At 56.6% G+C, this 57,671-nt stretch carries 44 protein-coding genes (1 of these 44 running past the window's edge); 20 read left to right on the top strand and 24 right to left on the bottom strand.

All coding sequences use genetic code 11. From position 1 onward, the window contains the following. The 3 genes from ACOZ4H_RS09845 to ACOZ4H_RS09835 form a co-directional block, all read right to left on the bottom strand. Positions 1–606 carry the 5' portion of a DUF63 family protein gene (locus tag ACOZ4H_RS09845; protein WP_424329113.1) on the bottom strand. Its footprint begins 543 nt before the window's first position, so the window shows 606 of its 1,149 coding nt (coding positions 1–606); its start codon is at positions 604–606; the stop codon falls past the left edge of the window. Between the two features lie 103 nt (positions 607–709). Beyond that, a complete protein-coding gene (locus ACOZ4H_RS09840; protein WP_424329112.1) occupies positions 710–1,549 on the bottom strand; it encodes an inositol monophosphatase family protein in 840 nt (279 codons plus the stop codon). A gap of 72 nt (positions 1,550–1,621) precedes the next feature. Then, on the bottom strand, positions 1,622–1,825 hold the full coding sequence (locus ACOZ4H_RS09835; protein ID WP_424329110.1) for a hypothetical protein: 204 nt from the start codon (positions 1,823–1,825) through the stop codon (positions 1,622–1,624). 119 nt (positions 1,826–1,944) lie between these two features. Here ACOZ4H_RS09835 and ACOZ4H_RS09830 point away from each other — a divergent pair, with 119 nt between their 5' ends. Then, a complete protein-coding gene (locus ACOZ4H_RS09830) occupies positions 1,945–2,124 on the top strand; it encodes a hypothetical protein (RefSeq protein ID WP_424329109.1) in 180 nt (59 codons plus the stop codon). A gap of 601 nt (positions 2,125–2,725) precedes the next feature. Beyond that, complete coding sequence (locus ACOZ4H_RS09825; RefSeq protein WP_424329108.1) at positions 2,726–3,943, top strand: glycosyltransferase family 2 protein; 1,218 nt, start codon at positions 2,726–2,728, stop codon at positions 3,941–3,943. Between the two features lie 27 nt (positions 3,944–3,970). Here the strand turns inward: ACOZ4H_RS09825 and ACOZ4H_RS09820 are convergent, their stop codons facing one another. Beyond that, on the bottom strand, positions 3,971–4,894 hold the full coding sequence (locus tag ACOZ4H_RS09820) for a hypothetical protein (RefSeq protein WP_424329107.1): 924 nt from the start codon (positions 4,892–4,894) through the stop codon (positions 3,971–3,973). A 291-nt stretch (positions 4,895–5,185) separates the two neighbouring features. Between ACOZ4H_RS09820 and ACOZ4H_RS09815 the strand changes: the two genes are divergently transcribed. Genes ACOZ4H_RS09815 through ACOZ4H_RS09805 form a run of 3 tightly spaced genes read left to right on the top strand, consistent with a single transcriptional unit; the run spans position 5,186 to position 8,084 of the window. Continuing rightward, a complete protein-coding gene (locus ACOZ4H_RS09815; RefSeq protein ID WP_424329106.1) occupies positions 5,186–6,631 on the top strand; it encodes a DUF58 domain-containing protein in 1,446 nt (481 codons plus the stop codon). Continuing rightward, positions 6,628–7,131, top strand: a complete 504-nt coding sequence (locus ACOZ4H_RS09810; RefSeq protein WP_424329105.1) for a hypothetical protein — start codon at positions 6,628–6,630, stop codon at positions 7,129–7,131. Before ACOZ4H_RS09815 ends, ACOZ4H_RS09810 begins: the two co-directional genes overlap by 4 nt. Then, complete coding sequence (locus tag ACOZ4H_RS09805; RefSeq protein WP_424329104.1) at positions 7,128–8,084, top strand: hypothetical protein; 957 nt, start codon at positions 7,128–7,130, stop codon at positions 8,082–8,084. Before ACOZ4H_RS09810 ends, ACOZ4H_RS09805 begins: the two co-directional genes overlap by 4 nt. 14 nt (positions 8,085–8,098) lie before the next feature. Here ACOZ4H_RS09805 and ACOZ4H_RS09800 read toward each other — a convergent pair whose 3' ends face one another. The 4 genes from ACOZ4H_RS09800 to ACOZ4H_RS09785 all read right to left on the bottom strand — a co-directional run bounded on the left by ACOZ4H_RS09800 (position 8,099) and on the right by ACOZ4H_RS09785 (position 11,620). Next, entirely contained in the window at positions 8,099–9,109 is a 1,011-nt protein-coding gene (locus ACOZ4H_RS09800; RefSeq protein WP_424329103.1) for an AAA family ATPase, read from the bottom strand. Continuing rightward, positions 9,102–10,196, bottom strand: coding sequence for a DUF4350 domain-containing protein (locus tag ACOZ4H_RS09795; protein ID WP_424329102.1), 1,095 nt, complete (start codon positions 10,194–10,196; stop codon positions 9,102–9,104). The genes ACOZ4H_RS09800 and ACOZ4H_RS09795 overlap by 8 nt, the downstream gene beginning before the upstream one ends. After that, entirely contained in the window at positions 10,196–10,471 is a 276-nt protein-coding gene (locus ACOZ4H_RS09790; RefSeq protein WP_424329101.1) for a hypothetical protein, read from the bottom strand. The genes ACOZ4H_RS09795 and ACOZ4H_RS09790 overlap by 1 nt, the downstream gene beginning before the upstream one ends. Before the next feature lie 237 nt (positions 10,472–10,708). After that, on the bottom strand, positions 10,709–11,620 hold the full coding sequence (locus tag ACOZ4H_RS09785; protein ID WP_424329100.1) for a hypothetical protein: 912 nt from the start codon (positions 11,618–11,620) through the stop codon (positions 10,709–10,711). A 336-nt stretch (positions 11,621–11,956) separates the two neighbouring features. Here ACOZ4H_RS09785 and ACOZ4H_RS09780 point away from each other — a divergent pair, with 336 nt between their 5' ends. The 6 genes from ACOZ4H_RS09780 (at position 11,957) to ACOZ4H_RS09755 (ending at position 19,257) form a co-directional block, all read left to right on the top strand. Then, complete coding sequence (locus ACOZ4H_RS09780; RefSeq protein ID WP_424329099.1) at positions 11,957–12,427, top strand: dTDP-4-dehydrorhamnose 3,5-epimerase family protein; 471 nt, start codon at positions 11,957–11,959, stop codon at positions 12,425–12,427. 2 nt (positions 12,428–12,429) lie between these two features. Beyond that, positions 12,430–13,500: a glucose-1-phosphate thymidylyltransferase gene (locus ACOZ4H_RS09775; RefSeq protein ID WP_424329098.1), complete on the top strand. Its 1,071-nt coding sequence runs from the start codon at positions 12,430–12,432 to the stop codon at positions 13,498–13,500. Positions 13,501–13,700: 200 nt separating this feature from the next. Next, positions 13,701–14,630, top strand: coding sequence for an NAD-dependent epimerase/dehydratase family protein (locus tag ACOZ4H_RS09770; protein WP_424329097.1), 930 nt, complete (start codon positions 13,701–13,703; stop codon positions 14,628–14,630). A 352-nt stretch (positions 14,631–14,982) separates the two neighbouring features. Beyond that, positions 14,983–15,990 carry an NAD-dependent epimerase/dehydratase family protein gene (locus tag ACOZ4H_RS09765; RefSeq protein ID WP_424329096.1) on the top strand — a complete coding sequence of 336 codons (1,008 nt, stop codon included), beginning with the start codon at positions 14,983–14,985 and terminating at the stop codon, positions 15,988–15,990. A 119-nt stretch (positions 15,991–16,109) separates the two neighbouring features. Next, a complete protein-coding gene (locus tag ACOZ4H_RS09760; RefSeq protein ID WP_424329095.1) occupies positions 16,110–17,825 on the top strand; it encodes a carbamoyltransferase family protein in 1,716 nt (571 codons plus the stop codon). Between the two features lie 166 nt (positions 17,826–17,991). Continuing rightward, positions 17,992–19,257, top strand: coding sequence for a glycosyltransferase family 4 protein (locus tag ACOZ4H_RS09755; RefSeq protein ID WP_424329094.1), 1,266 nt, complete (start codon positions 17,992–17,994; stop codon positions 19,255–19,257). A gap of 77 nt (positions 19,258–19,334) precedes the next feature. Here the strand turns inward: ACOZ4H_RS09755 and ACOZ4H_RS09750 are convergent, their stop codons facing one another. Both ACOZ4H_RS09750 and ACOZ4H_RS09745 read right to left on the bottom strand, forming a co-directional pair. Continuing rightward, positions 19,335–20,495 (bottom strand): glycosyltransferase family 4 protein, encoded by a 1,161-nt coding sequence (locus tag ACOZ4H_RS09750; RefSeq protein ID WP_424329093.1) that lies wholly within the window; start codon positions 20,493–20,495, stop codon positions 19,335–19,337. A gap of 195 nt (positions 20,496–20,690) precedes the next feature. Further along, the gene (locus tag ACOZ4H_RS09745) at positions 20,691–22,103 is read right to left on the bottom strand and encodes a sulfatase (protein ID WP_424329092.1); all 1,413 of its coding nucleotides are present in this window, start codon (positions 22,101–22,103) and stop codon (positions 20,691–20,693) included. Between the two features lie 464 nt (positions 22,104–22,567). Here ACOZ4H_RS09745 and rfbD point away from each other — a divergent pair, with 464 nt between their 5' ends. From rfbD to ACOZ4H_RS09725, 4 genes are all read left to right on the top strand, one after another. Next, positions 22,568–23,437 (top strand): dTDP-4-dehydrorhamnose reductase, encoded by an 870-nt coding sequence (rfbD, locus tag ACOZ4H_RS09740; protein WP_424329091.1) that lies wholly within the window; start codon positions 22,568–22,570, stop codon positions 23,435–23,437. A gap of 188 nt (positions 23,438–23,625) precedes the next feature. After that, positions 23,626–24,510 (top strand): glycosyltransferase family 2 protein, encoded by an 885-nt coding sequence (locus ACOZ4H_RS09735; protein WP_424329090.1) that lies wholly within the window; start codon positions 23,626–23,628, stop codon positions 24,508–24,510. A 581-nt stretch (positions 24,511–25,091) separates the two neighbouring features. Continuing rightward, positions 25,092–27,242 carry a hypothetical protein gene (locus ACOZ4H_RS09730; protein WP_424329089.1) on the top strand — a complete coding sequence of 717 codons (2,151 nt, stop codon included), beginning with the start codon at positions 25,092–25,094 and terminating at the stop codon, positions 27,240–27,242. Positions 27,243–27,645: 403 nt separating this feature from the next. Continuing rightward, positions 27,646–29,166, top strand: coding sequence for an oligosaccharide flippase family protein (locus ACOZ4H_RS09725; RefSeq protein WP_424329088.1), 1,521 nt, complete (start codon positions 27,646–27,648; stop codon positions 29,164–29,166). A gap of 92 nt (positions 29,167–29,258) precedes the next feature. Here ACOZ4H_RS09725 and ACOZ4H_RS09720 read toward each other — a convergent pair whose 3' ends face one another. Continuing rightward, entirely contained in the window at positions 29,259–30,197 is a 939-nt protein-coding gene (locus ACOZ4H_RS09720; RefSeq protein WP_424329086.1) for a hypothetical protein, read from the bottom strand. A 504-nt stretch (positions 30,198–30,701) separates the two neighbouring features. On the opposite strand from ACOZ4H_RS09720, the gene ACOZ4H_RS09715 reads away from it, so the two are divergent. Continuing rightward, positions 30,702–31,544: a hypothetical protein gene (locus ACOZ4H_RS09715; RefSeq protein WP_424329085.1), complete on the top strand. Its 843-nt coding sequence runs from the start codon at positions 30,702–30,704 to the stop codon at positions 31,542–31,544. 68 nt (positions 31,545–31,612) lie between these two features. Here the strand turns inward: ACOZ4H_RS09715 and ACOZ4H_RS09710 are convergent, their stop codons facing one another. From ACOZ4H_RS09710 to ACOZ4H_RS09695, 4 genes are all read right to left on the bottom strand, one after another. Then, entirely contained in the window at positions 31,613–33,565 is a 1,953-nt protein-coding gene (locus tag ACOZ4H_RS09710) for a hypothetical protein (RefSeq protein WP_424329084.1), read from the bottom strand. Positions 33,566–33,930: 365 nt separating this feature from the next. After that, complete coding sequence (locus ACOZ4H_RS09705) at positions 33,931–35,586, bottom strand: GMC family oxidoreductase (protein WP_424329083.1); 1,656 nt, start codon at positions 35,584–35,586, stop codon at positions 33,931–33,933. Next, positions 35,573–36,115, bottom strand: coding sequence for a gluconate 2-dehydrogenase subunit 3 family protein (locus tag ACOZ4H_RS09700; RefSeq protein ID WP_424329082.1), 543 nt, complete (start codon positions 36,113–36,115; stop codon positions 35,573–35,575). Before ACOZ4H_RS09700 ends, ACOZ4H_RS09705 begins: the two co-directional genes overlap by 14 nt. Before the next feature lie 203 nt (positions 36,116–36,318). Further along, the gene (locus ACOZ4H_RS09695; protein WP_424329081.1) at positions 36,319–37,218 is read right to left on the bottom strand and encodes a glycosyltransferase family 2 protein; all 900 of its coding nucleotides are present in this window, start codon (positions 37,216–37,218) and stop codon (positions 36,319–36,321) included. Positions 37,219–37,623: 405 nt separating this feature from the next. On the opposite strand from ACOZ4H_RS09695, the gene ACOZ4H_RS09690 reads away from it, so the two are divergent. Both ACOZ4H_RS09690 and ACOZ4H_RS09685 read left to right on the top strand, forming a co-directional pair. Continuing rightward, positions 37,624–38,871: a protoporphyrinogen/coproporphyrinogen oxidase gene (locus ACOZ4H_RS09690; RefSeq protein WP_424329080.1), complete on the top strand. Its 1,248-nt coding sequence runs from the start codon at positions 37,624–37,626 to the stop codon at positions 38,869–38,871. A gap of 50 nt (positions 38,872–38,921) precedes the next feature. Then, positions 38,922–40,124, top strand: a complete 1,203-nt coding sequence (locus ACOZ4H_RS09685; RefSeq protein ID WP_424329079.1) for a glycosyltransferase family 4 protein — start codon at positions 38,922–38,924, stop codon at positions 40,122–40,124. An 8-nt stretch (positions 40,125–40,132) separates the two neighbouring features. On the opposite strand, the gene ACOZ4H_RS09680 is transcribed toward ACOZ4H_RS09685, so the two are convergent. The 8 genes from ACOZ4H_RS09680 to ACOZ4H_RS09645 all read right to left on the bottom strand — a co-directional run bounded on the left by ACOZ4H_RS09680 (position 40,133) and on the right by ACOZ4H_RS09645 (position 53,572). Then, complete coding sequence (locus ACOZ4H_RS09680) at positions 40,133–41,116, bottom strand: DUF1616 domain-containing protein (RefSeq protein ID WP_424329078.1); 984 nt, start codon at positions 41,114–41,116, stop codon at positions 40,133–40,135. Positions 41,117–41,233: 117 nt separating this feature from the next. Beyond that, positions 41,234–42,604: a hypothetical protein gene (locus tag ACOZ4H_RS09675; RefSeq protein ID WP_424329077.1), complete on the bottom strand. Its 1,371-nt coding sequence runs from the start codon at positions 42,602–42,604 to the stop codon at positions 41,234–41,236. Positions 42,605–42,752: 148 nt separating this feature from the next. Further along, positions 42,753–43,928 (bottom strand): sulfatase-like hydrolase/transferase, encoded by a 1,176-nt coding sequence (locus ACOZ4H_RS09670; RefSeq protein WP_424330358.1) that lies wholly within the window; start codon positions 43,926–43,928, stop codon positions 42,753–42,755. Between the two features lie 493 nt (positions 43,929–44,421). Further along, positions 44,422–47,466 carry an FtsX-like permease family protein gene (locus ACOZ4H_RS09665; protein ID WP_424329076.1) on the bottom strand — a complete coding sequence of 1,015 codons (3,045 nt, stop codon included), beginning with the start codon at positions 47,464–47,466 and terminating at the stop codon, positions 44,422–44,424. Between the two features lie 7 nt (positions 47,467–47,473). Next, a complete protein-coding gene (locus tag ACOZ4H_RS09660) occupies positions 47,474–48,175 on the bottom strand; it encodes an ABC transporter ATP-binding protein (protein ID WP_424329075.1) in 702 nt (233 codons plus the stop codon). A gap of 89 nt (positions 48,176–48,264) precedes the next feature. Beyond that, complete coding sequence (locus ACOZ4H_RS09655) at positions 48,265–49,953, bottom strand: sodium:phosphate symporter (RefSeq protein ID WP_424329074.1); 1,689 nt, start codon at positions 49,951–49,953, stop codon at positions 48,265–48,267. A 64-nt stretch (positions 49,954–50,017) separates the two neighbouring features. Then, positions 50,018–51,373: a hypothetical protein gene (locus tag ACOZ4H_RS09650; RefSeq protein ID WP_424329073.1), complete on the bottom strand. Its 1,356-nt coding sequence runs from the start codon at positions 51,371–51,373 to the stop codon at positions 50,018–50,020. A gap of 120 nt (positions 51,374–51,493) precedes the next feature. Beyond that, positions 51,494–53,572: a hypothetical protein gene (locus ACOZ4H_RS09645; protein ID WP_424330357.1), complete on the bottom strand. Its 2,079-nt coding sequence runs from the start codon at positions 53,570–53,572 to the stop codon at positions 51,494–51,496. Between the two features lie 209 nt (positions 53,573–53,781). Here ACOZ4H_RS09645 and ACOZ4H_RS09640 point away from each other — a divergent pair, with 209 nt between their 5' ends. Continuing rightward, the gene (locus tag ACOZ4H_RS09640; protein ID WP_424329072.1) at positions 53,782–54,795 is read left to right on the top strand and encodes a DUF1616 domain-containing protein; all 1,014 of its coding nucleotides are present in this window, start codon (positions 53,782–53,784) and stop codon (positions 54,793–54,795) included. Between the two features lie 117 nt (positions 54,796–54,912). After that, on the top strand, positions 54,913–55,446 hold the full coding sequence (locus ACOZ4H_RS09635; protein WP_424329070.1) for a metal-dependent hydrolase: 534 nt from the start codon (positions 54,913–54,915) through the stop codon (positions 55,444–55,446). Between the two features lie 466 nt (positions 55,447–55,912). Here the strand turns inward: ACOZ4H_RS09635 and ACOZ4H_RS09630 are convergent, their stop codons facing one another. Further along, positions 55,913–57,616 carry a PGF-CTERM sorting domain-containing protein gene (locus ACOZ4H_RS09630; protein WP_424329069.1) on the bottom strand — a complete coding sequence of 568 codons (1,704 nt, stop codon included), beginning with the start codon at positions 57,614–57,616 and terminating at the stop codon, positions 55,913–55,915. Between the last annotated feature and the right edge of the window lie 55 nt (positions 57,617–57,671).

The raw sequence follows: 57,671 nt of genomic DNA, 5'->3' as shown, positions 1-57,671 counted from the left end.
GGTCGTCCGGTAGTAGCTGTCGACGACGCCGCGCTGTTCGAGGTCCACGCAAACGACGAGGACGAGCAGCGTCAGCAAGAACACCGTGCCGTAAATGACGGGACTGATGATGAGTGAACTCAGCGGGTACTCGACGATGGGTGAGACACCGGCATCTACCGCGCGGTCGGTCGCATCCTCGACGGTCCGCAACGCGCCGCCGAGCAGCATGAACGGCACGAACGCGAAGTAGAGTTTCGGGTCTTCGGCGATGTCCAGTCGCTCGAGGAGGAAGTAGACACCGACGAGCATGTACACCAGAATCAGCATGTAGCCGATCTCGGAGACGAGAGTGTATCCTGGTTCAGCGATGAGCCGCCCCTCCTGGATGGCCGCCGCACAGCCATTGTATAGGGGTTGTGGCCCGGATGCAGTCATCTCGGCACAGCTGGCCGACTTGGCGTCCGCGTACACCGGCCCCCAGAAGTACTGCCAGAGGAACCGGTCCCAGACGGCCTGTGGAGCGGCCGTAACGGCACCGACCGCGACGAGAATGACAGCGACGAGAGAGCCCACCCAGAGCTGGCCGGGCCCGAAGTCATCGACGGCTCGCTCGAACGTTTCCATGGGCGAGTGACCGGTGGCAGGCGGTTTTAGCGTTCCGGTCGCGTGTGCGTAGGGTGGAATACCCGTGCCTCAGACGGCGGTGCCATGCGAGGCGAAAATGCGCTCAGTCTTGCGTGAGCGCTTCGTTTCCGGCCGCCACGAAGGTCTCGTGTGCCTCGCCGTTGGAGGCGACGACGGAATCGCTGTCGTGGGTCCAGGGCTCGCCATCGAGGTCAGTGACCGTGCCGCCAGCCTGTCGGACCATCTGGACACCAGCGAGCGTGTCCCAGGGAGCCATCGGGCGCGTGCAAACGAGTCCTTCGAGCGCCCCGTCGGCCACGTGTGCCAGCGTGGCCTGGAACGAACCCAGGCGCCGGATGTCGCCGAAGCGGTCGCCGACAGCGCTGCACAGTCGACCGAACTCAGCCCTGTCGTCGCGGTCCCACCAGCCCACCGGAGCCACGGCGAACGTCTCCGGGTCGGTCCGTCCGCTTACCGTGAGTTCGGTCCCGTCTCGGGTCACGCTTTCGGGGCCGGCGGCGTAGAGATCGCCATACGAGGGCAGGTAGGTCACCGATGCGACCGGTTCGCCGTCGACAACGGCGCTTACGCTCGTTGCCCACAGGCGCATCTCACGGACGTAGTTCGCGGTCCCGTCGATCGGGTCGATGACCCACGCCGTACCGCTGTCGGGGACCCTATCGACCGCTTCGACGTTTTGGTCGGCCTCCGGGCCAGCCAGCGTCGAGAGGTCTTCCTCACAGAGGAACCCGTCACCGGGGAACTCCGCTCGAATCGTGGCGACGACCTGCCGCTGAGCGTCGCGGTCCGTCGCCGTGACGAGGTCGTTCTTGTTTGCCTTCGACTCGACGCTGAGGTCGCCCCGGAACTGCTCGCGGGCCACGACACCGCCGGCGCGGGCCGCTCGCTCGGCAACCGCTGCCCGGTGGCTTGCATCTGTCATACCTGAGGCTGGACCGGCCTCGTTCAAACCATCTCGCCTTCCAGCAAAACAGGGCCGCCGTCCGGGGACGGTTCAATCGTCTTCTTCGACAGCCTCGTCGACAGCATCGAGAATAGCCTCGGCGATGTCACGCGCTTCTGTGGGCGTGTACAGGACCTGGTTTCCCAGCGACTGTTCTATACGGACGTAGCCGTCATCGTCCTCGATGGAGAAAAACGCCGTATTCTCCAGCGGTGGCACGCGCAGGCTGGCCCCCTCGGACTGGTCTGTAGCCATGTCATATTATAGCACACGAGCCGATTTAAATCTACGGCCCGGGATCACAGAACCCACCTAATTACAAATATTGATAATCAGACCCCAACGGCTTATACTCATCCCAGAAACATACACGTATGGCCTCGATACGTGGCGCGCTCCGGTTCAGTAAGGACATCGCAGTTATCATGCTTCTAGGAGTTGTCTACGTCCTTGGGCTGAGCGTCGCAACGCTGGTCAGTGCATCGGAGGACCGACTGCCGCGCCTACATGCTGTTGGTGGCGAAGTTCGGAACCGCCTTCGCCGACCGGTGTGAAGCAGTCAGTCTGAAGTCCCAAATCCGCAGATCAGGCACACAGAATCCAATAGCTGCAACCGGCGTGTCTTTTGACGCCAGTGGTCCGCGTGAACCGACCACAGACGATACCCGAAACGACTGTCCCGTGCGCTCTCGCAGTAGGTCATCGGCGTAGCGCGACTTTCCCAGACCAATCAGTTTAGTAGCAGTTGTCCTCGATTCTATTGTTTGAAACATCTCCAAGTGAAACCCACGGCAGACATAGTCTAATAGTCTGATAGATGTCCGCTTCACAACGTACATTAGTACGTGAATAATGTGCTTTATCGGCTGTCGTTCACTCCACACTATGCTTATGAACCGAAGAAATTGTGCACAATTAGGGGAGAATAGGGGTTGTCATGCCGATCATTGTTATTAATTATGAGTTATGCCACCCGACAGCTTTATTATACGCTGCTTTGACATGACACTCTGTGTGGGAGCCGTGCGGTACCTATCAAAAATCGACTATTGAAATCAGATAAATGGGGCCTACTAGCCGTATTAAGCAGGAGCCGATCAAGGGGAGTGGAGAGTGTATGCTACTAGACGCACCAGTTACAGCCGAGGTACGGGAATGACGATACAAGCAAATCAGGCAAACCAAGCGGGCCAACAGGGGATCGCGTCCAATACTGTAGACGAATTTCTTGTCACGCCGGAGAGCGAAGTCACACCGGTTTTGAGTGTCGTGATGCCAACCCTCAACGAAGAGAAAGGTATCGTTGAGTGTATTGATCGAATCAAGACAGCGATTACGGAGTTACGCGTACCGACTGAGATCATCGTAAGCGACAGCTCGACCGATGCGACACCGCAGCTAGCACGTGAGCGGGGTGCGACAGTCGTGACACCCGACGAACCTGGCTACGGGTACGCGTATCGCTACGCGTTCGACAAGGCGCGGGGAGAGTACATTGCGATGGGCGATGCGGACACGACGTACGATTTCGAGATGATTCCACAGCTCCTCGAACCTGTCCAGAACGGCGACGCGGACATCTGTATGGGAAGCCGACTTGAGGGAGAGATTCGGGACGGGTCGATGCCACCGCTCCACAAATACGTCGGAAATCCGCTATTGACGCGGTTCCTGAACACGTTCTATGGGGCCGGTGTGAGCGATGCACACAGTGGGTTCCGTGTGTTCACTAAAGACGCGCTCGAAACGCTAGAGCTAAAGACGACCGGGATGGAGTTCGCCAGCGAGATGATCATGGAAGCCGGTGCGAACGACCTCACCATCGAGGAAGTCCCGATTGTCTACCACGAGCGGGAGGGCGAGGAAACGCTCGACAGTTTCAGCGACGGCTGGCGACACGTCCGGTTCATGCTCGTGAACGCGCCGGACTACCTGTTCTCGTATCCGGCCCTGCTGCTAGTCTCAGTCGGGGCGGTGTTGATGTCGCTGTCAATCGCCCGACTGTCAATCGGCGGCGTCAACTTCGGGATCCAGACGATGGTCGGTGGGTCGTTGCTGACGATCGTCGGATATCAGGTCTGGACGCTGGCGCTGTTCAGTTCCATCGCCGCGAACCCGATCAACAAGCCCGAGGGCGTGCTTGTCGGCATGATACGGGAGCAGTTCCAGTTGGAGCACGGAGCGTCAATCGGCATCCTCGCGACTGCAGTCGGCGTCCTGTACCTCGGGAGCGTGTTCACCCAGTGGCTTCTCGCCGGCGAAGCGGCGTTACCGTCAGCCACGGCAACCCTGCTGGCCTCGACAGTCGTGGTGCTCGGAATACAAACCGTGTTCGGGTCGTTCTTCATGAGCATGCTCGCGGACAGCAGCTAAGCACGGGATTTCCCTTCAGCCGATTAGTCAAGCCTGCGTACACCTGCTAGAACACGTCCCGTTTGCAGCACACTGAATATCGGGCTGCGTTCGGTTCTCGGCAACGAACTGCCACTCGTTTCGGCCCACGCTGTCGGTTCCGTTCGAATACGTGAGCTGTCTGTACAGCCCATTGTAGTTCATCACGCTATCGTACTCCGTTCTGGAGTAGCGCTCCTCATCGATGCCGTCCTGGTGGGCGTCGAGCCCCATCGCGTGCCCGAACTCGTGCATGAACAGCGAAGCAGTGATTCTCGTCGAGTCGAATCGCTCCATCGCCGCGATTTCAGGTCGTCCTGCGCCGACGAAGTAGTCGTCCCCGTTGTAGGCGACGTCTTCCGTGAGCAAGACGTAGTAATAGCCGTCAGACCGGTGCTCCGAATGGTTGGCCCGGAAGTCGTAGATATCGTTTCCGAGACCAGCGCGGGGTTTCGAGTACACCGTCCCGTTGGCCGAGAGGTTGGTATCGTCTGTAACCAGATGCATATCGATACCGGTGGACCCGTCGGGGTTCGAAACAGGTGCATTGTCGAAGGTCTCGACGATAGACGCCTGGACCGAGTCGCTGAGCGTCGTTGACTGTGTGGAATCGACTTCGACGTAGATGTCCGTTCGGAGGGGGTCTGCGTCCGGAATAGCCTGCTCGCAGCGGACTTCCATACCGTCCGGATACCCGTCTCCATCCGTGTCAGGGTCGGTCGGATCAGTGCCGTAGACGGAGCGTTCTAGCGAATCAGACAGCCCATCCCCGTCTGTATCAGTGCCGTTCGCTTCGGCCTCTGCCTGCTGTGCGTTCGGAGTATCGGCCCCACCGCCGCTAGGGGCGTTCACCTGCGGCGACGTTCCGGCGGCCGGAAACATGACACTGACCAAAAGCACCGTGACGAGCACGACGGCACCGATGCGAAACATCGGCAGGCGGCGGAACCAGTTGTCTGTGAGACGGCGGTTGCCGACAGATCTGTCGGTGTGTTTAGATTTATTATTAGTACTGATATCTAGAATGGTATCTGGACAAGACTCCGATATCACGGATAAAATAGACTTCAGTCCCATCCTTACCGGAGAATTCTCGATTGCGAGTTAAGTAAGTAATTCTCTAGATATCAATATCGATTTCGATATTGGGAAGGGATGTACAGCAGACGAGCCTGGCTGTGGCTGTCGGTATCTTCAATGGCCTCGGTCCAGTAACGGGAGCTAATGCGTGGTACCCGGCGGTTCTGGCTCACACTCGCCGCAATCGGCTATCTCGTCGCAGGCGGCGGATTACTCGATGCACCCCTGTTACTCGTCGGTGCCGTCGGACTCGCAGGCTGGCTGCTCGCGATGCAGATTGCGTTCGTCCGTGCCGTTTCACGGCTCAGGAACGAACTCACTGTCAGCCAGTCGCTCGAACGGTCCCGAATACGGACCGATGTTGAAACGAGATATACGCTGCAGGCATCGGTTGACGCCGCCGACGGTCACCTACCGCTGTCCATCAAGGCAACGGTTCCGCTCGCAGCGCGGATGGAGGAGGGCCGCTCCCCGGCGATCACCCTCGATGCGTCGATGCAGTCATCGTCGGTGGCGGTTCCGCTCACCTGGGAGACGGTGGGCAACCACACCATCCCCGGAGCTACGGTGACGGTCAGTGACGGTACCGGGCTGTTTACCCAGTCGTTCACGACTGCCTCTGGCCCGGAAATAACGGTCGAATCCCCTTCGGTCGGTCCGATTCACGTCGGCCAGGGCGGGAAACGACTGCTACGTGGTGTCGGCGAGCACGACGCCCGCGGAAGGACTGGCGGCTTGTCGGCCGAGGAGATTCGGAAATACGTCCCGGGTGACGCACTGAAATACGTCGACTGGAAAGCGACCGCCAGGCTGGACGAGACCCACGTCCGCAACTACGAAGCCGAGAGTAGCCGTAGCGTAGTGCTCGTCCTCGATCATCGTCACACAATGGGAGACGGCCCACCCGGCGAAACGAAGCTAGATCATCTCAAAGCGGTCGCCGCGGCGTTCCAGCAGCGTGCCGAAACGATCCGTGACCCGCTGGGCTATCTCACTATCGACGACGCGGGCGTGACGGAGTCGAGAATCCCAGTGGCGAGAGCAGAGGCCTACAGGTCGTGTCAGCATCGGATCAGCGACCTCGATACCGAAACTGAGACGCCGGCAACAGCCACCGCGACAGCGGCTCACACTGGAACGATGACAGGAGTGGTGAATCCGAACACAGACACGCAATCACCGATGGAAACGACGCTGCTCGCGTATCGAGACGCCGCCGGGTCGAAGCGGCACCTTCCAAACCAACCGCTGTACAACGGATTCCAGGCGGCACCGAGTGAGATACGCGGCGCAGACCTGCTGGTCATTTGTACCGACGACAGCAACCCAAGCGAGCTGCGGAACACAGTGGGACTGGCGAGACGCAACGCGACGGAAGTCGTCGTGTTTATCACGCCGTCGGTGGTCTTCGACGCGGATCTCGTCGCTGATCTCGATACCGCATACGAACGGTATCGCGCCTTCGACCAGTTCCGGCGCGGACTGAACGAGATCGACTCGGTGACTGCCTACGAGGTCGGCTCTCCGGACCAGATCTCGGCTATCCTGTCCGGCGGCGCAGCGAACACGGAACAAGGGGAGTACGCATGAGTATAGCCAGGGAAACCAAAGAACGCTCGCTCCGCTCGATACCAACCGTACTCGGCCTACTAGGCATCGTCGCAGCGGCAGGCGGGCTTGTCTTGGGCGGGCCAGTGTGGCTCGGTCTCGCGGGTGTCGCACTCGGCGGGCTCTACCTGTTTGGAACCCCGGTTCTCGCGGTCGTGTTTGGCCAGATCGCGCTCATCGCAGTCGATGCACCGTCACTGCGTACCCTTGCCCTCGTCGAAGGCGGTCTGTTCATCGTGCTACTTTCGAGGGCTGTGGCGACGCACCATAGCCGGGCTGCCGGCGGCCTCGTCGCGCTCGTCGTTCCGCTGCTTGGCGGTCTCACCTGGCTGTCGCTTGAGCGCTGGAGCCTGGACCCGCTTCCGGTCGGGGCCGTCCTTCTCACCGGAGTCGCCGTCGTCGGCTATCTACTCCATCGCTATCTGCTGTTAGAACTCGACATCGTGACCGAAGACCCAGCTTCGGACAGTGATTTCCAATGAGCCAACCCGAACCTACGCAACCGGACGCATCGGTCGAGGAACGTGATCAACGAGCGGACGACGAACGCGACCGCCAGACCCTCGAGGCGGAACTGGAAGTGCTACGGGAAGAGAACCGGCGATTGCGCGACTCGTATGCCCGTGCAAAACGGGCGACGTTCAGACGCACGGCAATGGGCTTTTTTGTGGTTGGTGGGCTGTCCCTCATAGCAGCCCTCCTCTTTCCAGCCCTGCAGACCATCTTCGTCGCGTTCGGTGGAACCGGAGTGTTCGCCGGCATCGTCACGTTCTACCTCACGCCCGAGCGGTTCGTCTCGACATCGGTCAGCGACACAGTGTTCGAAACGCTGGCCGATGTCGAACAGCATCTCGTCAGAGAGCTGGAACTCCAGACCGAAACGGTGTACGTCCCGACGACGTCGCGTCCGGAAACGAACGCGCGCCTGTTCGTCCCACAGCACGTCGAATACGTGGTTCCTGACGTGGCGGAATTAGCGGAGTTGTTCGTCACGAGCAACGTCGAAGCGGCGCAGGGCGTCTCCCTTCCGCCGACCGGTGACCGTCTGTACACTGAGTTCGAGCGATCGGCGTCGGGCGACCTGGGTGACGATCCCGGAGCGATAGCGACGCAACTGACTGCAGCCCTATCCGAGCAGTTCGAACTTGTCGACGAGACAACAATCGAAATCGATGACGAGAACCGAAACGCGTCCATCGCCCTCGACAATCCAGCGTTCGGTGACATTCACCAACTGGATCACCCAGTGGTGTCCCTGCTCGCCGTGGGATTTGCTACAGGCCTCGACCGACCAGTCACCGTCGAAACACGTGAGGACGACCGATTCAGCGGTGTCGTGACAGTTTCGTGGGACGACATCGAGCAGCCATCGGTGCAGTCCGGTGACACGACGACCCGAACACAAGAGACAACAGCAACCCCAGAAAACGACTAACGGCGACTCGACCGCTACTCGAACTCACGTTTCGTCCCGCCGTCACCGACCGCCGGCTCAACCCCCGCACTGTGGTCGGTGTCGGACCCGGGCGGCGTGATCGACTGGAGGATTTCCTCGATAACCGCTTCGGAGCCGATCTGGCTCAGTTCGGCGTCGCTGTTCATGATCAGTCGATGTCGCAACACCGGGAGTGCCATCTCTTTGACGTCGTCGGGGATGACGTACTCCCGGCCGTTCAGACGGGCGACCGCTTTAGACGTGTTCTGGAGGGCAATCGTCGCCCGCGGTGAGGCTCCGTGAGTGACGTTTCGGTGGTCCCGCGTCGCGCCGACGATAGCGAGAATGTACTCCTTGACGCTGTCTTCGATGTGCGTCTCGGGGATCACGGTCCGGGCGTCTAGGAGTTCATCCCGGGAGATGACCTGTGAGATCGAGTCCGCATCGAGCGTTGGATTCGCGTCAAACCGGTCGAGAATCGCACGCTCATCCTCGGAGTCAGGAATCTCCGTAACGAGTTTCATCTGGAACCGGTCGCGCTGGGCCTCCGGGAGCTTGAACGTCCCCTCCATCTCCAGGGGGTTCATTGTCGCAACGACGGTAAACGGCGTCGGGAGTTCGAGCGTCGACCCTTCGATAGACACCTGCCCCTCCTGCATCGCTTCGAGCAGCGCGCTTTGGGTTTTCGGCGGGGCGCGGTTGATCTCGTCGGCGATGACCAGGTTCGTAAACACCGGGCCTTTCTGCAGTTCGAACTCGCCGTTTTGCTGATGGTACACCGTCGTTCCGGTGATATCTGCGGGGAGCAGATCAGGAGTCATCTGGATCCGGGAATGCTGGAGATCGGTAGCGTTCGCGACGAGCGTGGCAATCGTGGTTTTTGCGACACCGGGAACCCCTTCCAGAAGCACGTGACCGCGTGTCAGCATTGCGACAGTAATGTGCCGAAGGACCTCTTCGTTACCGATAAGAACTGTGTCCGCCTCGTCCCTGAGACGGTCGTACAGTACCGACGGATCAGTCATTGCGTTGACGTTCGGCCCGCTGTTTAATAACGGCTTCCGTTACCTGCTTGATCTGTGCGGCCTCCCAGTCCGGATGCCGGGCCCTGAGATACTGCTCGACGCCATCCCGGGACAAATGCGGATCCGTATTGTAGCCCCTAGATTCCCGGAGTCTCTCTGGGAGTCGCTCGTCGAGACGGCGGTCGTACGCGAGCAATGCCCCGACCAGAACGACGCCACAGAGCAGTAACAGCGCGTCTGACCGCTGCACGGCCAAGACAGCAGCGGCCAACGGCGGGACGCTACTGGCATGTGAGTAATCCAGCAATGCGGCGTCGTGGTCGGCGACGAGGTTCCGGACGAACCGTCGGTTGTCACCACGTTCGAGCATCGCGTTCACGAAGATACTCGGGTCACTGACGGCGATAACCCGACCGTCGCCGACCGATTCGCTCGTGACAACAGGCCGGGACGCCAACTGCTCCTCACCGTCGATCTCAGCGTTCCCGTTGCTGTCGAGGTAGGCGTATTCGGAGGTGTTGATCAGCGTCGTCGCGTTGCCGGCCCTGACGGTCGTGCCGTAGTTGAGGACGACGGTGTCAACGCCTGCCGTCTCCGGATAGTCGCCGGCAGGCGTCGCTTCCGGGAACGAGGAGTTCCGGTAGTAGTTACGGTTGTCGTACACGGGGCGGCCGTCAAAACGCGCGTCCGCACCGACCGCGGCGAGCAGGGCATTTCCGTGGGGCCGGTAATCCTCGGCGACCACGAGTGTGCCGCCGCTTCGAACGAACTCTGCGATTCGGGTCCGCTCGCTTGCCGAGTACGGCTCCGCTGGCGAGAGAACGACCGCAACGGTGCCATCAGCGTTGCTCGTCGGATACTGACTCACGTTCGTTCCGACAGTTACGTTGGTGCCGGCGTCAGCAGCGACGTTTTGGAGTTCGCCCGCGCCGTCCCACTGGGAGTTGTACGCACCGAACGCCGCCGATGACGTGCTCGCGGCGTAGACGAGCGCGATGAGCATGAGGGCGGTGTAAGCGGCCAGCAGTAGCTGTGGGAGACTGAGCGATGGCAGCCAGGAAGCGTCGGAAGTCGACGTCGACACCATCAGACCAGCCCCGGCGGTAGAATCTCAAGGATCCGTTTGATGACTACGTAGGCAAAGCCCACCAACCCGAGTCCGATGAGCCACCAGATCCGCCGTCGCCAGCGCGGCGATACGGCCTGTGGTGCGACCAGTTCGACCGTGACGAGAAACCCGATCAGCGAGACGACGAAGAACAACTCCAATGTCAGCGCGTCCAGCAGGGTTAACACGAGGATGGTGCCAAGCACCCACATGAGATGCCCGTAAATGAACTGCTGGCGCTGTCGGGTCGCCATAGTAGTTTTATTACCTGTAGTGGCAGTTAAACTTCCGGAATAGATGCAGTCTAATCAAACCATCCCAACCTTGGTAACTTAATCTCTTTATCATATACCTCAGCGAGAAGGGGTAAGAAATTCTCTTCTGGACTTGAGCGAATAATAGTCTTTCTAGCGCTAGATACTACGCCGTTGTGCGTTTCGTAATAGTGAGTTATTTTCAACACAAAATATAGTGTAATGGATCGGTTCTAATTATTCATAGTCCGCAGGTGTTGGAATATCGACTCTGAGTGTGTCTTCAGTCGAGTTAGAAAATTCGGTGTCGAACAGATCCTGATACTGGAACTCTCTCTTGCCCTTGAACGGCCCGGGCCGCTCGAAACTAGCGAGGTGTATCTTCTGAGAATCTGTATTTCCAGTAAATCCGATCTCGATCGTGCCCTCATCAAAGTCGATATCGAATTCTTCATCGGCCCCTATGTCCGGAAAGCCCCCTCCATCGCCAGTCGGATTCTCTGCTTTCGTAGGAGGCGTTGAATTACCTAGTGCAGCGCGCACTAGCTTCGCATCTGATTCACTGTAATTCGGTGGCTGAGGCACGTCTCCGATCCCAAGGTCGGCCTGCCAGAACACTTTCGAACAGAGGAGAACGTTGCTGATTGCCTGAACAGGCCCCTCACTGTCATATTCCCGAGCATCGAACGATCCCTCGTAGTTATCAACCGTCTTCCTGAAGACGCCAGCCCCGGTTTTGACCGAGATTGTGTGGACATCGTAGACATCGTCGACGGAGTCAAAATCGAAGGCGAGTACCTCTTCGTTCTCCTTCGTTTCAGTTACGGTAAGATCGAATGCGTCTCCAGCCTCCAGAAAGCCGCTGTCCTTTTCGAAGTTGAATGCGCCACCCTCTATCTCGTATTTGGCGAGTAGAACAGTTCCTTCGGGACAGGTGTTTTTAGCACCGGATGGAGGTCCACCACCGTCATTGTCGTCTTGTTTATCTTTTCGTCCGTGTCCATTGCCCCGCCCGTTCCCATTACCCCGTCCGTTCCCATTACCTCGCCCTGAGACAACTCCCGGTATCGAACCAGTCACTGCGATACCGCCTGCAATGCTAATTACAGAGCGCCTTGAAACTCGATTGTCTTGATTATCATCGGACATGCAATAATCTTTATGAGTGAGATAGTTTTTGTTAGTAGTACGTTTTATTTATACTCCCATCTTACTGACATGGAAAGAGAACCCTTACCATGTAAGGCAGTGTATTATTTTACAATGTCTCAGTGTAGAATATTATAGGACCTAATGAAACGGAATCCCCGACACATTCTGTCGAATAACTAACTCTATCAACTGTAGTAGAAATCACGTATATGGACTCATAGAAACTTTGCGAGATTGATTCGGTGGTCCATCAGGGAAGCTTGGAATCCCATATACTAATTGAACGGTGAAAAATTGTAAATAGAAGAAACATTATATTTAAATTGCATTATCATGATACACGATGTCGAAATTGAACATCTTCAGATGAATGTGGATGAACGGGGGCATCTAACGGAGATGTGGCGATCTGACTGGGAATTTTTTCAAGGCGACGACGAACCACAGATGTCCTATTTTTCGGAGACCTATCCGGGCATTGTACGTGCCTGGCATCGCCATAATCGGGGGCAAATCGACCATTTCGTCGTCCCTCGGGGGAAGGCAAAAGTGGGGATCTATGACGAACGGGAAGGGTCACCGACGCACGGGAATTTAGAGACGTACATTATCGGGGAAGGAAATATGAACGCGATTCGGGTTCCAGGGGACTGCTGGCATGGGTTCAAGGCAATCGGTGACGAGCGGGTTCTCCTCGTGAATTTCCCAACGATCCTGTACGACTACGACGATCCGGACGAGGAGCGGCTACCGTACGACACAGATCGAATCCCACTCGACTGGGAGGAACCTCCCCACGAATAATCATGAAAGGAGTACTACTCGCAGGCGGTACGGGGTCCCGTCTCTATCCAATCACTTACACCGGGCCAAAGCAGCTGGTGCCAATCGCGAATAAACCTGTTCTCGACTATGCCATCGAAGACCTCCGAGAGGCCGGTATTACCGAGATTGGCGTTGTCTTGGGTAACAAGGGACGAGACGCGATTCAAGATCACTTGGGAGACGGCTCTGCCTACGACGTTGAGATCACATATATCGTCCAAGGGAATCCGCTGGGACTCGCACATGCAGTCGGGTGTGCCCGGGATTTCGTCGGTGATGATTCCTTCGTCGTGTACCTCGGTGATGACCTCATGCGAGATGGAATTAAGGACATGGTTGCCAACTTCGACCCATCACAGTACAGCGCTGGTATCGGTCTACAGGAGGTGGACGAACCATCTCGATACGGGATTGTCGAGGTAAACGACAACGGTGATATCGTTTCGCTTGTCGAGAAGCCGGATAATCCACCGAGCAACCTCGCTTTGATCGGTATCTATGTCTTTACGCCTTCAATTTTCGAGCAGATCGAAACGCTGACCCCCTCGTGGCGGGGTGAACTGGAAATCACGGATGCTATTCAGGGGTTGCTTGAAAACGGAAGTCGGGTGCAGTCACACCTCGTGAACGGGTGGTGGAAAGACACCGGGAAACCTGAAGACGTACTACAAGCGAATCGGCTCGTTCTCGACGATATAGATGGACAAGTCGAAGGCGAAATCGAGGACGGAGCATCGGTCAGCGGGCGGGTCGAACTCCAGAAAGGGGCGGTTATCGAGAGTGGAGCTGTCGTTCGCGGTCCAGCCTCGATCGGAGCGGGGACCCGTGTCTGTTCTGATACCTACATTGGACCGTATACGAGTATTGGAGAGCAATCGGTCGTCGATAACGTGCATATAGAGGCCAGCGTCACAATGGGACACAACGAAATCAAGACCGATCGTAAAATCGTCGATTCGCTTGTCGGACGGGAGGCATGCATAAAGTCGAGTGATAGTAAACCCGAGGGTGAGCGGATGACTGTCGGCAGGAACTCGACATTAGAACTGTAACCATGCGCATTATCACACACACGTGTCCGGAATGTGGCACCATCACAGCAGGTAACGTGCTTGAACAGCGTCGTGAGCTGAAGTGCCCAGGTCTGAACTGTGACAATGTTCTCAAGTATTCCGACCTTTCGAGCGACGATAGGGCATATATTCTTAATAACCGAGACATCTATTCCACGGAGTAGTGTGAGCCAATACCGATGACAGTGCTAGTCACTGGTGGCCTGGGATACCTGGGTTCGAGTCTTATACGCGAACTCCCAAACCACCCAAAATTCTCCGGATCGGAGATCCGTATTTTGGACAACTTTCGGCAGCCGAGATTCCACTCGCTATGGGATCTCCCGGCGTACGCCGATTACGATTTCGTCGAAGGCGACATCAGAGACCCGTCAGTGAGGGAAGCAGCGCTTGAAGGCGTTGATACCGTGTTCCACCTCGCGGCGATTACCAACGCTCCTGAGACCTTCGACATCCCCGAAAAAACATGGGAAGTCAATCACGAAGCCGCTGTAGACCTGTTTCGTGACGCCCAGATGTCAGGCGTTGACGAGTTCGTGAACGCCGTTACCTGTTCTGTCTACGGACGAACCGATCAGAAGATCACCGAAGACTCCGAATGCAATCCTGAGTCCCCGTATGCAGAGGCGAAACTCCAGGCAGAATCGGACATGTTTGAAGAATATGACGGGGAGATGGGGCTTACCGGACTTCGACTGGGAACAGTTTATGGGTGGAGCCCGGGAATGCGTTTCGATACCGTGGTCGACAAGTTCGCCTTGCTCGCAGCGACCGGTCAACCCTTGACTGTATATGAAGGTGCTGAAAATCAGAAGCGACCGTATTTGCACGTCCGAGACTCTGTCCGATCGATGCTATTCGCTGCAGATGAACTCGGTGACGGAGAGGCATACAATGTCGTTGGGGAAAACGGCCGCCTTCAGGACGTAGTTGACGCGATTACGAAGCACTTTCCAGATGTCGAAATCGGCTACACCGAGGCTGAGCAATTAAATCAACTGTCCTACATCGTGAGCGATGAAAAGATCCGTTCACGCGGGTTCGAAACGGGTCATACATTAGATCAAGGGGTAGAAGAGCTCGCTCATAAGTTCCGTGCGTTCCTCTGAGAAGTTCGGATCTGGTTGCCACTGAGCGAGTACGTATTGGCCACAGGCTTTCTGACCGAACGAGGAGCCGCCAACGGTAGTGAGAGCTGTGGCCTCCAATTCACCATCTAAAGCCGTAGCCTGCTTTCGGACCGGTACCTGAGCGGTCGATTACATGGAGCCAGTGAAATAGAATGCCATACACTACATATGACTGGAAATGTCGATAAAATATACATTCTCAGAAAAACCAAATCACCAGATGCCCAGCGTATTACGATATACCTATTGACATTAATTTGGTTCAAATCGAATCGGAACCTTAGAAACCAGCGTATACTTAATCGATTACTAATCCTACACGACAGTACTAATGACGGAAACGGTGTTCATAACTGGAATCGCTGGTTTCCTTGGAAGCCATCTAGCTGACACGTTCATCGAAGAGGGGTATGAGGTCGCGGGAAACGATAATTTCGTTGGTGGATACGAAAACAACGTCCCTCAGGAAGCCGAGTTTTACGAGATCGATTGCAATGATGTGACAGAGATGAAGGCAGCGATGGCCGACGCTGATATCGTCTATCACACTGCCGCCCTGGCGTACGAAGGATTAAGCGTTTTTTCGCCTGCCCGCATTAACAAGAGTATTTATCAAGCAACGTCTGCGACATTGTCGGCTGCCGCTGACGTCGGTGTTGACCGATTCGTCTACTGCTCCAGTATGTCACGATACGGTGAGAACGAAACACCGTTTACCGAGGATATGGAGCCCCGTCCGCAGGACCCGTACGCAATCAGCAAGGTTGCAGCCGAGGATATGGTCGAGCTCATGGCTGATGTCCATGGTTTTGAGTACGTCATAGCCGTCCCGCACAACATTATCGGTCCGCGGCAAAAATTCGACGACCCCTTCCGCAACGTCGCAGCGATTTTTATCAATCGTATGCTTCAGGGCAAACAGCCGATAATTTACGGCGACGGGGAACAGAAACGGTGCTTTACGTTTATTCAGGACGATATTCGACCACTGCGGAAGGTCGCAACGAACGACAACGTCACTGGCGAAGTGATTAACATCGGCCCGGACGACGAGTTCATTACTATCAACACACTCGCGGAAACCATCGCAGATATTATCGACTTCGAATTAGATCCGATATACAAACCAGATCGCCCGCAGGAAGTCAAGCTTGCCAACTGTTCGGCAGACAAGGCCAGGGAGCTTCTAGACTACGAGGCACAGTATACCCTCCGCGATGGCTTGCAAGAGATGGTCGAGTGGATCAAGCACGAGGGTCCCAGAGATTTCTCGTATCATATTGACGTTGAGATTGTGAACGACCAGACGCCGGACACGTGGACTGACGAGCTAATCTGATATAGGCAAAGAGAGACTGAAGCCACGGTTACGTCTCTCCAAATGATTTCGTATTATACCACACTTACTTGATAGTACTCTAGATCTTATTATAACACTGGCCGAACAGGACATCTCACATGAGCGAATACGTCCTTTCAATAAATCCTTGTGTCGGGAATCTCGGTTCGCACGACCCAAGTGCGGTACTTTTCGAGAATGGACAATTAGCGTTCGGCGTTGAAGAAGAGCGGTTCACTAGAGAAAAACACGCGAAAAACACGTTTCCGACGAACGCTATCGAGGCTTGCCTCGAATACGCCGATATCAGTTTATCGAACCTGAAGAAGGTATTGATCCCATGGAAACCAAGTCTGTTTTACAGGATGCTTAGGTATGATATCAGCCAGACCGTCACAGAAACAGAGGGTGTTACTGAGGCGATTACGCAACTTGAAGCGACGGTAAAACGCGATGTTGGCCCGGTAGTATACTCTAAGCAGTCCGTTCGAAACCACCTATCTGAGTTCAGCGAGTACACCCCTCCTATCGAAACCGTAGAACATCACAAGTGTCACGCGGCGAGCGCGTTCCACCCGTCCGGCTTCAACGAGGCACTAATCGTCACCCTGGATGGAAGAGGCGAGTACGACTGCACAGTCGTCTGGAAGGGAAATTCCGAAGGGCTCGAACGGGTGCGAACGTATGAGTATCCCAATAGCCTGGGGTTCTTCTTCGGTGCAGTGACAAAATTCCTGGGTTACTATCCGAACAACGGCGAAGGAAAAATAATGGGGCTCGCCCCGTATGGAGACCGAAACGACGAGATCGAACAAGCCCTCAGAGAGGAGATCAGTATCGGGTTAGATTACGATGTCAGTGCGCTCTCGAAGGGGAATTTTGAATACGCAACTAGGAAGTTAGAGGAGATCTTTGATCGCCCCAGAAAACAGACCACGGACGAGTTTTCGCAGTGGGAGCGTGACCTTGCACACGTCACCCAAAAGTTGGTCGAGGAAACAGTCACCGAGATAGTCACCCACTACAGTGACCGTCTGGGTGTGGATAAAGTGGGGCTAGCAGGCGGTGTCGCACTCAATTGTAAAGTAAATAAAGAAGTTATGGAACTCCCTGGCATCGAGAGAACATTCGTCCAACCGGTTTCTAACGATGCCGGTACTGCAGTTGGAGCCGGATTCTTGGATGCAGGCATCACTGCCACCGAAGATATGTCGACCGTGTATTGGGGGCCCGAGTACACCACGGAATCGATCGAATCGACGCTAAAAACGAACAAGCTCAGCTATGCCAAGCCAGACGACTTGTGTCGAACAGTCGCAGAACATATCGCTGATGGCAAACTCGTCGGATGGTTTCAGGGACGGCTCGAAATGGGGCCTCGGGCACTGGGGAATCGCAGTATACTGGCTGATCCGCGATCGGAGGCCTCGCTCGACCGCGTAAACGAATTTGTGAAACATCGCGAGGGATGGCGACCGTTTGCCCCGTCGATGCTTGAACACGCCGGTGATGAGTATCTGGTTAATTTTGAAGAAGCCCCATTCATGATCAAGACGTTCGATGTTGTCGAGGAAAAGAAAGCAGAGATCCCCGCCGTCCTCCATCCGGCTGACGAGACCACACGGCCACAGACGGTTCGCGAGGATCAGAACCCGCGTTACTACGATTTGATTAGTGCGTTTGAAGATATTACCGGCGTCCCGGTAGTCCTCAATACGTCGTTCAACGATAACGGGGAGCCGATCGTAAATCAGCCAGTTGAGGCGATTAAAGACTTCTACGGGATGGGGTTAGATATCATCGTCGTAGAAGACGTACTGATCGAAAAGAGCTAAACGCTGCCTGTAATCGGGGCCGCCACAACAGAAGTGAAATGGGTTCAGTGACGAGAGTGCTGTGCGTAGCAACTACGATAGCTCCACCAGTGAATTTTATACTATGTCTGCTCGAATGTATCTCTAGTGACAGTACTGGCAAATACAGAGGACGACAGTGGTGACGATGAAGAGTAACGACGATGGCATTTCCACCGATATTGCTATCGTCGTTCAAGGGAATTACCCGTTGGACAGAGACGTTCGCACGCGGAAGATAGCGAAATCATTGGACGAATCCGGATCGAACGTCGCCATATTGGGTCGGAATTCACTAGAGGATCCGGACCTTGGACAGGTCAAAAGTTCGTATCCACCCCGTAAGGAAGATATCGACTACGCCCACGTCAGGCGGTTCTCGTGGCTGCTTTCAACACCGCTATTCGGGCTCGTTACGGCAAAAGTACCGGTAAATCCGTTCTGGATCCTCTGGCTGGTGATTCAGTTCCGGGATACTGAACCAGAAATCGTGATTCCGTGTGATATCCGTGCGGGTCTTCCTGCAATCGTCGCTGCAAAACTATCTGGAATCCCGACAGTGTTAGATCTGCGAGAGAATTTCGCGGAACTAGCCCGCGTAAAACCAATCGAACACGTCATGGACTATGTGGTACTCAACAGGACATTAGTTGGGGCCATCGAACACCTCACCGTGCAGTTGGCTGACCTGGTCTGGGTTGTCGCTGAAGAACGGAAAGAAAATCTGGTAGCTGCCGGGAAAGCCGAGTCAGCGGTTCACGTCGTCGGAAACGTCCCACTTCTGCGAGAAATATCTGCATTTACCCGAAAAGGAGGCGAGTACGACAACGCGGAGTGGCCCGGCTTCACACTCGTCTACGTAGGTTCGATTAACAAGTTTCGCGGCTTGGACTTGCTCATTGATGGGATCTGGCATGCGAACAGGAACCCGGACCCAAAGCCGGTTCATTTGGCCATTGCCGGGGATGGGCCGGACAAGGAACGACTCGAACAACGCGTCGAAACGCTGGGAATTACCGAGCATGTGGACTTTCTGGGGTGGATCCCGCCGGATACGGTTACCTCGTTTCTCCAGTCGGGTGATGTCGGTATCATCCCTCACGAGGTTAGCTCGTACACGAACCAGACTATTCCGAACAAACTCTTCGATTACATGAGTGTGCAACTCCCAGTTTTGACAACACCGACTCGTCCGACAGCCCGGATTGTCAACGAAATAAACTGTGGGAAAGTCCTCCCCTACCATGCTACAGGGAGTGTGACTGGAACAGTTATCAGGGAAATGCAGCAGTCCACTGAATATTCGACCTGGGCAGAAAACGGTCGGTCGGCTATCGAGAGCCAATATAACTGGGAGCATGAAATGGAGAAGGCACGCAGCGTCCTCACGGGCCGGTTCAACGTGTCAATCTAGCTCGGGAAAGCAGCCTAACTGTTGTAAGCCTACGTAAGCGACTTGCGAAATCACTGTCTACAACGGAGCTACAGCCGTCATCCGTCGAGATGTAACCGATAGAACTCGTATAGGTCATCGCCGACGGTCTCTGGGGTGTAATTATTACGGACGTAGTCGTATGCATTGTCGCCCAGTTTCTGCGTTAACTGCTCGTCCTCATACAGGCGAGTTAGGGCACTGGCGAGGGCCTGTGAGGACCGGGGCTCGACAACGAGACTCGTCTCACCGTCTTCGACGACGAACGGGGGACCGCCGACATCTGTGACGACTGTCGGGAGCCCACACGCCATTGCCTCGACGAGGACCCGACCAAACTGTTCGGTCCACCGTTCTGCCGCAACGCTCGGGAGAACGAAAACGTCGCCCAGATTATACGCAGCTTGGATTTCTTCGATATATTCGAGATGGTAGACCGCTGGGTTGTCACGGACGTGGTCGTTATAATATGATCTTTCGAACGAATTCTCTCCGAGAAGTATCAGAGAGATATCATCACAATCTTCCTGCATTGTTTCAAATGCCTCTAGCAGAAACGGAATGCCCTTGCGTTCGTTTAGCCCGTGGACGAACAAGATATTGAACGTCGATTCTATTTCGGCAGGAAGGGACGCTGCATCCGCGTCTTTCGGACCTGGCTGAAAGCGGTCGAGGTTGACCACGTTTGGGAGGATCTCTACCGAGTCCGGATCGACACCTTCGTGTATTAATGCTCGTTTAGACGCCAGCGTCGGAGATGTAAACGCATCAGCGTGGCGGTTCACGGTTTTTTTGACAATCCACGTCAGGGGGTTTGCAGGCCTGTGTGGAATGTTTTCGTGAGCATCGACGAAGAGAGTCGTATCCGTTCGAGCACACAGCAATGCAACGCAATACGAATAGATCCGGTAATTTTCTGTGACATGGACTGCATCATGTTCGTCTACGACCTGTCGTAAGCCCGTCAGTGCGATACTGGGAAGTTTGTACTTTTCCAGAGCGTGATATACGAGATTTTCCTGACCTAACGCATCGAGTTTTCCGTCCCACCAGTGGAGTGATTCGATTGGGAGATTGAGGTCAGATGTATCGAACCATGTCGGGTCACTCTCGAAGCCGGTGATTTCTATGTCCGAGTACGCGTTATGGACGTACTCCCAAAGAAGCGTGCTATTTGGTCGGAAATACGGACCCCGAATAATAGCAACGTCTGTTGGCATTCTATACCCGTCTCCGCAGCGGGCTATTCGCTCTTTCAGCCGCCATCGTTTCAAGATATCCTGCCGTCGGATCACTCCCGACTAGCTGTTTGGTAACGGTGCCCGCCGGAGACATACTGCTGGCAATCGTACCGTGGTGCAGGCAGGAGATGGCTGTCATAGTGAGTGCGTGTCGAGCAGCCATAATAAGTACAATTAGTCTACCAGGTACCCCAGATCCGTCAACTGCTGTTTCATATCGGCACTGAAATTGGCCTCGCGTGCAGTCCCGATCGGTTGCCCGAATGTTTCCTGCCACTGTTCTAGTTCGTCCCGCAACTGTGTGGTGATCTCAGGTCGCGCCTCTGAGATATCGGTGTTCTCATCTGGGAGTTTGTAGAGTTCGGTTCCCGTGTCGCTGTGAATTAGTTTGAACTCACGAGTTCGAAACGCCCGCATGTTGTCTCCATGTACGCTCGACGGATCGAAATCCGGGTTGATGTCGGTCAAATCATCGAAATCCAGCGGTTGACACCGCTCCGAGACGACCCAGTCTCGCTCATCGGATAACAAGTCAACCCCTTGTAATTGTTGGACCCCCCCAGAGATTTCTTTGACGAGAGTTTTTACGAGGTCAATGTGTTGAACAAGGGCGTCCGACTGCAGGCGCTCTGTTCCGGGGCCATGGATCACTAGCGGCACATTGAGGAGCGAATCATCGAGGTGAAATTCGTGGCCGATAACGTTACGCTCGCCGAGAAGTTCCCCGTGGTCAGCTGTAATGATAAAGAGAGTCTCGTTGGGTGAGTCTTGTGCGGTGACAAAGTCGAACAGTTCCCCGACACAAGCGTCTGTATAAGCGACCTCGGCGTCGTACATAGCTGTCAGAATATCTGATTCCTCTTCGGTTAATTCCAGTTTCTCAGTATTGTACTCCCAGTTATGTTCCTTTACCTGATTGACGACCTGAAGCGCTTTCTTCCTATCAACGCCAATATCGGCTAAGTACCGTTCCTGATACGGAATGGGAGGGAGATACGGATCATGCGGGCCAAGATAATGAAGGAACATAAAATACGGATTCGAATCACGACTCATTCGTTGAATGTTTCGCTTGGCCAGTTCATTGACAATGTAGGCAATCGAGTGGTCGACGAGGTCCGTTGAGAAGCCAACAGAATGGTTTCTAATCCCGAGAAGGTATTTGAAGAGAATATCGATATCGACCGTCTCCAGCAGTGAACTGACGCTGCCGAACCAGTCGAACTGGTCGAACCCGCGATGGAGGCCTGTCGCTCGGCTAACATGTGAATTTCGTGAGATTGCGACAGACTGGTACCCCGCTTCGCTCAGGAGTTCAGGAACCGTTTGCAACTCATCCGGAATCGCGTTTTCGATCATATTCACACCATGGGCGGATGGGTAGACGCCTGTCAGCATTGATGAGACGGAGGGTCTTGTCGCGATGGCGTGAGAAAAACAGTTTGAGACGGAGATTCCCTGAGTCTCGCCAGCAATCGCCTGGATGTTCGGTGTTGTGTTTCGTTCGTATCCACCCATCGGGGTGTGGTCTGCCCGAAGTGCATCGATAACTATCCATATGATATTCGGACGATGACCCGCTTCCATAGCCACTAACAGGTCACACAGATACATGGTTATTGGTAAGGTACCTTCAAAGACCGCCCAGTCAGCACCATTTTAACAGCGTCCTATTCCAGACGCACATTGGCAGTCATAGCTGACACGTCGTAACTCCGAGGCCGAATTATCGGAGAATCTGAGAGTAATCGGAGCCGATGGAAGTTTCGAAATTTATCGATGGAAAGTAGATAGTTTAGACCCTGCTCTCCCTTGACAGACCTGGGAATTTAATATCTGGGTATGGGTATATCGATAAAATGAATCGGGCCAACGCTAGGAGCCATTATCGATTGCCACAGCAGGCAGACGGTAGTAATCGCCCGTGTGATTTAAAAAGCAGATGTTCAGAGGCGAATAGGCGATCTGCTCGTCACAGTCCTGTTGGAGGGGCTGCTTGCCGGCAGCATGACAAGCGATCAGATGTGCTCAATTAAATTAACCTCGTTCTCATGAATATCATCGTTATCGGCGGAAGTGGACTCGTTGGACAGAACCTCTTGCAGTGCTGTAAAGAGCGTGGCTTTTCCGCGACTGGAACGTATAGAACATCGGCTGGTGCGGGAGCTAACCGGGAGCTAGATAAGACAGACCCTGCAGCGGTACGAAAGCTTTTCCGCGAAATCGAACCGGACGTAGTCATAGATACGGCTGCGTTTCACGCCGTTGATGACTGTGAATCCGAGCGGGAACGCGCGTGGACGGTCAACGCGCAGGGGACAAAACACGTGGCTGTTGCCGCTGACACTGTCGGCGCACAGCTGATATATCTCTCAACGGATTACGTGTATTCTGGAGCCCCAAGCGATGCACCGTTTAGTGAGACAGATTCCGTATCACCCATCAACTACTACGCACGGACGAAGTATGCTGGTGAACAGGCAGCAGAAATCGCTGCGGAAGCAACGGTACTGCGGCCAAGCGTAATATATGGCCTTGCCAGCAGTAACTTCGTCACTTGGGCTATCAGCGAACTCCGAGCGGGCAATGAGATATCGGTCGTTGACGATCAGGTCTCTTCCCCTACGTACGCACGCGACTTGGCACAAGCTACGTTGGCGGTTGCTGATCAAAACCTCACAGGCGTGTACAACGCGGCCGGACCGGAGCGAGTATCGCGATATCGATTCACGTGTGATTTAGCCGCATCATTTGGGTTTGATCAGGACCTGATTTCACCCATCTCTACCGAGGAGTTCGGCCAAGAAGCGCCCCGCCCGACAGACAGTAGCTTGGATTCGTCGAGAATATCAAATAGGACAGGTGTATCGTTTCAACCCCATTCGGCTGTCTTCGAAGAACTGGCAGAGAGGTCACAGTAATTTCTCGGGGGAAACGTGCTACCACAATTGTGTCAGCGCATATTGAGTAGCTGAACTCTGTTGATCCTAATAAGCTCTATTTTCGCGGGCCAGTAGCCACTATCTATCTATATAAGAGAAAATTCTATGTCTCACAGAAATGGATACAGATAGCTTTGCCGTTGAAACAGTACGGGGCTTGTGCCATCATGAAGCCGAGAGTTAGCATCATAATTTTAACAAAGAATCCGGGAAGCCAGTTCGGGGAGATACTGTCTGCAATTGAGAGGCAGTCGTACTCCGGACCCGTAGAAACGGTTGTCGTCGATTCTGGATCGACGGATGGAACACTTTCGCGAGCGGAGGCCCACGGCTGTGCCATTTATACTATTGACCCGGAAGATTTCCATCACAGTAAAACACGCAATTTCGGGGCAGAGAACGCCTCCGGTGATATACTCGTGTATCTTACTCACGATGCGACACCTAAAACGGAAGATTGGCTGGAAAACCTCGTCAATCCGATTATCACCGACCAAGCGGGGGTTGTGTATGGCCGGCAGGTCGCGTACCCGGACGCAAAGCCGATGAACGAATTCTTTTATTCGCACTTCTACCCGGACCAGCGCAACACGTTGACTGCAGACGATGCTACAGACACTCGACAGTTCTTCCTCGACAACGTGTACGTTTCAGACGTATCAGCGGCGATTGAGCGAGATATCTGGGAGCGGTATCGTTTTCAAGAGGCCATCAACATGTCCGAAGACAAGGACTTCGCTCTCCGGGTTCTCGATGAAGGTGTGAACATTGTCTACGAACCCGAGGCTGTAGTGTATCATTCGCATGATTACGATCTTAGAGAGAATCTGAAGCGGCGATTCGAGGACGGGCGAGCGTATGCAACCATCGCCGCAAATGGCGAAGACAATTTTGTCTCAAATGGGGTGCAATACGTTATTAAAGAAATGAGGTATCTGGTCAAGAATGGATATATACACTGGCTACCCTATGTAGTGCTTTACGATTTCACACACTTTTTCGGGTTCCAGTGTGGGAAATTATTAGGTCAGATTGAAGACCTCGAGCGATAACTGATATCGATAAATACGCGCTACTCAAGAACGATGAGGCAGCTATGTGGAGAACTAGCCTTTTTTATATAGATATATTTGGCCTCACCTTCGTTGTTCCTTTTTACTGAGACAACAGAATTCACGGGGTTTGGTTGCGAATGGTTGTCCGAATGTTACAATTATTGAGATCCATAATCGCGCGCATCAGTTGAGCGCACCAAACTGATTTAACCGGTTGAGACGGTTGAAATCCGGCATTTCTCACTTCAGCTAGTAACTGTATCTACTGCTTCCGATAGTATTGTTATCAGTATTTCATTTGCATTACGGTATCTGGTAAGTATCCTACAAGTGAGTGGATCTAGTTAGCTAAATAGCGATAGTAAATGTAGCTTACTAGTCGGAACGGTATTTCAGGAACTCCCTAATCTCCCACACGAGATGTTCAGAGCAGATTCAACCCCACCCCATTTGAAAACTGAGGTTACCGGTCATCGATATCGGCACAGTTCGTCCAGAGAACAGCAAGAAAGAATCAATCACAACTGTACCGGTTCAGAAACCCGCGCTCGCAGTTCACAACCCAACATACAATAATTATGTCCAACTCATACGACTACAATACCCCTGCAGAAGGCACCCTTGACTGGCATGTCCCACTGAATGAGAATTTCAGTGCTATTGAGAGCGACGTCCAGGAACTCGCAAACGAGCTCAACGTCTCGGGTGTGGGCGGATACAACACCCCAGCGGAGGGGTCGCTTGACTGGGATAATCCGTTGAATGAAAACTTCAGTGCTATCGAGAGCGACGTACAGGCACTTGCAAACGAACTCGGTATCTCTGGCGTCGGCGGATACAACACTCCCGCAGAGGGGACGCTTGACTGGCACATCCCGCTCAACGATAACTTCGAGTCGATAAAGAACGATCTCAACACTGTCTCCGATAATATCGGTGGAAGCCAGCTGTCGAAAATGAGCACGCTCTCAGTTGCGGACATTTATCTGTCGTTAATCAACGATATTGATGACCGCTCGCAGACGGTGTATGACGCGACTTCCTTTGAGGGCGCCTCGCTTGCTCACCAGGTCGAGAATGCAATGTCGGCAATGGAGTCAGAAATCGATGGCCGGGCTGTCCTAGAGGTTCCGGCCGGCTCCTATTCCTGGGACAAGACGGTCGAAATCGATACCGGCTCGGTTCTAGGTCCGATGCTCTGCTTCGCGAACGAGGCAGCGATAAACGTAACCGCTGATTGGGCGTTCAACGTCCGCCGTTCAGGAGACGGATCGAATTACTACGGGTTGACGAATGACCCGCGAAATCAGATCCAGGTGTACGGTGGCAAGTGGACACTCCAGGGAACAGGATGGATGTCCGCGGTCGATATCTATCGAGGTTTGATTGCTCCAGTCGTCATCAAAGGCGGTACGCACGGCCTGTTGGTTCGGGATGGCCAGGACTTCAGTGAGGGCTGGTCCATCCGCGATGCGACGTTTGAGGGGGTCTCAGAACCGATCCGGTTCAATTGTCAGAGTGCCGATCAGCAGTTGCTCGCAAACCTAACCTTCAGAGACTTCCAGACTGGGGTATTCCTCGATCAGGCGTCTGGTCAGAATCTGACTGCATCGAACTTGCTGTTCGAAAACCCCCGGAGTGACGCTGTCGGCCTCCACTTCAATAAATACACCACGGGGACAGTTTATGGCGCAGTGTGGACTGGCTCCACAGGAGCACTGCTCTGGAACGACGGTAATTACACACGTCCGTCTGTCGTTGACGCCGATATTGCAGACGGCGGTTCACTCTGGAAGGGACTGGAACCAGACACCTCTTCGAATGTGTCGTGGCAGCAGTGTCAAAACTCTCCGGTCTTAGTGGAGGGCGGTCCGCAGATTACCACGCCAGTGGTTCGAACAGATTCCTACAGTGGCTCGTTGGCGGATCAGATTGAAGCGGCTGCGAGCGACTTGTCCGACGGCGGGACGATTCTGATTGCGGGACAGGATTCGTATGACGTTGGACGGACGATCTCACTGTCGCTCGGGGGCCGTGATATCTCGGTCGTGTCTGCGTGGAACGTTCGATTCAACGTGACAACCTCCGGGTGGACCTTCGACGTGACTGGTGACGGTCAGTTCGGCATTTACGGCGGCTTCTGGCATGGGCAAGACGACGGATCGAAGCCGGGCTGGTTGACCACTGATGTCCCGAATCTCGACGTGGCTGTCAACGCTGTGTGGTTCTTCCCCGGTGGAAGCGGGATCGATGCAAAGCCCCGTACGAAAGGGACCTACCGGATCTTCGATACGCGATTCCACAAAATCTGTGAAACAAACGGGGTCGACCTCGCGAGTAATGCGTGTGTTCAGATCGGTGGCGCTGGGTGCTCAGAGTTACACCTGTCACATATAGAAACCTCTCAGACGAAACGATGTTACCGGTTCGATGCCCCGGTTGACGACTTCCACGGCATCCGGCTCTCCGCACACCCATGGTCTGAAAACGATGGTGCGAAATTCGCGGAGACAAACGCATCGCTGAATGGAACATGGTTCAACGTGAAATGGGAAGCGCCACGTAACAGCAACAGCATTGTATTCGACAACAGCGACACGTCGTCTCCTGCTGACGCGGTTGAACCGTGGTCATGGGCAGACGGGGAACCGGTTGAGTTGTGGCGCGGCACAAAGCCACGGTTCTTCCCGGGGATCGATACCCGAGTCGACACGGCTCACATTCCGTAGATCGAGTGTCTCTTTCTCTCCCTGAACTATCTCTTTTTATAAGTTCTTCTACCGGAAGGACCATCGATTCCTCGCGGTAGAATCCCTCAGACCGTCAGTCCTGCTAGCTACTCGAGTGTGTCACCACAAGCAGATTGACACATCATAATCCGCGACTAACTATTTATTTAGTATGGGTTGACCAATGTAGACGTGAAACCAAACATTCTGCAGCCCCATGGAAGGCCCTCCGATCATTCTCAAATTCACATCAGTTCAAACATCTCCGCCGATATCAGAATGAACGATCCCTGTTCGACACCTGTCCGGGCCGAGCAACCAACACCATCCCCGTTTCAGATCAGTCGATCTATTCGAATTCCTGACACCACTATTACAGTATAACAATTGACGCCTGATAGCGATGAGCGATCAGACGAAATCAGCCATGACTGGCACCGACGAAGACGGATCGATACACAAACTGTACGAACAGATTATCAAAGGGAGCGGTATTGCATTCGGTGCGAACCTGTTCGACAAGGCCTTGGGATTCCTGTTTAATATTGTCGTCGCGCGGTTCCTCGGAGCGAGCGGATACGGATTGTTCGTTCTCGGGTGGACGGTCGTCCAGTTCGCTCAACCGATTTCGCTACTGGGGTTACCTGATGGAGTCGTGCGTTATGTCTCGAAATACCGGAGTGAAGATTCCGCTTCACAGGTTCGAGGGACCGTCTTCGCTTCGGTAGCTATTGCGGGGCTACTCGGAATTCTTTTCGGCGCATTCATGATTCTTTTTTCGCGCCCGCTGGCAGTGCGAGTATTCGAGGAGCCGGCGTTAGTTCCATTGCTTCCAATCCTGGCTGTCGCTCTACCGTTCCGCGTATTGCTGACTGCTTCAACGTCTGTCGCAGTTGGATTCAAGCGTGTCGGCATCCAGCAAAGTGTACTGAACGTCGCCTTTCCGATTCTAAAACTCGGATTAGTTGCCGGTGCGCTTCTCTTGGGGTATGAAATCGAAGGGATGGTGACGGGATTTGCCCTCGCCGTCACCATTTCAGCGCTACTGGGACTCGGTTTGATACCGAGCCTATTCGAAGATATCGGGTTCCGCGGCCCGATTAAAACCGATATTAAAGAACTGCTGAGATACTCGTTTCCGGTGTTTCTCTCGGGATTCAGTTATCTCGCGCTCAATCAGATGGACCGGTTGCTCCTCGGTGCGTTTCGCTCGTCTGCAACTGTTGGGATATACAACGCCTCTTCCGTGCTCTCACAACAGGGGGTTATTTTCTTTTCAGCGTTGGTCACGATATTCAACCCAATCGCCTCGGATCTGTATAGCAGTAATAACATCACCAGACTCGAAACCGTGTATCAGACGGTGTCCCGCTGGGTGCTGATCTTCACGTTTCCGATCGTCGTCATCGGATCGTTGTTCGCAGCCGAACTCCTGCAGTTATTCAATAAGCAGTTCGTCGAAGGAGTTCCAGTGTTGATCATATTGTTTGCCGCGCAGTTATTGCTAGTCGCGGTCGGGCCGGCCGGAGAACTCTTGCAGATGTCCGGGTTTCAAGATATCGTCCTGTTCGATACGGTAACGATGCTGGTCGCTAATGTCATTCTCAATCTGTTCTTGATACCACGATACGGTGGTGTTGGGGCAGCGGTCGCGACCGCGGTCTCGATATCGGGAGTTCAGCTAGCCGAACTCTATCAGACGAAACAATACGTCGGTATCCAACCGGTCGGGATAGAGTATGTCATCACACTCGCGATAGGGGGCGTGTTCGCGTTCACCGCGTACCTGATAAATCTTCTCTCTCTCCCGCTCCTCCCGCGAATCGGAACGGCACTCGGAATTGCAGTGATCTATGCGCTAGTCATCTGGACGTTTGCAGTCGTTGAAGACGATAAAGATATTTTCCGAGAGTTCGTTGGCTGAGGCTGCTTTTCATTTTGCAAAGCAGAGAATCGAAAGGGATCGCGAATCCAGTCCCAGTTTCTCAACGGTGTGAATTGTTACTGGAAAGGTCCTCACTCGGTTGCTTCGCTGTCACGCCCCCACGTTGACGCCGCAGTCATGTGGTTCCACCACGCTGAATTCATCGGTTGATGGTGATGGTCCGGGATAACGCGAGTGTTGGTCTCCTCGGTGGTTTCATTATACGATGGCAATACCTCACCCAATGCCCAGTGCTCCTTTAGTCCAGCAAACTCGAGATTTACAGCCCCAGTCCGTGTTGATGGATGGGCCCCAGATAGTATCGAGACAGCGTCTCCCTCCCACTTCTGTCCATCAGCTAACGGGTTTTTCCCAGTCCCATCGTACTCCTTGCTCAACATGTACTCCCGGAGTGGTTTTTCGGGAAGCGCATTTCGCACCCGTGATTTCTTAATCAGCGGTCCACCCGAGGCGGGACAGAACACCGTCTGGAACTTCCGAGTCACAATCGTCAAACTCCAGCCGCTGAGGAACTCGTTCCACCCATCGATAGCGGGTCTGATTCGACAGAAAACGACTACCTTATCGACAATCGAAGGGTCAGTGAGATACGCATCAGCGACGGAACAGAGCGGTCCGCCTGCCGCGATCACGAGAGGGTTTTCCCGCGAAGCAGCGTTGGCTGCAGCAACTATTCGATCCGTGGCAGCCGAGCCGATCGGAGCCGTCTCGTCTATCGCCTCCGATTGCGGTTTCGTGTGGCGGCTGCTCACGCCTGTTTCAGCGGGAGGGAGGTCTGTGAAGCCACTTTCCGCTGCCTTCTCGCGGATAATCCTGTGATGGTTGGCATAGCGGTTTTCAGCCTTCGTTTGCTTCTCTTTGCTATCCCACCAGGGAACGTTAGGGAACTCATGAAGGTATCCTTCGAGCTGTACTCCGTCTGAATCACTTGCCATTCCCAGTGCCAGTTCGCCGTTAAAATTGTCCGTCGGGATATCGTTCAGATACACGAACGGATTGGTGTTATCCACCGCCAATGGTGATGGTAACCGCTGGATAGGCGTCGACGTAGGCCTTGGGTCTGTTTGCGAGGGGGTCTCCCCCGGTGGCGGAGCGGCGGTATTCTGTCGAGCAGGTGTGTCGGTTGCGGGAGTTCGAATGGACCCGGTGGAGGTATTTGACTCCGATTGCTGAAACCCAGGACAACCGGAGATCAGCGGGACCCCTCCTGCTGTGAGGGCTAAGTACGTTCGACGGTTCATTCGTTTTTCATATCGATCCGTATAATAACAGTTCTTTGGGATAATGTGGGTCACTGCCGAGTACAGCGTCACTCTCTTGCTGCCCTGATAACCAGAGTAGTGTCGTGTGACGTGTTAGTGTTGGTGAATCGGCCATACTTCGTCTGGGAAACCAGTTTCTAACCCGCATACCCAAGACCAGACAGCACGAAGCAGTTGTTTCAACCAAGGAATAACAATACCATCAGCTAAAGTATGAAACGAGAGAACGCTAAGTAGACAAGTCAGTTCATCATGAATACGGCCACATTCAGATCCTTGCTAGTCCCCGCAGGGCTTCCCGCGGTGTTGCTCGCGGGGGTAGAGCTCCTTACTGTATCACCGCTGGTGGTCACGGGCCCATTCGTTTTCGTCTTTCCGGAGCTGACAATCGCAGCGGTTTCCGGGATGTTGCTGGGGCCGATCGCGCTGATCGGAATCGGGCTTGGTGTTCTCCTCGATATATTCCTGACCGGAGTTAGCCCGCTTACAGATCTATTACTGCTGACAATCGGTGGCTGGTGTGCGCTCTTTACTACAGAGCGGAAGTACAGGCGGGAGGATGTGGAAGAAAACCAGCTTATCATGTTTCTTCAGGATTACGGGCTGATCGGAACCGGTGCTGTGCTGTTTTCGGCAGCCGTATTCTCGTGGGCGTACGTGATCACTGATACTGGGCGATTCTATCCACGAGCGCTCGTATTGCTGGTGAATCTCTTGCTCTCCGTGGTGTTTCTCGGCGGGATCGCTATCGTCCTCTGTTATCCGTTCTTTCGAACCCCTCGCTTGCGAAAGGAGTTGTCTGCCATTCATACCGTCTCCAAGAAGGAGCGATTCCCCACACCTCCAAGCCGATCTGTCCTCCTGTTTAGTATCACCTGGTTGCTCGTCGGTTCTGCCATCAGCGTTTTCTTCGACGTGCTTGACCTCGTCCCGCGGTTCGTGTTTCGTCGACGGGACATCGAATCTGTGCTCTTCGTCAAACAAATCAGTGCAGCGACGGACGGTGGGCAAACGATTCAGATTCTGTACGGTGGTGTCATGCTCGGCTTATTGATCGTGTTGCTGTGGAACGTATCGGCCGCCGACCGTGAGTAGTAGGATTCTGAGTTCAGGCTTTAGGAGTCTCGAACCGCTTATCGAATAGCATCATCGGACAGCACTGTTCACGACGACCCGAGGACAACCCCATCACGTTTCCAGAGAATCCCAAGCCGTCCTGAATCGTACACTTGATTCTTACTCGTCGACTCCGTACGGAGCCACTCTTCAGACATCAGTACCTTCCCGCTCTCGAAATCGAATACGACTGGATGGTCAGCCCAGGTGTCCCTGTAGAGGAAATACCCATCTTCAGCCCTCAGTGTCCCATTGTCGACGGTAGCGCGTCCCACCGACGTGCCGCCATAGCGCTCAATCGCGAGCGTATCGATCCAGGCAGTTTGAATGGGAGTACCATACGACCGCTTGAACTGATTGAGTTCCTGGAACGATTCCATCTCCGCCTCGGAAAACGCGACCTGTCCTTGCGGCGGCCCGTTCGGTGGATCGTGGATCCGATACAAATCGTCACCAGCCCAGACGAACAGCGGAGTTGTGGCTGCTAACAACACAAATACGATGACTGGGACGACCCGGAGCGCAGGGCGAGACGCGGTGCTGCGGACCAGTCGGTATAGACCAAGCCCGAAGACCAGGGGAAAGAAGAACGCAAACGGCATTCGTGACCGAGACAGTCCGGGGAACACGAACGGTGTCTTGAATACGATCGGCGCTGCGAGGACTGCAAGCACTACAACGCTCAGCGAATGTCTGTACTTCGGGTACCGCTGTAGTAAAAAGGCGAGTCCAACGGCATAGACCGCCGTCATCGAGAGGAGGTACAGGCTGTTGACCGAGAGGAGATTCAGTACCGCAATCTCGATTGTCTGTTCCGGAACGGTGGTTCCGAACGCGATGAATCCCGCTGCCTCTGACGACGAACCCGCGATTAGGAACCCCTCGAGAATCGAACGGATCGCCAGTGAGAAGTTTACAATAAATGAATCTGCAGCCACAGTCCAGTAGGTTACTGCGGCGATCCACCCGGCAACGAGCGGGAATATCTGCGGATGAAACAGACTGTGACGACTGAACTGACCGTCTCGGAACACACTAACGGCAATCGGCAGTGACGCCAGGATGACGATGATCGGCGTCAGAAGGATAAACGACAGATGGTGGGTGAAAATGGCGCTCCCCATCACTAACAGCCCCGTAGCTGTCCAGTTGAGCGGTCGGCCGTTTTGTGAAGCCGTCGCCCTGAACCCGATGTAGATGACGAATATCAATAGCGGGACGGCAAGCGCTTGTGGGAAAAAGTACGTCGAAAAGTACGACAAGGGGTACAGAAGCGTCGCACTGAGCGCCACATACAGCGCCACTCGGGACCACTGGAGTGCCGCCCGTGCGAAGACGTACATCAACGGAATAACCAGCAAGCCATAAACGAGCATCCCTCCAGTCAGAAGGGCACCATATGCGTCGAGACCTGTAATCGAACTGAGGCCGCCGATAAACAGGTGTAGGCCGGGAAAATAGCTGTACAAGCCATGTCCGATGTATTCCCCCCTGATCGCCATTACGCTCCCTTCGGTTAGCAGGCGCTCGATATGATGGACATGAAAGAGCGTGTCTCCGCCAGAGAAGTAGAATCCGAGTGTGAGATATTTCGTAACTGGCGAGATCAAAAACAGACTGATCGCCTGCGGGAGTACAACACGCGTTGTGGCCCCCGCGATGAGTTGGTACACCACCAGCAGATATCCGATTGGTAGCGCCGCTACCAGAACGAGGAGGCGATGGTCCGTCTGATGCGCTACGACAACAGCGGCCAGCGTGATCAGGTATACGCTTTTATTCGCCCACCGAAGTGCTGGTCCATTCACACCCGCCGGCTCCGTAAACTGGTAGCCATAATAAATGACGCACCCGATGCAGAGTCCGATGAGCGCGTAGAGGCCACGGATACCAACGACAGCGCTTAAATTGTAACTGACAAAGAGAACGGTCGCTGTTCCCGCAACCAGTGCCGTTGGAAAGAACGCTCGGTGCAACAGCGCCCGAATATTCGGTCTCATGATTGACCATCACGCACTCCGAAATGCGAAGTGATACCAGCGAAACGCAGTTCACCCTGTTTCTGGTGGAGGTTTAGTTTGGAAGCCGTATTCCGAAGAGGGGATGATGAAACTCCGGACACGTGTGTACTCCTCTGAGTCAGTGTTGCGGCGATACCCTTCTCACAGGATAACCGGTCCAGTAGTGACGGTTTCACGGAACGGCGACCGAACAAATCATCGCGACAGTTCAGCCGGTTGGATCTATTGCCCTCCACCGAACCCCCTAGATCGTCCCCGCGGTGTTCACCCTCCTGCAACGGATTGCACTGCAAATACCACCGACAATAGACCCTGTTTCGCGGGGAGCAGCGCATGGTAATCACCTACAGTGCATTGTCTATATGCTCTCCAGCTTTTAGTGCTAATGCCGCGATAGTAAGAGTGGGATTCATTGCGCCGCCCGTCACGAACACGCTGCTCGATGCGATATAGAGGTTTTCGAGGTCGTGTGTCCTGAGTCGTGGCGTAACGACGCTTTCCTCCGGGTCCGTTCCCATCCGCGTCGTTCCCATTTTATGCGATGCAGGGGGTGGGTCAGCGAGATCGGTTTCAGAAACGACTGTCGCCCCCAGCTCGTCGAAGATATCGTACTGAATCTCTCGGATGAATTCCATCGTTTCGCGCGCATGCGAGCCGATATTCCACGAGACATCCGGAACGGGATTCCCGAAATCGTCAGTCTTCGATTCGTCCAGCGTCACTCTGTTTTCCCGACGGGGAAGCAGCTCCGGGTTCGCGAGCAGGCGGACGCTATTGTTGGGATAGTTGGATTCGATTTTCTCGAGGACTTCGTCCCCCCAACTGTCGCCCATAGCGAAGTCGAACACGTTTTCACGCGGCATCAGATCACCGCCGCTGAGCATGGGCCTGACTACGGACTCGGGGTTTACGTTCTCGAACACCAGCTTAATGCTGCCCGGTTGCGGGTCATCGTGGTCGTAGAACTGGTGTGATTCTCTCGTGTGGTAGCCGATGGGTTCCTGATTCGCCGGCTGCTCCAGTTCCCCAGTCACGGAAACAATCGGTTGGTCCATGAAATACCGGCCGACGGCTCCGCTACTGTTGGCTAACCCGTCGGGATACTGTGGGGACTCGGAGAGCAGTAACAGACGCGGCGTTTCCACGGCCCCACAGGCGAGAACGAACGCGTCCGCATCTTGACGATAGGTATCTCCGCTCGGCGTCGCGTACACGGCCGCATCGACTGACTCCCCACTACTGTCGTGTTCGATCCGTTGCACTGGAGCCCGGTCTATGACCCGTGCTCCTTCGGCCTCGGCCTTGCGGACGTGGACATCCGCACTGTATTTTGCCCCGGAAGGACAGACCGGGATACACGTACTGAATCCGACGCACTGGCTCCGGCCGTCGTACGCCTCCGAATTCCGTGCCTGTGGGGTTGAGTGCATCGTGATCCCGAGTTCATCACAGGCGTCTGCGAACAGTGTGTCCGAGTAACTCGCCGGAAAGGCCTCCATCGGATAGTCAGTCTCTCGGGGCGGTGCGAACGGGTTATCCTGCGCGCCGGCGACTCCCATCTCCTGCTCGGCCGCTGCGTAGTACGGACTGAGATCTTCATAGTCGATGGGCCAATCCGTCGCAAGACCGTACCTGGTGTTCATTTCGAAGTCTTTCTGATGCAGTCGCGGGGTAATACCCAACCAGTGCAAGGTCGTTCCGCCGACAGCTTTGACGCGCGTCTGATTCAACGGATAGTACGCCCCACCGGACGTGACATACTGGTCGCGGGGGCCGCCCATGTTCCAGATATCTAGGAGAGAGCCGTGCGGGCGGAGACTCTGTTCCATCTGTTCGAGACGGTTCCCCGGGTCGAACCGCTGCCCGGCTTCAAGTATCACGACATCGTGTCCCCGTCTCGATAGCGTGTAAGCGACCAGGGCACCGGCCACTCCTGAACCGACCACACAGACGTCAGCGTCGCTCGATGGCTGTCGGTCGGCTGTACTATTCTGTGGCATCTGGTTCGGTTTGATACGACTGATAGCCGCCCGGGTAGCCGACCGGGTTTTCGATACCAACGAGTTCGCTCCCTTTCGGGACGGTAAACAGTCCGTACAAAAGCTGATTGATCAGATGATATCGAACACGTTCTGGGAGCGTTCCGGTCGGATCCGGGCTCATTCGGTCGACACCCAGTTCCTGAAGCGCGACGTTCCGGTTTGGAATCGACAGTTCCCAGAACGGCCGATCGTGAACATCTCTGATATGACTACTGAAGGCGTCGATGACAGGAAGCAGGTCTGCCTGCTTTTCCGAACGGAGACCCGTCACATATTGCTCAACGAATTCGGGGATTCCGGTTACCTCGGTCGGATACACGACTTCGGCGATCGCCACAACCGTCTGGAGTTGGTCAGTTGAAAACCCGGTTTCTTTCTCAGCACTTGCATTATCCGTTGCCCCTCGGTCGGCGTACGCGGCCGCGCCCACCCCGATTCCGCCCCCCATGACGAGAGCATGTAGCGCATCGCGTCTCGTCAGCCTCATTATTATTTAGTTCGTTCAACCAAACATCAATCTTCCGCAAATTTGACAGCACCAGTCCGAGCCCTCACTATCCACATACTAACGAAACAAACTGAACAACGTGTAGCATGATACCGATACTGTTCGATTTTCCGATCAGTGACCGCAAGCGGGTGAGTTATCTCACGTGAACGAGTCCGTTTCAATCGAATTGCTATCGGCGTTCAGGGATATCGTCCTTTTCCGCTCTCCCCGGTGAGACCATCAAAGAGCCCTTCGACTAATCCTCTGACACCTGCGAGTTCCCCGTAGTATACCCGGATCCCCACCTGCTCGACGATCCAACCGAACAGATACAGCAGAAAGAGGTCACTGATCCGTTCCCGAAACTTCTCCCTGAAGAGCACCATGTTCCGAGACCGGTAGTAGGAGTACATCGGTCCGAGTTCCCCCTTCGAACTCTTGCTTTCCTTGTGGTAAATTCTGGACGTAGTATCCGTCGCCAATTCGTACCCTGCGTCCTGTATCCGGACCGCGTGTTCGACATCATCGTAGTAGAGAAAATAGTCTTCGGGGAGCAGTCCAACCTCATCTAACACGCTTGCCGGGAAGAGCAAGCTGCAGTTCGGGATGTAATCGTTGTAAACGAGCCCGTCCGAACCGCTAGATTCCGCGTCAGCGTGGTCAGTGTTCCCCGTCTTCCAATCGATCGTACCTTTCTGGAACCAGATAGTTTCGGTATCGGGATACTCCGTGACTAGCGGTGTGAGCATCCCGATGTCCGGGTTCGCTTTCATTGTCTCGACAAGGTCAGACAGGAGCGATTCGTCCGGGATGACAACGTCGTTGTTCAGTTGCCAGACATACTCAGCACCAAGTTCGAGGGCTTTGCGGGTGCCGACGTTCATTCCGCCCGCATAGCCGAGGTTCTCACCGGTTCGGATCATCTCAACCGACTCGTACTCGGTTTCTAGTCGGTTTGCCGAGCCATCTGTGGACCCGTTGTCGACGAGCACAATGTCGTGGTTCGGATAGTCCAAAGTGAGCAATGAATCGAGACAGGCGCGTGTGTCATCGTAATTGTTCCAGGTAACGACAGAAGTGACGACGTACGGGACGCCCATTGTATCCAATTTAACGACACTTGGTAATGTAAATTTATTGTATTTTAGTCCTTACAACAGTCCCGGACTTGCGTTTCTAAACAAGAGTGGACTACCCTGCTGGGCAAACAGTGATCGTATTGGTCGGGTAGGAGAGGTCACGGTGATGCGACGTTATTCCAGCCACGAAGTCAAACTTATCACTACCGTCGCAGTGGGCTGGATTCGCGACCGGTTATAGCTAAGCGCACGATCCTACAACGGGGGTCAACGACGCTTGATCAAGTCGGGTGCGAAGTCCCCATCGCGCCAAGGAGTGTTCAATAAGGCGCAGTATAGCAGTTTGAGCAGCGAGTAAATATGACAAACTCGTCCTGTCCCGTAAATTGATGTATCTCGGACGAATATGTCATCTCACCGAATACTATGGTGACTGTAACAGTGATTGGTGCGGGCGTGGCCGGGTGTACAACTGGGTACCTTCTCAGCGAACGCGGGTACGACGTAACAATCCTCGAAAAGGGAGAAATCGGGGGACTTCTCCGAGAGATCGAGTTTGACTCGGGATATCACTGTGACTCTGCACCACATCTCCTCTTTTACGATCCCGAGGAAGAGGCAGTTGTGGGTGACCTGTTTAGGCGATTTACCGACTTGGACGATCATACATTCTATGCGAAAACGTATCCAAAAGGGACGCTAGACGAACCACACAATTACCCCGTTACGCGGTCGAATATATCGCTCTGGGACGACGCCGACGAAATCGAAAAAGAGTTAGCGACTGCGGAGGGGAAAACCGACGCCGATTACTTCGAGCCCTATATGCGTCGGCAGGTCGGAGAGCGGTTATACAACCGATATTACAAGAACTACACGAACAAGCACTGGGGAATCGATCCCACCCGGATTACTGGCGACTGGTTCGATTTCAAAATCAGTTTCCCCGACACTGAGGATTCGTTTTTCGATGGAGCCGCGAAGTATCCGCAAAAGAAGTATTCGACAGTCCTTACCGAGATGGTTGAGGATTGCAACGTCGTTTACGACGGTGCAACCGGATTCGAAACGGCGGGATCTGAAATTGAAGCTGTCACGACCGAAAGCGGGGAGGTGATCTCCAGTGACATATTCGTCAGTACGATCGATCCAAGCTTGTTGGTGGATACTGACAACTCGTTGCAGTATCGGAGTATGGCAATACTGGGAGCCCACATTGAAGCCTCCGAGAGGCTGTTCCCCGAACACGTGAGTTGGGGGTATTTCCCGAACGATTACGAGTTCACCCGCATTACTGACTACGATTTCACGCCCCAGGACATCCCGAACGAAGAGTACATTTTGACTGTCGAATTCCCCTGTTTTATCGAGGATGACATCTGGGCTCGCTCCACAGAGTGGTTCGAAAAGTACCTCCTTTCGTTCCTGGAGGAACAGGGCGTCGAGGCGACGGTGAAAGACGCAAAAGTGCGGCGTGCGCCGCGGGCGTATCCGCTCCCTGTCGAATCGGAGATCGAAACGTTCAACGAAATGAACAATCGACTGAACGCGTACGAAAACATGTTCAATCTCGGCCGGGTGAGTACCTATGAGTATATCTGGATCAAAGATATCGTACAGCAGGCACATGACACCGTGGATGAGCTGACCGCCGCGACACCGCTGCAATCGTAGTGAAGGCCCAACAGTCATCGTCAGAGTACGCTCGTACGTCCACTCCAGTCGTGAACGTCTTCCAGATCACACCGACAAACGTCTATCCACCGTCTGATGGCGGGCAGCACAGGAGCCATGGGCTCGTCACGTCGTTTCCCACCCACGGGGACGTGGTGTATCGATACTGTCAGGGCGGACATCTCGAAAACTACTTTCGCGGCGACCTGCAGCAGACGATCCAGATCGAGGATGGGTACCGAGAGTTGCAGCATTTGCATCCGCTGTTCGATCTCACCCGACTTCCCGAACTGTTCGGATTGCCGAACGTCTTTCTGGGCGCGTCGCTCCGCTTGCTGAAACCCGCGGTTTTTCAGCGACGAATCGACTGGGCCGACGTGATACTCGTCGAACTCCCCTGGCAGGTGCCAGCTGTCACATCACTGTCAGACAGTACCCCGGTCGTGTATTCGAGTCACAACGTCGAACAGGAGCGGTTCGAGTCAACCAGCAATGGCTTCATCGGAGACCGGTTTACCAGTCGGGTCTCAACAATCGAACGAACGGCACTCGAACAGGCCGCGGCGGTTGTCTGCACGTCCGAGCGCGATATTAGCGAATACCGCCGCCGTTACGACGTGCAGACAAACTATATTGTCTCCCCGAACGGCGTCGGCAGAGAAACGGTATGGAGCGAGGAGCCCCGAGAGTCCGCGTCGAGAACAGTTCGCAGGGAACACGACATCAGTACAGACATGATCGGGCTGTTTGTTGGAACGGATTACGGCCCGAACCGCGAGGCAGCGCACGAATTAGTTCGGATCGCCACGGAGGCGGCCGAGCGGGGGCTCGATATGCACTTTTTGATCGTTGGCAGTGTTGGCGAGTCGATAACTACCCAGCGAGACAACGTCACTTGCACCGGATTCGTGTCCGACCTAGACCCGTATTTTGCGGCGGCAGATATCGGGTTGAATCCAATCGACTCCGGAAGTGGCACGAACATCAAACTCCTCGAATATCTCGCAAAGCGTCTCCCCGTGGTGACCACTGACTTCGGGCGGCGTGGATTCCAGATCACCCATGAGCAGGAAGCCCTCGTTGTTCCGGTCACCGCGTTCACTGACTCGATTGCGCGTCTGGTCTCGGAAAGGACCCTTCGCGAGCGATTAGCCGCTAACGGTCACGAGTACGTCCGGGAGACGCATCTATGGGAGCGGATATCCACGGACTTGCGCGTCCAGCTCAGCAATGTTATCGCCGAGTACTCGTAGCGGACCGGTCACTCAGCGGCGGTTACGTTAATCCAGAGATGGGTCTCGCGGTACGCGTTCTCAGTCGTCGGCTCGGCTGGCGGTTCACCGCGGTAGAGCAGATATGCCAATCTGAGTCGCGGGCCGGACAGTTCTGGCTCAACGCTATGAGGAATCGTGTCACTTTGGTTGTGTGCGAGCGTAATCGTAAACCGATCCAGTTCGTTCTCGCGTACGACCGTCGTCTCATCGTCTGCTACTTCTTGGAGTTTAATTACGGTAGTGTAACTGGTCGTCTCGTGCTCATGGTTGTCCAGCCCGATAACAACCTGTTTCTGTTGGCCGCTTGTGAATTCGGTGGGATAGTCCCTCGCGACGAGGTCACCGGTGGCTGTTTCGGTCAGCAGATACATCTCTGTGAACGACCCTTCATCAGTGGGCTCGCCAACGCCAAACCCGACGGTCACAACTGTGAGCACGACTCCAACGACCAGTAGTATATTCAGTCCGAAATCGACCCGTGTCGGCGGGTTACCGAGCCGGTGACGGACAGTTCGGTACCAGTGGCCGATGGGTACGGTGTAGCGGTTCTCGGCCGAAAGTTCCCGGCGTCGTTTTATCGCAACCACAGTGGCGACGAGTACGAATCCGGCGACACTGACGAACAGCGTGACGGTTCCAAACTCCCAGGGAGAGATCTCCAGAAACAGCCCACAGAAGATAATAAGGGCGATACTCGTCGCGAACGAAAGAGTGAGCCGCTCAATCCCGTCGATCCGGTCACTGATGATTCCCGTCGCCTCGTCAGCGTCAACGCCAGTGGTCGGGTGGTTCTGCGGCGGTGCCTCGGGAAATAAGACGGCAATAAGCGCGTATCCCGGAATGAACAAGACGAATGGGACTCCGAGGATGACCCGCAGCGGGGACGAACGGAGAACAGGTGTGAACACCGTGATACCGGTCGCAGCCACGGAGAGGAGAACGATCATCAGATCGGCGGGGACTGCTTGCACAAATCCTGGGAGTAACCGAACAAGAACTGATCTGTTCGACATCTAGTGTGTTTGATTCATCGGTCCATAATATTAATATCACCGGGTAACTGGTAATTCCACTCCGGATAGACGGCGCTACAGCCTCGATAGTTTGTACCCGACCACTGGATCACCGACTGCCGTATCCTTCTCCACGATATCGATCTTGTACTCACCGTCGGTGCTGTCCCACCGAACGGACGAATCGACACTGACACAGCAGTCGTTTGCGCCGTCGCCTGTCGGGTCCAGATGGACACTCAAGTGAGTGCCTGGTTCGGAAATTCCGGTAGAGATAGTCGTCTCTCCCTCTGTAAGCGTCACCGATCCGGTGGTGGATTCACGCGATTTCGAACCGATATCTAACTGCTGTTCCGTCCCGTCGTCTCTGATCGCTTTGAGTTCTCCGCTACTCGCATCTGTGAACAGTTTTACGCCTGTGTCCGGCGGGGTAGGGGATGACTGTGGGATGAACGTGATATCCGTCGTTTCACCGCGAGCCTTCGGGAGCCACGAATTCCCTTTTACCGACATCGAAAAATAAAACAAATTCGTCAGGTGTACCTTGGTTTCGTTTTCGGGTTCTGCAAACGTCCACCGCATCGCAGTGATAGGGGGGGTCGCGTCAGTCAGGTCCAGGATAACGACTGCATCTGAGTTGTTTTCCTTCGTAGCGACCTGTTCCCAGGCCCCATCAGATGACCGTAACTCGATGGAGATGAACTGTGGCTTGGCTTGATCCCGGAACATCACCATCGCCCGTCCAGGTCCCCAGTCTTCCTCAAGGTCCTCGATAGTGATCTGAGCCGGGAAATCTTCTGGTTGGTTCCAGCCGGCCCAGAGCTTCGGCCCAGGCTTGAATATCGTGTGCAGTCCCGCACCGGCACTCAGCGGAGTGTGGCTGACGTCGGCCCACGCATCGGCAAATCCGAGCACATTATCCTGTGCACCGACCGCATCAGTTGCGTGTGGATGCATCCCGGGCAATATCATGTCGTGGACGTGATTATTCGTATCATAGGGACCTTTGAGCGTTCCATCGGATAACTGAACGCTACCGGACATTTCCAGTCGCTGTGTCTCGCTATCGAAGGTCGCATCGAACTCGTCGTTGTCACCAAATGTCACTGTTTGATCCGTTCCGACATGGAGCGAGTCGACAGCTAGCGAGCCCAATGCAGCGTCAATACCGGCAATATCGTCTCCCTGTATCGCAGTGTCTACGCTGACAGTATTCGGATTCCGCTGCTCTATCGACGTCGCACCGGTGAAATCGAGTTTCGTGACATCAGCGCTTACGCGAGAGCCGTCCTGCAGCACGTCGACACCGGTACTCCCGTTGCCGGTGAGACTGCCGCAACCGGCGAGGAAAGAGAGTCCGGAAAGTCCTGCCACACCGAGGAGTTTTCGTCGGGAGAGTTCAGTTGGCTCTATCTGTTCTGACTGTGATTCCCCTGATTCAACCATTGAATCAGCCATTGAGTACACTATATCATAATTATAGAGAACGTACTGTGGGACAACCCGAGTTCTCCTACGTCTACTATACCACCGAGATTGGTGGCCCACCTACAAACCGAGTCGGTTCCGTATTGAGTCCGTCACGCCGCACCAGTTAGAGATATCCCAGGTCTTCTAATCGACTCTCGACAGTTGAGTTTTCAATAGTTCCGAGGTCCGAGTACCACTCCTGTAGCGGATCCTGTATCTCAGGTCGGCTCACGAAGTCACTCACCGCTTCCAGAAGTTCCGTCGGCGCGGCCTGTTCCGGTTTCGGATATAATTCGTCCGGGTCGGATGCCAACTGATAGAATTCCGTATTAATCACGTTCCAGTCATAATCGTACGTGTTCACCAGTTTCTCCTCTCCCGTCCGGATACCAGCCCATATTTTCCCCGTTTCGGCATCTGGTCCACATAGAAGCCGTTGCGGGGGTACGGTTGCCGCCGCCTCAGTCCCCTCCCAAACGGCCGGCGGGTCACAACCCAGAAATCGGAGTATCGTCGGGGCGATGTCTATCTGGCGGGTGAGACCGTCCGTCAGTCGACCGATATCGCTGTTTGTCAACAGCGGGACACGGACCGTTTCGTCGTATAATTGCTTATGGCTCACAATCCCGTGATCGAACTCCTCACCGTGGTCGGCAGTAACGACAGTCGGAGTATCGCCGAACGTCCGGAGCCACGGCGTGAGATGGGTATCCAGCCGCCGCACGGCCTGTTCGTATAGGCTTCGCGAATGAAACCGCAGCCACTCCGGGTACGCTGCGTCGTCGTACTGGGATGCTGCAGCGAGCGATAGCGGTGACAGAACGGGACCCACCTGTAGCCCACGCTTTAGTCCGGGGAGGTACGGTTTATGCGGTTCCATCAGATGGACCCAGAGAAACCGTGGTGGGTGCGTATTTTCCCACCAGACCTTCGCTCGTTGTAAAACGGTTTCGGCAGGTATCAGCGGTTTTAGTTGCAGGAGGTTACGTGCCCGTTCGAGGCCGAACCGAAGTCGACCCGAATCTTCGATCCCGCCGTTCCAGAACGTGTCGAACTCGTCACGCCAGCGACTCAGCCAGGGATTCGAAGCGACAAACCCGGCTGTCGAGTAGCCAACTCCGTTAAGTTTCTCGGGGAGGGTCGGGATGTCCGGGTTGACACTACCGTCTTTCGTCCAGACCTGCGGGTAGTATGACGCTCCGAACAGTGCGGGAAAAGTATTACTTGTGTTCGAGGAGGTTGCTATGGCTGCTGTCCGCTCCCAATCGCTATTAGTCGTATACGATCGCAACTCCGGCATCGATTTTATCGCATCGTCTCTCCAGCAGTCGATCGTCACGAATACGAAATCAGTCATCCCGGACATGGCTCTCTCCGAACTAACAGTGATGCAACGTATTTAATTAACAACTACTTTCGAGTACAGTACGGATCAGAGTACATCGATTACCGTCGTAATCGGCTTCGAGTGCTCGCCCAAATCAGCTCACAGAGACACGAAAATCTCTCTTCGCAAGGCCGACGAATAATACTATTATATTTAACATATCCGCGGCCAAAATACGCAGTTCGGTCGGCTGTGGTCCCAGAGCAGGGTAAGACAAGTGCCGATATTTCCGCCTGACACCCTCTTCAGGAACAAGTGACAAGTCTGGACGGCAGCCATAGGCCGATTGGTCGTAATACTTGTTCACATGAACACATTCCTTTTTCGACATTGGCAATCCGATTAAGACCACCGACAATCGGAGCCACTGATAGCGTCCGGATATCTGACGGATCGCTCACCGTACTTAGTCCGCCGACTCCTCGTCGGGCGTCCGCGTCCGGTCACCGCTCGGAAGCAGCGAGACCGGCGACGCCGTCAGATACGGCACCGTTGCGACGAGAGCACCGAACAGCGCAAGCGAGACGCCACCAACGAATATCGCTGCGAGGATGCTTGGCGGTGTCTGCGCGGAGAGGCGGAAGCCGAAGAAGACGAGCCAGCCAGCCCGTTCCAGCAGCTGTAACGCGACGACCGAGAGGCCGAGAGCGAGTGCCGTCGCGGGGATAGCGATACGAGCAATATCGGCCAGAATCGTCCGCAGGACCCGCCACTGCGTCGCGCCGGTCGAGCGATGGATGCCGATGGCCTGCCGACGCGCGTGGACCCCCTGGGCGAACGTCGCCGTGGTACTGCCGACGGTGCTCAGCGCCGAGAGGACGACAAGCACGCCCAGAATCAGCTGGACGTTCCCGAACACGCCCTCGACGGAGCGTTCGATGGGCGTTCCGGACGCGTACGACCCGCTACTTGCCACCGCAGATGCCAGCCGGCGGTCACCGGTTACCGTATACTCCGTCGTGGTGAGGGTGGTCCCGTTGGCTGTCACCCGGTACGTGTACGTTCCGGGCTGGCCCCGTCCACCGTCCGGCGAGAACCGCGTCTGCGTGACGTTTCCGGGCGGCATATAGACGGTCCGGTTCCGGGAGACGCCGGGACCGATGACGCCCACATTGCGTGTAATCGGTTCCTGCCAGGGGTTTGCCAGCCCGATGGTGAGCGTTGGCGTCGTCAGGACCGATCCGGAGGACGGTGAGATTTCCAATTCCGCGTACAGTTCCCGCTCTGTACCGCGGACGATCTGGATGTCGTGTGTCGCCGTTTGGTCTCCCGAACGAGCCGTTATCGTGTAGTTCCCTGGCTCACGGGGAAGGGGAACGACGGCGACGCCGCTTGATCCAGTTCTGAGCGACGGCCCGTCCACTGTGACGGTGGCGTTCGAAACTCGGTCCCCGGTTTTCGTGACGACAGGCACTGAGAGTCCTGACCCGGGCGGTGCCTGTGACGGCAACTGGCTCGGAATCTCGATAGCGTTCGGCGAAACGACTGTCACCGAATGGGTGTACTCCCCGGCAGTGGCGTTTGCGGTCCCCAGTTCGGAGGCGGTAAAGGAGACGGTCCCAGTCCGTTCCTGTCCCGGCGGGACGGCGACCGTCGTCGTTCGCTGTTCGCCCTGATATCGGACTGTGACCTCCCGGTCAGCCCGCTCGTTGCCAACGTTTCGCACGGCGACGGAGAGGTTGACAGCGTCACCCTTCGTGACGCGCCCCGGACCCGATAGCCCCGTCACGACAGCGCCCGACCGGTTGGCAGCGACACCGTCGGCGTCGTCAATTCCCGAAACGGACCCTTTCACGCGAATCATGTGGACCTGTCCCTGCCCGGTCGCCAGGTCGGCCGCGGAGTCAAGCGGCAGAATGAGCAGGTCATCGAGCGTTCTGGCGGCGTCGTACCGCCCAACGATGGTGACTCGACGGATACCAGGCTTGACGCTCCCGCTGACGGTCAGTTCGTCGCCCACTTCGACATCCAGGGTCCGTGCGAGATCGTTCCCGATGACGGCCTCGTCGTATCGCTGTGGTCGCTGCCCTTCGACCAGCGTGGCCCCGGTGACGTTCGCAAACGCGTCGTACTCCGCCCCGTGGGCCATGTACGGTTGACCGTCCGAAACCTGGGCATAGATGATCTCCGGGCTGGCCGGCGTCCCGTCGGCCCGCAGGGCTGAGGCGTACTCAGCATCGAGGCGACTGTTCAGCGGGTGGGGTGCGCCGGCTTCGGTGATGGTCCCGGAGCCGCCCGCCCCGCCCCCGAGCGGGGATGCCAGACCAGCCAGCGAGACGACGAGCAGGAACGTGATGCCGAACACGGTCAGCGTCGCCGCCGTCGGCACGACCGAGCGCCACGACAGGAACGTCGGCGCGACCCAGTTTCTGACCGTCGCAAGCGTCGACTGCCCGGACTGGCCGGACCGAGCGTGACGGCCGCCGAGCGAGGCCGGCGGACGGGTCGCCGCGGGATAGGCGGCCAGCGCGCCGGCGACCAGCCCCATCAAGACGAAGGTCCCAGCGACACCGCCGACGACGGTCGCACTCTGTCCCGTGACGGTGACATCGAGCGCGATTGGGAGGCCGACGTAGATCGCGACGTTGACCAGCGCCTTGATCAGGATGAGTCCGACGGCGTAGCCCAGAACTACGCCGGTCGTCACGAGGAGGCCGGCGCGGAGCGTAAACAGGAGTCCCACACGCCAACCCGGCGCGCCGGTCGAGCGGATGACCCGTATCGCGTCAAGCCGGTCGCGGACGCTCATCCGCGTGACGTTGTAGACGACAATGAGGACCAGCAATCCGCCGGCGGCCGCCGCGATGCCCAGCGCCCAGAGCACCTGCTCTAAGCCGCCGAGGACGTACAGGAGCGCGCTGACCAATGGTGCCCCGTCACTTGGGAGGCTTCCCAGCCCGGTTCCGCTCGGGCTGTGGTCAATGACGAAGTAGCCGGTGACGCCGACCTGCTGGGCGGTCGAGGCGTTCGTCGCGTACCACTGATTGGAGAGGAACGTCGTCCCCCGCTCCTGTGGGACAACCGCGAGTGAGACGGTGCCGTTCGACCCGCTGACCGTTCGGGTCCGCTGCTGAGAGACCGGTCCCCGCCCGTCAACGCCGTCCGGAATCGTCGGTAATCGCCCCTCCTGCCACTGGGCCGAACCCTCGATGAGTACCCTGGGTGTATCGGGCGGAATGCCGACGAGACGAACGTCAGTCCCGTTTGCGGTCGCCGTCGCTGTCGGGAGCACGGTGACGTCCCCACCGGTTTCGGGCGGGCCGTTCGCCGCGTCGTGATAGGTGACCGTCCCGGAGTTCGCAAGCGGTTCGGCGAACGTTTCCGAGTACGTGACCGCAGTGAACAACAGCAGGACCGTGCCGATGAGAAACGCGGCCGTCACGGCGACGACGACCACGGTGAGCCGGTCCCGTCTGGACCAGCGAAACAGGAGGGCGTTTCTGTATCCCATCGGTTCGTTAATTCGTCTCCGTGGACGGGCTCGCGTCCGGCGTCGAAGCGGCATCGGAGACGAGCGTGCCGCCGCGGATGAACAACCGCTCGTCGAACCGCTGGGCCAGTTGCGGGTCGTGACTGATAACGACGAGCGCGGTTTCCGTCGATTCCTTCATGCTGAACAGGAGGTTCAGCACTGACTCTGCCGTGTCCGGATCTAGCTGCCCGGTCGGTTCGTCGGCGAGCACGATTTCGGGGCGGTTCGCGAGCGCCCGTGCGATGGCGACGCGCTGTTTCTCGCCCCCGCTCAGCGTCGCGGGGTACTGGTGTTCGAGCCCGGCGATACCCAGGCGGTCGAACAGCGTGTCCAGCCAGTCGGGGTCGCGGTCGCCCGCGTGTTCCTGCGGGAGCGACGCGTTCTCGCGGGCGGTCAGGTCGCCGATGAGCTGGAAGTCCTGAAAGACGAACCCGAGTGTCGTCCGACGCAGGCGAGCGCGCTGGCGTTCGGACAGTGTGCTCGCGTCCCGGCCGTCGATCTCCAGTCGACCGCTAGACGGTGACTCTAGCAGTCCGAGGACGTTGAACAACGTCGACTTCCCGGCCCCGCTAGGGCCCTGAACGAGCATTGCCGCGTCGGCCCCGACCGTGAGCGAGACGCCGTCGAGAATTTTGGTTCCCCGTCGTGTGACACACAGTTCCGACCCGACGAGGACGGGGTCAGTCATTGTCGGCCTTTCTGCCGGCCCCGTATTGTATGCCACGGTTACATACCCGGGAGAGACGGGCATGGGTGGGGCTCATCAAACCGTGTGCGTCAGCAACTCGTTCGGTTCCCGCCGGGCCGAACGAGGTACACGGAGTCGAGGCCGCGCGTGTCATAGACCACGTCGTTCTCGTAGCGCCACTCCTCCAGCGCCGCGGGCGTGGTCTTCTCGCTCCCTGCTGGGAACAGGTGCGCTCCAGTCGTCCCCCACGACGCCCGCGATAGCGTCGGGCAGTTAGGTTCCGCGCCGCCACCGAGCCACCGAGCAGTCGGCTGGTACGTTCCGTTGGACGCACCCGGATAGTACAAATCGACGATACGGCTGAACGGGTGGTCCGACGCCCACTGCTCGTCGACGTGGTCCGCGGTGAACGTCGCGGCCGCGAACTGCGATTCGGTCGCTCCGGTCGGGAAGGCTAGCGTGTCGAGATTGACGAACGCAATGGGCATCGTCGCAACCGCGGCAACCACGACGACGACCGTCAGAACCGTTGCGAGTCGGCGGCTGTGGGCCTTCGGCGTTCCAAGCCCGCCGTCCGGCGACGGCGACCGCCGATAGGCGACCGACGCGACGCCGATACCGGCGAGCACGAACACGGGCAGATGAACGAACGTCTGCCCGCGGAGCGCCGTCCCGTAGTACTCCGGCGTCAGCGAGGCGGTCAGCGAGAAGTACACGACGACAATCGGCGCCAGCAGCAACGCCAGCACGACCGGGCCGATCCGCCGACGGTCGCGGCCCGCACGCGGGAGTCCGACGAGCGCAAACACTACCGGGACGGCGAAGGCCGCAACGAGCACCAGGAGCCCGGCTGGCGTGGTCTGTGTCCCGGGGAAGACGGTCTGCAGTGCGTTCGCACCGAGCGTCAGGAACCAGAGGCCGACCGCGCCACCGATAGTCACCCGTTGCAGGCGAGCGCTCGTCCGCTGGAACCAGACTACTGTCGCCACCAGAACGACAACCCAGGCCAGGAAGAGCCCCGGATACGCGCTGACACGGTCGACATAGGGAACCATCAACTGGGACTGTTCTGCAATCCGGTAGTACCCCCACATGTACACCCAGAAGGCCGCGACGACGGCGAGAGCGGTGACGGCGTCACGACGCGACGGAATCCTCGCGAGATGGGCGGCTAGCACCCCCGTGAGTACCAGCGCAACGATGAGCGAGCTGAACGTATGCAGGAGCGGGAAGGCAGCGAACAGGACGACCATAACCGCCCCCCAGCGACGCCTGTATCGGTCCGTCGTGAGTAGCCGATGGACGGCAATCGCAAACAGTGGGAGCAAGAGGAACGCCAGCGCCTCCTCGTCCGTCTGTCCGGTCCGACGGAGATAGATGCCCTCCACCGCGAGCCCCATCCCGACCACGCCCATCGCCAGCGTCGTCCGCGAGTGACGCCACCGACTCGACTGCGCGAGGCGTTTGACCAGCGCCATCGCCGTCAGACAGGACGCTGCACCGGTGACCGCGACGACCGGCTGGGCAATGTACAGCGGCCGTTCACCGGTGAGTGAGCCGACAACTGTCAGAACAGCGGTAAACACGATGTTGTCCGCGCGGAACCGCGTGAGGGGAAACGTCCCCGTTTCGAGCGTGTCCCTGGCCAGAGCGACGTAGCCGAATCCGTCTAGCGTCGAGGGCAGCGGTGTCCAGTGGAGCGTCGTCAGTCGGGCCGCGACGGCCACGGCCACCACAGCCACGATGAGCAGCAATCGCCCCTTCCGGCCGTCACTCATTGGCCGTTCCTACAGCGGGTGGGTGTAAGATAGTTACCGCATTTCGACGGACGTCTCGGGTCCGTCACACACTGTCGACCTGGAAGTCCCTAGCGCGTTCGACCGCGGCTTCCGCACTGGCCCGGTCCATCGGGTCTGTGGTGAAGGCCGCGCGGTCGTAGGCCTCCACGACGGTCCGGACCGAATCGACCTGATCTGCGCCGAGGGCGCTGTCCTCACACCACTCAAGCAGCTCCCAGTGTGTCTTCCCGTTCTGAAAGCCAGCTGCCGCCCGGAGTTCGTCAGAGACTGACTCGTACGCTATTTTAACCGCTGAGTCGTACTCGCCGGCCGCGAGGGCTTGCCCCATCCGGTCGGTCGGACCGCCAGTCGATATGGTAGTGTCGTCGGTGGACTCGGAGGCGTGGGTTTCGTCGGTATCAGTCGTCACGGTCGTATCAGTGGTCCGTGTTTGGTCAGCGTCAGTCGTCACGGTTGTCTCCGTCTCCTCGGACTCGGGGACAGCATCGGAATACAGACCCAGGCGGCGAACGGTGACTTCGAGGACGACGAGGATGACCCCGGTCAGCACCGCGGCGGTGACCGGAACCGTGAAGAACGAACGGATCTGCGACACGAGCGGCTGGAGACCACTCCCTGGCTGCTCCATCGACCCATCCGAAGTGGCCGCCGTCGGACTCGTCGCGGCACCGCCCGAAAGCTCGACTGTGATCGATTCGGCGGTGCGCTCGCCCGCAATCGCGCGGTCCTCGTACGGAATCACGGCCGAGACAGTCTGCTCACCGGTCGGTACGCTCGGCGGCAGCCTGATAGTGGTCGTCACGGTCCCGTTGCTCCCGGTCACCAGGCGTTTGAACAGCGTCCCGCCGATGCGTACTTCGATCGGGACATCGCTGATGCCCGCCCCGTCGACGCGTACACCTGTTGTGACTGTCAGTTCGTCGCCGGTAGCGAGACGGGACGGTGACCGGTTGAGGGTGAGCGTCGGAGTCACCTGCGTTACACTGGTAGTGACGGTTGCTGCGTCACCGCGATACACCGAGGACTGGTCCGGGATATATCGGATCGAAACGTCAGTGGTACCGGTCCGGGCGGATCGCGGCCGGTACTGGAACGCGAACGAGCCGTTGCCGTCGGTCTCGACGAGCCGCGTCCGGTTTTCGATTTCGAGTCTGATCTGTTCGTTCGCGACGGGCGTCCCGTTTGCCGTCCGTAGCGTCCCGCGGATGGTAGCGGGATTTGTGTAGGAAACCGATCCGGAAACGTCCTGAACGTCGAGAGTCGTGTTCACGGCCCCCGTCTGGGTCTGCATCGCTGTCCCGGCACTGTCGGTAGCGATGGCTGTCGACCCGCCGATCCCGACAAGCAGGACCAGCAGGACCGTCCCGGCACCGACGAACCACGACTGCGGGGTTGCCACTATCAGGTTCGACAATAGGTACCATATTCGTTTTATCGTTTCCGCTGCTGAGCGCTGAACGACAGCATCACAGAAAATAATCGGAGGCAACAGCAGGGACTCAACCCGGCGGTTGGACGGTCACGGGGACCCGTTCGACCTGATTTTACGGGCGCGTTCGACGGCTGCTTTCGCGCGTGACGGCTCGACCGATGTCGGTGCGAAGGCCGCCGTCTCGAAGGCTTCGACGACCGTTTCGATGTCCGCCATCCGTTCGTCGGAGAGGCCGTGCTCACGGCTTCGCTGAAGCAGTTCCCAGTGCGTCGTCCCCTCGTCAATCCCGTTTTCCACCGCTAACTCGTCGTGGACAGCGAGGTACGCCACCATCGTTGCGGCGTCGTAGTTCCCGCTGTCGAGATACGTTTCGACGCGTTCCTCGAACGTCGGACCCGTTGCGTCCGATGGCGTCGCCGACGGATCGGGTTCGGTCACTGATACGTCAGCCGTCTCGGCTGGTACAGTCGTGTCCGTGTCCTGAGATTGATTGAACCGCGACACGATAAACCAAGATGCGCCGACGACTGCGAGCGCCATTCCACCGCCGAGGACGGGCAGCAAACTGTATCCGATGATCCCGTTCCCGAAGCCGGCGGCCGGGTTCTCGTCGGAGCCGAACAGTATCGCCACTAGGGTATCGATAAGCAGATCGTTGTCCGAATCGGAGCCGACCGGTGGGTTGCCACCACCCGACCCTGCGGCCAACGTTGCCGTTGCGGTCGCGTTACCGAGGTTCGAACTCGGTTCGTCGTACGTGGCGGTAACAGTAACTGACTCGTTCGTCGGCGAGTCCGCGAGAACGGTCCGGAACGAGCCGTTCTGGTTCGTTTCGACGACCTCGGTCTCGCTATCACCGACCCGAATCCGGACCGGACGATCCGACACGGGGTTTCCAGCAGCGGTCTGTAGCTGGCCACGGGTGAGGACCCCCTCGTCTGTGCGCGATGCGTTCACTGAGATATCTGTCCGTGTCTCGACCACGACAACAGGGTCTACGGACTGTACACCAGCGATAGCACGGTTCTCGTACGGAATCCGGGCGACAAACTGACGGTCACCGTCGTTTACCGACGCCGGAACCTGGACTGTTGCTGTGACGGTTCCGTTCGGTCCTGTCGTCGTCCGTGCAACGACAGTGTCACCCATGACGAACTCGACCGGGACCTCGTCTACACCTATCGAATCGACTGTCACGGACGCCGAGACGTTCAGTCGGTCGCCGTATCTCACCGTATCCGGCGCGATTTCGCTAGTCACGTCCGGCGTCACCTGCTGCACGTCAATCGTGAATGTGGCGTTGTCGAACAGGTACACTGAGTCCGCCCTCGGGACGTACTCGACCTGCACGGACTGTGACCCGAGTCTGGCCGAGCGCGGACGGTACTGCGTTTCGAACACGCCGTTCGAGTCAGTCTGAACAGTTCGCGTCCGGTTCCCGATCCTGATCTCGATCGCTTCGTCGGCGATGACCGAGCCGTTCTCCGTCTCTATCTGGCCGGAGACTGTTCCGGGATCACCGAACGAGGCAGTCGAATCTATCGCCTGAACCGTGAGCGTCGTGCCGACGAGCGTTTCCTCGCGGATCTCGGCTTGCGTCGCCGTGATGTTTTCCGTCGTCTCGTTGATCTCGGTCTGTCCCGAAGAGAGATCGACCGACGTGATGTTGCCAATCCGTTCGAAGTTCCGGTTCAGTCGCCGGTTCCTGTCGCTGATATTCGACGCTGTCCGCTCCATCGCACGCGCGGTGACGCGAGCCTCGCGTTCGTTCCCGCTCTCGCGTGCTGCCTGATACGCCGCATACTGCTGGCGGTACCGCTGGACTTCGTTTGTGAGATTCCGCTGGTTCTCGCGCGCGGCCTCGAACTCTCTCGCAGCGGTGTCGTCCGTATCCGACGACGTGTCACCGGCGACCTCGACGTACTGCTCTAAGCGCTTGTCGTAGTCGTCGCCGAGGACGCTCCGCGCTTGCTCGTACTGTTCGTTTGACAACGCAATGCTGCTGTTTTCCAGCCGTCCCCCCATCGTCCGAGCCAACCAGGCGGCCGTTTCATCGCCGTACTCGCCGTCCGACACTGAATCCGGGTTTTCCTGTTGCGTCTCGTTGTCGTCCGTCGGCGTCTCCACCTGGCGGTTCAGAGTCGGACCTCCGTCGTCGGCTTGTATCGCTGTCACCCCACCAGCACCCACTGTAAGTCCTAGCACTGCCAGAGTGATGACCACAACCCACGACTGGCTCCGGAACACACCGAATTATTCCACTGGGTTGATAAAATGCGTTCGGTTGGCTCATCGGAAACAGTTGCAGTGATGTACTGAGACAGAAAGCGACGCAATCAGCTATTTTTTTACCGTGCCGACATGACTCACTGCCAATGGCTGATACTCCGGCGTGGAAACTGCTCCTGCCGCGCCAACTCCGCCACCTCCCGGCCGACCTGGCAGGCGTTCTCGGCGTCGTGCTTCTGACGAACCTGGCCGTCCTGCTACCGGTCGTCTCCGACACGCCGGTCCGTATCGTCGCCGGACTCGTATTCGTCCTTTTCATTCCCGGCTATGCGTTCATTGCCGCGCTGTTTCCTGAGGCCGGGAGCGGCCCTACCACCGACGATGAGACTGTCTCGAATCCCGATGCCGACGGTATCGACGGTATCGAGCGGACCGCACTCTCGTTCGGACTCAGCATCGCCCTCGTTCCACTGGTCGGCCTGGTGTTGAACTTCACACCGTGGGGCATCCGCCTACTCCCGATTCTCGTGTCCCTCAGCGGACTGACGGTCGTGTTGACCGCTGTCGCTGCCGTTCGCCGCTGGGCGTTGCCCGCCGACAAGCGGTTTCGCGTCCCGTACCGTGCGTGGCTCAGAGCCGGTCGCGAAGAGTTGTTTTCGCCGGCTTCGCGGACGGACGCCGCCCTGAACGTGCTGTTAGTTCTGAGCATCCTGCTTGCAGCCGGCAGCGTCGGGTACGCCATTACGGTTCCGAAGGACGGCGAACGGTTCAGTGAGTTCTACCTGCTGACAGAGAACGAGGATGGCGAACTCGTCGCCGACAACTATCCGACAGAGTTTCAGCAGGGCGAAGGCCGGTCATTGATCGTCGGTATTGGAAATCAGGAACACGAGCGAACGGAGTACACCGTTGTCGCCGAGTTGCAACGCGTCGAACGCGTCGGGAACGAGACGCGGGTCCGGGACCGGTCGGAACTGCGGCGTTTCCAGCCGACGCTGGGACACAACGAGACCTGGCACCGCCAGCACGAGGTGACGCCCGAGATGACTGGGGAGGGGCTGCGGCTCCAGTACCTGCTGTATCGCGGCGCACCGCCTGAGAGCATCAACCAGTCGGCCGCGTATCGGGAAGTCCACCTCTGGGTGAACGTAACGAACTGACTCGCTCGCCCGCACAGGTGGACCTCTCACCTCGAAAATGGGGGTCGTGCTGTTGCAGATCTCGTGAAGATCGTGCTCGGCGAACAGTTTTTCTCTCCGCGGATCGTTGGATTCACAGTGTACCCCGAAGGCCACTTCCTCCTCGCAGCCGTCCCGCTGACGGCGTATACGGTGGCTCGACGGCGTCGCCTTCCGTCCGGGCCGATGGTACTCCTGCTGCTTGTAGCGACGCAACTCCCGGACGTTATCGACAAGCCGCTCGCGTGGACGTTCGCTATCCTTCCGAGCGGGCGGATGCTGGCGCATTCGCTGGTCGTCTCGCTGCCCATCCTGTCCGTCCTCGTACTGCTGGCCGCCCGCCGAGGCTACGGGCGGTACGCAGTGGTGTTTTCCGCCGGCTATCTCTCACACATCGCCGGCGATTTCTATCCGATTGTGCGGCTCGGAACGGACTACTACTTCTTCCCGAACCTGTTCTGGCCACTGTTGGCAGCAAACCCCGATAGAACGCCGTCGTTTGCGGCCCACGCGCCCGATAGCCTGCTCTCGCTTGTCGTCCCGCTCGTCGTCTTCGGGCTGGCAGTTAGTTACAGTGTCGTGACGGTATACCGGAGACACGAGCAGGTCCTGGCCGTAATTCCACAGCGGTGAATCGCCGATCACAAAACCGTTGATGGCCGAAGCGACGAAACCGGTCGGAGAAGGAATAAGCTCACCAGCCAAACATCGAAGCTACTGGCCGGAAGTTGGATATCCACGGACTGAAACTGACAGTGATTGTCTCAGGCCGGGGTCGCGGATTCAATCGGCGCTTCGCCGCAGTTGACACAGATGTATTCCTCGTCAACTGTGACCACGACCGGAGAGTTGCATTCGATGCACTTGATTTTCGCCGCACGAGATGGCTTTGCGTAGTCCCCCATTGTGTATACCTTGCATGTCGATATTATTTGCAAAATAATATAAAATTACCCCTTTCAGCAACATTTTATTTGCAATCGGTACGGTGACGGGATATCCAAGCACCGGTCGGGATGGGTAGAGTCCGGATAGCTACGTAGAGGAAGGATGTCACGTCAAAGCCGTAGACGACACCCCAAGGAACGGTGGGGACGCCTCAGTCTCGTCGTGCTAGGAATCCGGCACCTAGCAGCGCTAGTACCGTGACGAGCACGGTGAAACCGGGGCCGCTCGTACTCGTGGTCTCGACCGAGCCCTGCGTTCCGGTTGCGCCCTCGTCGTCGGGTTGCTGTGCACCACCACCCGCGGTCGTGGCTGCTTCCGTCGGCTCGTCTCCGTCTTCGGTTTCGACCGCTTCAGTGCCGTCGTCCGCGTCAGTTTCGTCTTCGGTGTCGGTCGCGGTTTCGTCCTCGGTGTCTACTTCTTCAGTGTCCTCGTCAGTTGCGTCGTCGTCGCTGTCATTATCCGAGTTGTCGTTGTCGCTACCGTCACTGCCATCCCCATTATCGCTATCACTGCTCCCATCATCGCTTCCGCCATTATCGCTGTCGTTGCTGTCACTGCCATCATCGCTTCCGCCGTTATCGCTGTCGTCGCTATCACTGCCATCGTCGGTCCCTTCGCTATCGTCGTCTGAATCGGTCTCGTCCGACTGTGACAGCGTGACCGTTCCGGTGTCGGAGTTGATCTCGTTGGAATCCTCGCCAACGGCGATGTGAACGTACGTGTACGTCCCGTTTGGCCAGGAGTCGAGCGTTTCGACGGCGACAGTGGTATCGGGGCTATCAGACACCGTCGTCGCCGAGGCGTGCATCACGTCATCACCGGTCGACTCCGGCGACGCTTCGGAGAGAACGAACCCGAACAGGCCGATCAGTCCCGCTGACGGCATCGCCCCTGCCGTCGTCGAGTCCTCCCCGGTGAGAGTGGCGTCACCATCGGTTGTTGACACACCGTTGACGCCGTCGAAGGAGTTCTCGACCGTGACCTGGTCTTCCGAGAAGTCCTCGTCAATGTCGCCGGTCACCCGGACGGTGCTCGTCCGCTGTTGCAGTTCGTCCTCGTCGAACACCAGCACCGCGTGCGTGACAGAGTCATCTTCCAGTTCGGTCTCGATGTCAAGCGAAACGTTGTCGCCAGCAGCGATATCGTCAGACGTCGCGTCAACCGTCGATGCGCTTTCCTGAACCAACGTCTGTTCGACGCCGACGACGGTCACGTTCCCATCAGTCGAGACGTTGTTGTTGTCCGAAACGGACAGACCCTGTCCGTCATCGACGGTAACCAGAATGAAGCCGTAGGCACCACCCGAGTCAGGCGTGTACGAGGTTTCGAGCGCCCCGTTGTCATTTATCGAACCGACCCCATCCGCGTCGTCTAGCAGTTCGACCGAATTGGCGCTGGAATCGTTCGTGAAGATACTGGCCAGATCGGTTCTGACGCTCCCTTCGCTGAACCCGGCCGCAGATGGATCCTCAGAGAGCCTGACAGCGAGCAGTTGCGCCTCGTCGCCGGCAACTGCCGAGGTGCCGGCCCCCGTGGTCGATTCGAACGTCAGATCAACTGATTCGCCCGCTTCATGAATCGTGTACTGCTCCCTGTTGAGGGGAACGTCACCGGTCTGTGCGGACTCGATGTTGATGTACGTCTGTGGGGCCGCTATCGTCGTCGGGCCCGCGGAGGACGTCCGAAGCGGGAGTAGTGACCGCTCCCAGACGTCCACGTTCTCCGTCACCGCCGTGGTTTGCCCCTCATCGACTGGCGTTGCCGCCGCCGACGTTACCGACAGCGGGGCAGCTAACACCAGCAACACTGTAACCGCAAAAATTACAGTGTGTTTTCCTTTTGTTGTTTTACACATTACTGAATTTTTTCGGAGGGGTGCGGTATAATTCTTATGTAGTGACATTCGACGC

It is taken from the genome of Haloarcula amylolytica (genome assembly GCF_049705545.1).
GTDB classification, from domain to species: Archaea; Halobacteriota; Halobacteria; order Halobacteriales; family Haloarculaceae; genus Haloarcula; species Haloarcula amylolytica_B.
Note: the sequence above shows the minus strand (reverse complement) of the source record. Positions and strands in the feature narration are given on the sequence as shown.

Excerpts from the sequence above, each read along its gene's own strand:
- ACOZ4H_RS09735 (WP_424329090.1), top strand. The coding sequence starts at position 23,626 with ATGAAGCCGAGAGTTAGCATCATAATTTTAACAAAGAATCCGGGAAGC.
- ACOZ4H_RS09670 (WP_424330358.1), bottom strand. The coding sequence starts at position 43,928 with ATGCCGGAGTTGCGATCGTATACGACTAATAGCGATTGGGAGCGGACA.
- ACOZ4H_RS09840 (WP_424329112.1), bottom strand. The coding sequence starts at position 1,549 with ATGACAGATGCAAGCCACCGGGCAGCGGTTGCCGAGCGAGCGGCCCGC.
- ACOZ4H_RS09690 (WP_424329080.1), top strand. The coding sequence starts at position 37,624 with ATGGTGACTGTAACAGTGATTGGTGCGGGCGTGGCCGGGTGTACAACT.
- ACOZ4H_RS09835 (WP_424329110.1), bottom strand. The coding sequence starts at position 1,825 with ATGGCTACAGACCAGTCCGAGGGGGCCAGCCTGCGCGTGCCACCGCTG.
- ACOZ4H_RS09825 (WP_424329108.1), top strand. The coding sequence starts at position 2,726 with ATGACGATACAAGCAAATCAGGCAAACCAAGCGGGCCAACAGGGGATC.
- ACOZ4H_RS09775 (WP_424329098.1), top strand. The coding sequence starts at position 12,430 with ATGAAAGGAGTACTACTCGCAGGCGGTACGGGGTCCCGTCTCTATCCA.
- ACOZ4H_RS09750 (WP_424329093.1), bottom strand. The coding sequence starts at position 20,495 with ATGCCAACAGACGTTGCTATTATTCGGGGTCCGTATTTCCGACCAAAT.
- ACOZ4H_RS09830 (WP_424329109.1), top strand. The coding sequence starts at position 1,945 with ATGGCCTCGATACGTGGCGCGCTCCGGTTCAGTAAGGACATCGCAGTT.
- ACOZ4H_RS09770 (WP_424329097.1), top strand. The coding sequence starts at position 13,701 with ATGACAGTGCTAGTCACTGGTGGCCTGGGATACCTGGGTTCGAGTCTT.
- ACOZ4H_RS09630 (WP_424329069.1), bottom strand. The coding sequence starts at position 57,616 with ATGTGTAAAACAACAAAAGGAAAACACACTGTAATTTTTGCGGTTACA.
- ACOZ4H_RS09780 (WP_424329099.1), top strand. The coding sequence starts at position 11,957 with ATGATACACGATGTCGAAATTGAACATCTTCAGATGAATGTGGATGAA.
- ACOZ4H_RS09700 (WP_424329082.1), bottom strand. The coding sequence starts at position 36,115 with ATGAGGCTGACGAGACGCGATGCGCTACATGCTCTCGTCATGGGGGGC.
- ACOZ4H_RS09730 (WP_424329089.1), top strand. The coding sequence starts at position 25,092 with ATGTCCAACTCATACGACTACAATACCCCTGCAGAAGGCACCCTTGAC.
- ACOZ4H_RS09660 (WP_424329075.1), bottom strand. The coding sequence starts at position 48,175 with ATGACTGACCCCGTCCTCGTCGGGTCGGAACTGTGTGTCACACGACGG.
- ACOZ4H_RS09745 (WP_424329092.1), bottom strand. The coding sequence starts at position 22,103 with ATGGAAGCGGGTCATCGTCCGAATATCATATGGATAGTTATCGATGCA.
- ACOZ4H_RS09695 (WP_424329081.1), bottom strand. The coding sequence starts at position 37,218 with ATGGGCGTCCCGTACGTCGTCACTTCTGTCGTTACCTGGAACAATTAC.
- ACOZ4H_RS09710 (WP_424329084.1), bottom strand. The coding sequence starts at position 33,565 with ATGAGACCGAATATTCGGGCGCTGTTGCACCGAGCGTTCTTTCCAACG.
- ACOZ4H_RS09785 (WP_424329100.1), bottom strand. The coding sequence starts at position 11,620 with ATGTCCGATGATAATCAAGACAATCGAGTTTCAAGGCGCTCTGTAATT.
- ACOZ4H_RS09715 (WP_424329085.1), top strand. The coding sequence starts at position 30,702 with ATGAATACGGCCACATTCAGATCCTTGCTAGTCCCCGCAGGGCTTCCC.
- ACOZ4H_RS09640 (WP_424329072.1), top strand. The coding sequence starts at position 53,782 with ATGGCTGATACTCCGGCGTGGAAACTGCTCCTGCCGCGCCAACTCCGC.
- ACOZ4H_RS09790 (WP_424329101.1), bottom strand. The coding sequence starts at position 10,471 with ATGGCGACCCGACAGCGCCAGCAGTTCATTTACGGGCATCTCATGTGG.
- ACOZ4H_RS09755 (WP_424329094.1), top strand. The coding sequence starts at position 17,992 with ATGAAGAGTAACGACGATGGCATTTCCACCGATATTGCTATCGTCGTT.
- ACOZ4H_RS09655 (WP_424329074.1), bottom strand. The coding sequence starts at position 49,953 with ATGAGTGACGGCCGGAAGGGGCGATTGCTGCTCATCGTGGCTGTGGTG.
- ACOZ4H_RS09820 (WP_424329107.1), bottom strand. The coding sequence starts at position 4,894 with ATGTTTCGCATCGGTGCCGTCGTGCTCGTCACGGTGCTTTTGGTCAGT.
- ACOZ4H_RS09805 (WP_424329104.1), top strand. The coding sequence starts at position 7,128 with ATGAGCCAACCCGAACCTACGCAACCGGACGCATCGGTCGAGGAACGT.
- rfbD (WP_424329091.1), top strand. The coding sequence starts at position 22,568 with ATGAATATCATCGTTATCGGCGGAAGTGGACTCGTTGGACAGAACCTC.
- ACOZ4H_RS09675 (WP_424329077.1), bottom strand. The coding sequence starts at position 42,604 with ATGGTTGAATCAGGGGAATCACAGTCAGAACAGATAGAGCCAACTGAA.
- ACOZ4H_RS09815 (WP_424329106.1), top strand. The coding sequence starts at position 5,186 with ATGCGTGGTACCCGGCGGTTCTGGCTCACACTCGCCGCAATCGGCTAT.
- ACOZ4H_RS09725 (WP_424329088.1), top strand. The coding sequence starts at position 27,646 with ATGAGCGATCAGACGAAATCAGCCATGACTGGCACCGACGAAGACGGA.
- ACOZ4H_RS09765 (WP_424329096.1), top strand. The coding sequence starts at position 14,983 with ATGACGGAAACGGTGTTCATAACTGGAATCGCTGGTTTCCTTGGAAGC.
- ACOZ4H_RS09795 (WP_424329102.1), bottom strand. The coding sequence starts at position 10,196 with ATGGTGTCGACGTCGACTTCCGACGCTTCCTGGCTGCCATCGCTCAGT.
- ACOZ4H_RS09705 (WP_424329083.1), bottom strand. The coding sequence starts at position 35,586 with ATGCCACAGAATAGTACAGCCGACCGACAGCCATCGAGCGACGCTGAC.
- ACOZ4H_RS09810 (WP_424329105.1), top strand. The coding sequence starts at position 6,628 with ATGAGTATAGCCAGGGAAACCAAAGAACGCTCGCTCCGCTCGATACCA.
- ACOZ4H_RS09665 (WP_424329076.1), bottom strand. The coding sequence starts at position 47,466 with ATGGGATACAGAAACGCCCTCCTGTTTCGCTGGTCCAGACGGGACCGG.
- ACOZ4H_RS09760 (WP_424329095.1), top strand. The coding sequence starts at position 16,110 with ATGAGCGAATACGTCCTTTCAATAAATCCTTGTGTCGGGAATCTCGGT.
- ACOZ4H_RS09800 (WP_424329103.1), bottom strand. The coding sequence starts at position 9,109 with ATGACTGATCCGTCGGTACTGTACGACCGTCTCAGGGACGAGGCGGAC.